This window comes from Nocardiopsis suaedae, assembly GCF_027706745.1.
Classification (GTDB): Bacteria; Actinomycetota; Actinomycetes; order Streptosporangiales; family Streptosporangiaceae; genus Nocardiopsis_A; species Nocardiopsis_A suaedae.
On sequence record NZ_JAQFWP010000038.1, the window covers coordinates 1 to 57,671 of the forward strand.

Genomic DNA, 57,671 nt, shown 5'->3' on the forward strand with positions numbered 1-57,671 from the left:
CGGGTCCATCGCCGCCGCCTCGCGCGGGCTGATCCCGAAGAACGCCGCGTCGAACTCGGCCGCACCGTGCAGGAACCCGCCCCTGCCCACGCGACTTCCGGAGCCCTCGCCGCCCGGGCGCGAGAGGGCGGGGTCCCATCCCCGGTCCACAGGGAACGGCCCGGTGGCGTCGCGCTCCCCGGCCAGCAGCTCCCAGAACCGCTCGGGAGTGTCCGCGCCGCCGGGGAACCGGCAGGCCATGGCGGTGACCGCGATGGGTTCGGCCGTGTGGGCCCCCGGCCGCCGACCCGCCCGGGGACGGTCCTCGGCGCCCGCCTCCTCCCGTCCGCGGTCCAGGAAGAGGGCCAGGCGCTCGGGCGTGGGGTGGTCGTAGACGAGCCCGGCGGGCAGCCGCCGCCCCAGCTCCTGTTCGAGCGCCCGGCGCAGCTCGGTGCCGAGGGCCGAGTCGAAGCCGAGGTCGCGGAAGGCCGTCCCGGGGTCGACCGCGTCCGCGGACGGGTGCCCGAGGACCCGGGCAGCGTGCCCGCGCACCAGGTCGAGGGGGGCGGCACCGGGCCGGTGCTCCGGCGCGGCGGCGCCCTCCCCATGCCCGCCGCCGTCCCCCTCCCCGAACCAGTGGCGGCGGCGCTGGAACGCGTAGGTGGGCAGGTCCACCATCCGCGCGTCCTCCCCGAACAGGGCGCGCCAGTCCACCCGCCGCTCGGCGCCCGCGCAGAACAGCTCGCCGGGGGATGCGGCCCGGGAGACCTCCGGCCCGTCCGTGTCCCCGTCCGTGCCCCCGTCCGCGGCCGGCGTGCGCACGCGGCCGGTGACGACGCCCTCGGCCGCCCTCCCCTCCGCGACGGCCGCCACCCCCCGGAGCAGCGCGGCGCGGTCGCGCCCGCACACCGCCGCGCGGTGCTCCAGCGCCGTCCGCCCGGCGGCGAGCGTCAGCCCGATGTCGGCGTCGGTCTCGTCGACGCCGCCGTCCTCCACCGCCGGCTCATCGGCCAGGCGGGCGTGCAGCCGCGCCGCCTGCGCGCGCAGCCCCTCCTCGCTCGCCCCGGACAGCACCCACCAGGTCGCACCGCCGGGGGCGCCCCCCTCCGCGCGGGGCCGCACGAAGCGCGCGCGGGGCCACACCGCCCGCGGCGGGGGCGGCGGCCCCGCGAGCACCACGTGGCAGTCGGTGCCGCCCATCCCGAACGACGACACGCCCGCCGCCGGCGTGCCGCCGCCCCCGAACGGCTCCCGCTCGGTCTGCACGCGCAGCCGCAGCCGGTCCAACGGGATGTCCGGATTCGGCTCGGTGTGGTTGAGCGTCGGCAGCAGCTCCCCGTCGCGGACCATCAGCGCCGTCTTGATCAGCCCCGCGATCCCTGCGGCCGCCTCCAGGTGCCCGATGGAGGACTTGACCGAGCCGACCCGCAGGGGCACGTCCCGCGCGCGCCCGGCCCCCATCACCGCGCCCAGCGCCGCGGCCTCGACCGGGTCGCCCACGGGCGTTCCGGTGCCGTGCAGCTCCACATGGCGGATGTGGTGGGGGGCCAGCCGGGCCGAGCGGCAGGCCGCGCGCAGCACCGCCTCCTGCCCTCCGCGCCCCGGAACGGTCAGCCCCCGGGTCGCCCCCTCGCCGCCGACCGCCCCGCCGAGGATCACCGCGTGCACGCGGTCCCCGTCGGCGCGCGCCCGCTCCAGCGTCTTGAGGAGCACCAGGCCGCCCCCCTCGCCGCGCACGTACCCGTCGGCGCCCGCGTCGAACGGGCGGCAGCACCCCTGCGGGGACAGCCCGCCCAGCCCCGCTTCGGCGGCGGCGCCGCGCCCCGACAGGTGCAGGTGCACCCCGCCCGCGAACGCCGCCGTGCAGGCGCCCTGCCACAGCGCCTGCACCGCCTCCACCACCGCGGTGAGCGAGGACGACTGGCCGGTGTCCACCACCAGGCTCGGCCCGTGCAGGCCCAGGGTGTAGGAGAGCCGATTGGCGATCATGGTGCGCTGCAGCCCGGCCATGGTGTGCGCGGTGGCCGGGCCGCCGCGCTCGTTGCGCTCCAGGGCGTAGTCGTCGCCGAACGCCCCGGCGAACACCCCCGTGGCCGTGGAGGCGAGCGCGGAGGCGGGGATGCGGGCGTCCTCCAGGGCCTCCCAGCCCAGCTCCAGCATCAGGCGCTGGCGGGGGTCGGTCTCGGCCGCCTCGCGCGGGGAGATGCCGAAGAAGTCGGCGTCGAACCGGTCGGGGCGGTCCACGAAGGCGCCGAACCGGCCCGCCGGACCCGCCTGGGGGTCCCCGGCGAAGGGGCGGTCCGCGGGCACGGCCCCCACGGCGCCGCGCCCCTCGGCGAGCAGCCTCCGGAAGGCGTCCGGCCCCGGCGCGCCGGGGAAGCGGCAGGCCATGCCGACGATCGCGATCGGGCGCTCACCGGCCCGGCGTTCGGCACGCGTTCGCCGGGGTCCGGGGGGAGCGTCGCTCTCGGGGCGGGCAACGGGGAACCGGGCACTCGACCGCATGGAAATCCACTCCAGGATCGCGACGTCCATCGAGGGGGAAAGGAAAAGGAGCCGCCTCCGGCGGGCGCGGGAGTCAGGGGAGGGTTCCGGCTCCTCAGGCCTCGGTGGGCCCCACAGGGTGCCGGCGCCGCCGTCGCCGCGGCGCGGCTCTCTCCCGGGGGGCGGCGGCCGAAGTGCGGAGCTCGTGCCGGGCCATGGCGATCCTCACGGTTGAGCGGCCGGTCGGGGAAGCGTCTTCGGGAAGGATCCGAAAACCGTCAAAATATGCGATCCCCACAGACAGGCATAGGTGCCCCCTTCTCCTGACAATGGGGTGATCATAACTCCCATGCATAAGCACGGCAATATGCAAGTTCATTTCGGACATTGGGCTCCGGAGGAGGGCGCGCACCGCGAACACCAGGGACGAATGTGGCACCAGTGCCGGAAGCGACAAAAAGCCCGGACGCCGATCCCCTCGGCGTCCGGGCGGAGTCCCGGCCCCGGCGGCCCTACATCCGTGCGCGCATCGCGCGGATCTCCTCCAGCCACTTGCGGCCGCCCTGCTCATCGTAGAGCCAGGTGAAGAAGTCGGGCGGGTAGTTCCAGCCTTTGAGCAGCCTGTCGCCCACCCCGGGCACCTCCGCCATCGCACCGAAGATCTCCTGCACCCAGTCGGGCAAGTCCTGGTCCCACATGGTCGACACCCATTCGGACCAGTGCTGCGCGGTGTGCCCGTAGTCCCAGAACGTCTCGAACGTCTGCTCCAGGAACGCCCGGTCGAACGGCTTGTCCCCGTGCGCGGTGATGCTGTCCAGGTAGCTCTTGGCACAGCGGGCCGAATGGTTCCACCCCTGCAGCACGTATGGGTCCATGGAGATGACCACGTCGGATATGCCCAGAACCAGGCCGCCGGAGGGCAGAACGCCCACGGGATTGCGCACCTGCGGGCGGATCACCCCCGCGGTGGTGCTGTTGCCGTCGAGCAGTTCGGCGTCGCGGACCCGCTCGTAGTACGGGGCCGCGTGCATGCGGAGCTTCTCCTTCATCCACGCGAGCTGCTCGTCGGGGCGGGGCCGTACCGGCCACCGGCTGACGCCGTCGCTGGGGCGCTCGCTCATGAACAGCGCGTGGCAGTGCCCCTCCCGGGTGAGGAAGGGCACCAGGAAGAAGCAGCCCAGCGCGGGCGCGGTCCCGGCCCAGCCGATGCTCTCCTTCTCCCCCTGCTCGGGTTCGACGTCGTAGAGCAGCGCCTGGGCCGTGCCGCGCTTGCGGGCCGCGCTGAACCGGGAGGAGTCGTGGTCGAACAGCGCGCCCAGCTCGCCGTGGCCCACCGCGACCACGATCAGGTCGAACATGCGGGAGAAGTAGTCGAGATCGCTGACGGTGACCCCGTGGATGACCACCTTCCCGCCGCAGTCCTCGAAGTACTCCAGCCAGTCGGCGATCTTGACCCGCCGGTCCACCGCGACGGCGTAGCCCTGCTCGAAGTGGCTGGGCATGACCGTCGGCGGCGCCCCCGGCGGGAACAGGCCGATGTTGAACTTGTCGATCTGGGGGGACTGGGCGCTCCAGAAGTCCAGGTGCAGCTCGCGCTCGAGTTCCAGCGCGGTCGGCATGGTCAGCTGCGTGATCGCCGGACGCCCGGTGCGGATCTCGATCGAGGTCTGCCCGGTGATCACGGTGACGTCGTAGCCGTTGTTCAGCAGCCCGTGGGCGAGCTGGAGACCCGAGTGCCCCGCCCCCACGATGAGGATCTTGCGCATTGAGGTGTTTCCTTACTCCACGAGAGGCGGCCTGCCGGAGGGGTCAGCCGACCGGCTCCGCCGCGGCGTTGGACTGCAGCGCGTACCGGAGCAGGGTCTTGAGCACCGCGCCCCCGGAGGTGCGGTCCCGGGCGTCGAAGTCGACGATGGGCACGTCCGGGCTCACCTCCAGCGCCTCGCGCACCTGTTCGGCGTTGAAGTCGAGGCGGCCGTCGAACTTGTTCAGCGCCACGATGTAGGGGATGCGCCGGTTGGTCTCGAAGTAGTCGACGGCGTCGAAGCTGTCGGCGAGCCTGCGGCAGTCCACCACCACGACCGCGCCCACCGCGCCGCGGATCAGGTCGTCCCACATGAACCAGAACCGCGCCTGGCCGGGCGTGCCGAACATGTACATGATGAGTTGCTGGTCGACGGTGATCCGGCCGAAGTCCATCGCGACGGTGGTGGTGACCTTGGTCGGCGTCGCGGACAGGTCGTCGTGGGCGACGCTGGCCTCGGTCATGACCGCCTCGGTGGTCACCGGCGGGATCTCGCTGACGGAGCCGACGAGCGTGGTCTTGCCGGCGCCGAACCCTCCGGCGACCACGATCTTCGTCGACATCTTCGTCCGGGCGTCACTGGAAAAGTCGTTCGAGACCACGGAGAGCCCTCTCGAGAACCTGGTTTTCCGACGGGCTGGAGCCCGTGATGGTGGGGTGGATGTACACGAGGCCCAGCTCGGCGAGATCGCTGAGCAGCACCTGGGCGACCCCCAGCGGGATCTTCAGCTCGGCCGAGACCTCGGCGACCGACCGCGTCTCCCGGCAGAGCAGGTAGATGTCCTGGGACTCGGGCATCAGGTTCTCGGGCGGGTCGTGGCCCGGGTCGCCGGTGGACACGAGCGTCTGCACCATGAGCGGATGCCGCGACCGGGTCCGCCCACCGGTGAAGGTGAAGGAGCGGATCCGTGTGCCGCCCCTGCGCCTGCGGTTGCTCATAACAGTGGCATCCTCTTCATGTTCCGTGCCGTCCGTGCCACCGGGTCACTTCCCGACGACCTCGCGCAGCTCCGTGCGGAGCTGCGGGGTGAGCACGTGCGCCACGCGCTCCACCAGGCGGGTCATCTCGTAGGCGACGACGTTCATCTGCGCGCGCCGATCGCTGAGCACGGCCAGGCAGGACCCGTCGCTGATGGCCATCACGATCAGGTGCCCCTCGCGCATGCGCACGATGAGCGACTGGCACTCGCCCTTGTCGAAGAGCTTGGAGCCGCCCAGGGCCAGGCTCTGCAGACCGCTGGCGATGGCGGCGAGCTGCTCGGCGTGCTCCCCGGGGAAGTCCCGGGAGGCGGTCAGCAGCAGGCCGTCCGAGGAGACGACGATCGCGTGCTCGGCCCCGTGGGTGTCGCGGACGAAGTTGGAGACGAGGAAGGAGAAGTCCTCGGCGCTCACGGTCAACTGCTCGTTCATGGGTGTATCCGCCTCTTGTCAGCAGTGGTCTGGGGTCCGTGCGGCGCGGGGCCGCCGGCGGCGGCCGGGTGCCCGCTCACTCCTTCTCCCGGTACGCCGCCTGCTCGCCCTCCAGGAAGCCGCCGAGCTCATCGCGGATCCGGGCGGCCCGGTCCTCCACCGAGCCCTCCTCGGAGCGGCCGTGGTGCCGCCCGCCGGGGGCGGCGGCCGTGTTGTCCTCGGCCACCAGGTCCTGGGCGATCTGCTGGAGCATCGCGGCCTTGGCCGGGTCGCGGTGGGCGCTGCGCCGGGGCAGGCCCGCCTCGGTGATCGCGGACTTGTGCTCGTCCCCGGGCTGCGGCACCGGGCGCGGCGGGGGGTACTGCTGCGGGCGGGGCGGCAGCGACGGGGTGTTGCGGCTGGCCGTCATGCCCTTGCCGCGCTCGGGGCGGGGCCCCTTGTCGGTGAGCAGGCTCGCCGGGACGACCGCGTAGGCGCTGACGCCGCGGAAGGCGCGCGCCTCCAGCTGGACGGTGAGCCCGTGCCGGTAGGCGATGCGGCTGGCCACGTACAGGCCCATATGGCGCAGGGCGCGCTGGTCGAGCCGGGGCGGGCCGGTGAGCCGGGAGTTGAGGTCGGCGACCTCCTCGCGCGGCAGGCCGACGCCCTCGTCCTCGACGATGTAGAGCAGGCCGCCGTCGGCCATGGGCTGGGCGCTGATCACGACCTGGGCGTGCTCGGGCGAGTGCTGGGTGGCGTTGTCCAGCAGCTCGGCCAGCAGGTGGCTGATGTCGTCGGCGGCGGTGCCCACCACGAAACCGTTGGGCAGGCGGCCCACCTGGACCCGCGGATAGTCCTTGATCTCGGAGATGGCGGCGCGGGCGACGTCCAGGACCGAGACCGGCTCCTCGTCGGGCTCGACGGTGGTCTGGTCGGTCAGCAGCAGCAGGTTCTCGCTGTGCCGCCGCATCCGGGTGGCGAGGTTGTCGATCTCGAACAGCCGGTCCATCAGGCTGGGGTCGTCGGCGGTGTCCTCCAGCTCCTCGACCGTGGCCAGCAGCGCGTCGACCAGGTTGAGGTCGCGCATGGCCATCCCCGCCATGAAGTCGGTCATGCGGACCGTGTCCGGGCGCACCGCGGTGGCCGTCCCGCCCCCGTTGAGCGCGCCCCCGTCGGGTGGGCCGCCGGGGAAGGCGCCGTGGGCGCCGCCGCCGAAGGACGCGCCGGGGCCGCCGACCGGGGCGGAACCCCGCGCCGCGCCCTGCGCCGCGGGGACGCCGCGCCCCTGCGAGGGGCGGAGGCCGCCGCCGGGGGGCGTCTGCGGGCGCGCGTAGCCGCCGGTCCCCGGGGCGGAGCCCGCGGGGGGCGGTCCCCCCTGCGGGGGGTGCGCCTGCGGCGCCGGGTCGGGGGCGGTGTAGGGCGAGGGCGGGGCCGGCCGCTGCGGGTGGTCGAACCGGTGCTCGGCCGTGCCGTCGGCCGCCGGCCGCTCTGCGGCGGGGGCGGGGGGATCGGCCACCGGATCCGGATCCCTGCGGGCCAGGCCCATGCGGGCCATGAGCCGGCGGAACCGCCCGGGCTGCCTGTGGCGTGCGTTGTCGTTCGTCATCATGTGCGCTAACGGGTTGCCATCGCGACCTGGCGGTGACGGCGCGTTTGCCACAACACGTCTCCTCTAACAGGTGGGGCGAGCTTGGGCCGCGGGACCGCTCGCCGCGCTCAACGGGGGCGAGCGCCGCGGCTCCGCGGGTGGTGCGGGTGGAACCGCCGGGGCGGGAACGGGCGTGTCGGCCATTCCGCCCCGCCGGGAAAGCGGCCTCCGATCACAGGGGGTATTCCGCACACCGAAGTCGGGGTTTCGGTCGAACCATCGGCGTTCGACCGATTCGATGGCCCACGATAGCAAGCACGACACGCCCGCATCAGGAAAACGAAGAGAATCCTGAGAACTCGCAAACCCCCAGGCCACAGGGGATCCGGGCGCGAACCGGAACCCCGTCGCCCCACTTCACACGTTTCACCGGGAACGCACCCGTTGCATTCCCCTTCTTTCCGCCTCCTACTAAGCGGATTAGCAATCACCACACCGGTCGGACGATGCGGAACCACCGTAATCCGGACACAGAAACCCGCCCCGACCGGAAATTCCGGCCGGGGCGGAAGGGGCGGCACCGCCGCATCCGTCACATGGGCCCGTCCCCCTGGGCCCGCTTCCGGCGCGAGGAGTGGACGGCCAGCCCGCCGAGGGCGAGCAGGACCAGCCCCGCCGCGGCGAGCCCGCCGACCGCGGGCCCGGTCAGCGCGAGCCCGCCGCCGTCACCGGCACCGTCGTAGCCGTCGTAGCCGCCCCCGTCCGGCCCGGGTCCGGGGCCGGGAACGTCGGAGCTCTCGGTCGGCTCCGGCGTGGGTTCCGGGGTCGGGTCCGGCTCAGGTGTCGGCTCCGGCGTCGGTGTCGGCTCCGGCGTCGGATCGTCCGGGTCGGTCGGGCTCGGACCGGGCGTCGGAGAGACCGTCGGCTCGGGGTTCGGAGTCGGTGACACGCTCGGGCTCGGGCTCGGCGACACCGTGGGAGACGGGGACGGGGAGGGCGACGGTTCGGTGCACTCGGGCAGGTCGCCGTTGAACGGGTAGGCGTGCATCTCCTGGCCGCCGCCTCCGTCCGACTCATGGGAGAGGGTGCCCGTGGTGAAGAAGCGCCCGTTGGTGCCCGGCATGGACAGGTGCGTCGTGCTGGCCGGGTTCCCGACGAGCACACTGCCCTGGAACTGATCGGTCCCCTTCATGTTCACCGTGGTGGCGTCGGGGAAGTTCCAGAGCATCCTCTCCCGGAGCCCGTCGGGGACGAAGCTCTGGTTGATGTTCAGGGTGGGCTCGTCGCCGATCACGTTGATCAGGACGGTGGCGTCGTCGGGGATGCCTGCGAAGGTGATGCTCTGCATGCCGCCGCTGGGGCCGACCATGTCGAAGTCGACGTTGAACACCTGGAGCGACGAGGCCCCGTCCCCGGTGAACACGGTCTGGTGCCCCTGGTTGTCCGCAGTGCCTGTGGCCTCCCGCAACTCACCTTCGGGGTAGGCATAGCAGCTGCTGGCCTCCTCCAGTTGCGGGCGGAGGTCGGTGTACGGCGCCGCGGCGTCGGAGTCCTGCACCTCGGTCGGGCTGACGGTCCCGCCGCCTTGCCGGCCACCCCCGTAGGGCACGGCCCCGTGGACGCTCCCCTCCTCGGCGAGGAGCCGCTGTCCGTCGGCCACGGAGAGGTCCCCGCCGACGGTGAGGAAGTCGGTCCCGTCGTCGGGCGGCACCCGCGACCCGACGCCGACGATGCCGACGTTGTAGACCTGCGAGACGCCCGCACTCTTGTCCTGGTCGAAGCCGCCGAGGACGACGATCTTCCCCTCGGCCTCGGCGGCGCCCTCCCGGACGAGCATGTCGCCGCCGACGAAGATGTTGATCCCGTTGTCACGCCCCGCGATGGCTCCATTGTTCGGGTCGGGATATTCGTCCGGGCAGTCGCCCGGCACGCACGGCCCGAGCCCGCCGGGGAGGGTGGCGGCGACACTGGTGAGCGCGAGCGACCCGGCGAGCACCGCGGCCCCCGCGACCCCGGTCCCCAGAATCCCCACGGCCCGCCACCTCAGTGACCACCGAGTCCGGCCGGTCTCGACGTCGACGTTGGTTCCCATACATGGAGCGTCACATTCATCACAGACCGTGTTCACGCTCCACGGGGCGGTGCGGGGTAAATACTTCCCCATCACTCAGGACCGGGCTCACCCCAGGACGAACCGCGTGGGCTCGGCGAGCAGGGTCTGGGCCCCGGAAACGTCCGACAAGCGCATGGCCAGCGTCCGCTCCGCCAGTTCCTCGGGGAGGGCCGCACTGAACTTGAGCCCTTCCAGAGCACGGGGAGCGGCCTCAGGCAGAGCCAGACGCCCCTCCACCTCCGCGATGGCCTCCTTCCACTCCCCCGGCTCGAGATCCGCCCTCAGGCGGACCCAGGCGTCACCGACCCGCTGTTTGGCGTCGACCACTCCCCCAAGGGTCGCGACCAGCGTCAGGTTCGCCCGCGCACCGGCCCACGTCCACCACTTCAGGTCGCCCTTCCCGTCCCTGACGATGACGGATCCCCCCGGGTGGATGCGATCGATGTGCGCTTCGCGCGCCTTGGCCAAGGCCTCTTCGGCCCTGTGCGTGAGTCTCACGGGAGGGTTCTCTCCCAGCAGGACCGACCTGATCGACCGCGTCAGGTCGAACGAGGCGCCCAGCACGCCCCCGGAATCCCAGCGGGCCTTGCCGCCCTCCCCGTCCACGGGCTCCACGTGGCAGCGCTGGCGACGCCAGTCGACCCACGCCACCCCCCAGGTCCGACCCGCCAGCAGCAGCCGGCGCGGGCCGGGGGAGCCTTCCTCGAAGGCGAGGAGGGCAGGGTCGATGTGCCCGACCTCGGTTCGCCCATGAAGCACGGTGAACTGCGGCGGAGCCGTGAAGACGCTGGTCAGGTCCCGGAAGTACCGGAAGCCGAACCTCTTCTCCGCCTCGGGCCCGATGAGCATCATCCCGCCGTCGGTCTCGACGAAGCCGTTCGCGACCAGGTGTTCGGCGATCGCCTTCGCCTCCCGGAAGGGCTCGAGGCCGCCCCACCACTCCGGCCAGAGCGCCTCGCCGACCTCTCCCTCTTGAAGGCAGAGCGCAAGGATCTGCTGGGCGGCGATGTGCCGCGGCTCAGGCGTGGGTTCGACCGGCTCCACCCAGTGTCTCCCCCAAAGCCGCAGGAGTGCGGCGGCCCGGAGCAGGCCGTGCTCGCCCGTCGCGAGGAACAGGCAGTTCCGCTCCGTCCCCGCTCTCCGCCCGGTGCGCCCGATCCTCTGGAGGAAGGACGCCACCGCGCCCGGGGCATCGATCTGGATGACCCTGTCGAGGTCCCCGACGTCGATCCCCAGCTCCAAGGTGCTGGTGGCGACGATGACGCAATCGCGTGCTTCGGAGAAGGCCTGCTCCGCCCGGCGTCGTTCGTCCACCGAGAGAGAGGCATGGGAGAGGAAGGTGGTGACGCCCCGTCCTCGCAGGGCCGCCCCGAGCTCCTCGACCGTCTTCCGCGAGTCGCAGAACACCAGGCGCTTCTCGCCCCGATGCAGGGCAGCGATCACCTTCGCGGCGTTGGGGATCGTCCCGACGTAGTCGAGGGTGACGTCACCAGGCGGAGGGGGTGTCTGCTCCCCGCCTTCCCCGACGGGCCGCCACAGGTCGACGCCCGGCGCGATGACGCGCCCCGCCTGGGCCCCGCTCTCCGAGCCCTGAAGCCATGTCAGCAGGGCCTCGGGGTTGCCCACGGTCGCCGACAGCCCCACCCGCTGGATCGGCCGCCCCCGGAGCCGGGTCAGCCTCTCCAGAACGGCGAGCAGGTGCCACCCCCGGTCGTCCCCGGCGAAAGCGTGCACCTCGTCCACGACGACCGCTTCGACCTGCTTGAACAGGTCCCGGTGGTCCACCTTGGTGCTGACGAGCATCGCCTCGATCGATTCAGGCGTGGTCAGCAGTACGTGAGGACGGTCGCGCAGAATCCGCTGCCGGGCGGCCGTGGTCACGTCACCGTGCCACAGAGCGGCTGTCCGCCCCAGCCATCCCGCGTAGGCCTGCACCCGCGGCAGCAGGTTGTTGAGCAGCGCCTTGATCGGGCAGACGTAGAGGATCGTCAGGCCTTCGGGGGCACTCGCCGTTCTGGTCAGGAGCGGGAAGAGCGCCGCCTCGGTCTTGCCCCCGGCGGTCGGGGCCAGGAGCAGCCCGTCCTCCCCCGCGGTGAGCGGCGCGAGGGACTCCATCTGCAACGGCCTCAGTCCCTGCCACCCGAGGGTGTTGACCACGTGGTAGGCGAGCGTGGGGTGGAGCAGGTCGAGGCCGTCCGGGCCGCCGGGGTCGTCCGACACGCTCCCGTTCACAGGTCGAGCTCCACCTCGTCGGGGTCGTCGGCCTTCTGCGCCCAGGCGTTGCGCTCGCTCTCCGAGAGTTCCTCCCCGGTGATCTTCAGTCGGTAGTGAACGCGGGGATCGAAGTCCTCGATCTGGTCCACACGGTCCATCACGTCCACGAGCTTGCGCAGGAACATGCGCGGAGCGATTCCCGCACGGCCTCCCAGCTCCCCTGCGACCGAGGCCGCGAAGTCGCCGATGAACGCATCATCGATCCGTTCCCGCACCCGGTCCGGGGCGTCGGCCCCGATCGTGTACAGGTCCCGCACCGTCTCCCCCAGGCCTTGGAGCTTGGCCAGGTCGAAGCCGGTCAGCCGGATCTGGGCGGCCTTGGGATTGTCGTGCCGGGGGTCGGGCAGGAAGTCGGTCGCGAGCCTCTGGGCGAGCGGGGCGAGCCGCTGCACACCTTGCGGCCCGTCGAAGAACGCCGGAGTCCCGGTGATCACCAGGTACAGCCCCGGGAACCGCTGGTTGGCGATCTCGTCCAGGAGCTGCCGCAGCGCGTTGAGGGCCTTCTCCCGGCTGTCGGTCCGGGCGCGCTGGAGCGTCTCCAACTCGTCGAGGACCACCAGCATCCCGGCGTGCCCGCAGTCCCGGAGCAGCAGGAGCAGGCCTCGGAGCGCCGTGAGAGCCCCGAAGTGGTCCAGGTCGCCCTTGATCCCCGCGTAGCGCTTGATGGAGGCGGAGACGTTCGGCTGGCCTCCGAGCCAGGCGATCAGCCCCTCGGCCGTGGCGTCCTCGCCCTCGGCCTGGGCACGGTGGTAGCCGCGCAGCGCGGCGGCGAAGCCGGGGTTCGCGCTCGCGACGGGGGCCAGACGCCGCTCGAGGCGCCTGGCGATCTCCTCGTCGAGGCCCTCCTCGTCGTCCTCAGTGGCGGCGCCTTCGTTCAGCGCCTCCTGTTCGAGGGTGTAGAGCCAGTTGTCGACCAGGTCGCGCAGCGCCCCCGGTCCCTGAGTGTCCGTGGACAGGCTCTCGCACAGCCTGCGGTACACGGTCTCGAGACGGTGCAGGGGTGTCTCGGTCTCCGAGACCTGGATCTCGGCGACGGCGTACTGGCCGTCGGCCTTCTTCTTGGCGCGCTCGGCGAGCCACCGCGCGAAGAAGGTCTTGCCGGCTCCGTACTCGCCCCGCACGGCCTTGAACCCGCCCGAACCGCCGCTCGCCTCGGTGAGCTCCTTGTCCAGGGCGCTCTCGAACCGCTCCAGCCCCACGGCGAACACGTCGAGCCCGGCATGCGGGACCGTCCCGCGGCGCAGGGCGCCGATCACCTCGTCCCTGCGGGCAGGGCTAACGTCGAGCACGGCCGCCTCCGTCCAGGTCCAGGAACTGGCGGCGCAGCAGCTCCAGGTTGAGTTCGGCGCTCCGCTCGCCGTCCGGCAGGGTGAGCACGGGATACATCTCGATGTTGAGCACCTTCGTGACCATCTTCAGGATGCGGAGGGCACGCGGGCGCCCCAGCTTCTCCTTCCCCTTGAGGCCGCGCACGAGGTCGACGGCGGGCAGGCGCGGGCGCGTGTCACCGGTCGCGGCCAGAGCGTCGATGATCTGCGCGATCTCACCGGGCTCGGGCGCTGACTTGACCCGGCGCCGACTGTTCTGGAACCGCGCGCTGGCCACCACCTTGTCCCCGAGAGTCTCCCGCCGGGCTTCTCCGGCTTCCTGGACCTCCTCGGCAGCGAAGAGCGCGGATTCCTGAACCGGCGGGCGCTTGGCCCCTGTCGTCGCTTTCGCGCCGCCGCCGTCCCGTGCCTTCTTACGTTCCGGCCTCTCGTCGACCGCGCTGTCGACGGCCGCGTCCGCGGCGGCGCGCTGAGTCCACCAGACGGGTTCGACCCCCGCCGGGGAGAGGCGCGTCCACCCTTCGGGCACGCCGTCGGCCACGAGGACGAAGACCAGGACCGGGATGACCATTTCGGCGGCGGATACGCCGCCGTGGTATCCCTCCCGGCGGTTCGTGTAGCGGATGCGCTCGTCGTAGGGAACGACGAGCCGCCCGTCGCCCTCCAGAACACGGTCGCCGGTGGCCTCGAGTTCACCGTCTTCCGGTTCCCCGGTGCGGAAGCGCGCGGCCTCGCCCTCGCGCGTCTTGACCGACTCGCCTCCGTCCCACACGTGCCCGTGGTCGGAGGTGATGACGACCGGTCGGCCCGCGCGCGCCGCGGCGTCCAGCAGCGCACCGAGCTTGCCCAGGTCCCCGACCCTCCACTCGGAGGTGTGCGCCTCCCTGCCTTTGTCGAGGGCGTTGTCTACGGTGTTGATGACGACGCCGACCGCGATCTCGGTCCCGTCGACCTCGGTCTCGTCGATGGCCTTTTGGACCTCCGCGGGCAGGAGCATCCCTGGCCTGGCTTCCAAGTCCCGCTGATGGAAGAGCACCGCTTTGCGCTCTCCGAACTCGTGGGAGGCCCACAGCTCCTTGAACCCGCTCTCCTCCACCGCCTGGCCTCCGCTGACCAGCCGGCCGCTGAGCAGGGAGGTCCGCGAGCAGGTGGTGACCGACGGGATCGTGGACAGTGCCCCGGTGCGCTCGGCCTTCTCGGCATCCCCCTGGGCGATCTCGGCGAACCGGCCGCCGATCGAGATCTCCGCACCGATCTGCACCGCGACATCCCAGCTCATGCCGTCCAGCACGATGATGAGCGGCGCACGCCGCGTGCTCCGTGCGAGGGGGGCGGCGATGGCGGCCTGCAGGTTCTCCGACCGGGTGAGCGCGTCCGTCGGCGAGGCCCCGTTGTTCCACGCGACGATCCTGCCCGCGAACCCGCGGTCGAAGTCCGCGCGCCAGTCGCGCACGCGCTCGCGGAGGTTCGCCAGGGCGGAGTCGAACGCGTGGACCCCTGCGTGCGCAAGGCGGATGACATTGGCCGCCTGGTCCACCCACCCCGTCTGGTGGACATGGGCCGCGACCCACTGCTCGGTGCTGCCGGGGACGAGGGGCCCAGAGGCCAGCCGCCGCATGAGCCGGACGGCCGCGGCGGCGGCCCTGCCGCGGTGATCGGCGGGGTCGTGGCGCCGGTGGTCGCGGACATGGAGGTAGGCGTCTTCGACGCCCTTGAGGGAGGTACCCCGTGCGAGGGCGGCGTCGATCGCCGTTCCCAAGGCCGCCAGCCGGGCGTTCAGCCCACTCTCCAGGACCCTGCTGGCCTTCGCCGCCTCTTCGGCGCCGAGCGACTCGAGGATCCCTTCGGTACGACGGATCAGGTCGGTCGCGGCGTCGTCCTCGTGGGCGCCCAGCAGGCGCAGGAGCGCCCCGGTGCATGCCTGCCCGTATGCGCGAAGGTCCCGCGTATTGGGCTTCGAGGCCCGGAAGAACCGCTCCTCGGCGCGGACCCAGGCGTCCTCCGCGCCTTTCGCACGACCGCCCTTGCCGCCTTTGCCGCCACTGGCGTCCTCGCCCGCGAGTTCGGCCAGGGCGAGCCCGATGGGCAGCGATTCGAGGGCCTGTCCGCTGTCAAGGAGCCGGAACACGCACCGTGCGACGGCCCCGATCTCCTCCTCCAGGTGGCGGCGGAGCTCCACCCGCTCATCCTCGCCCAGCAGCGTGAACGCCTGGACCGCTTCTGGGTGGCGCGTCCATTCGAGCAGTCCGGCCGCGTCCAGGCGCTCGTCCGGACGGCGGCCGAACCGCACCGCGGCGACGGTGCCGAGTGCCTCGTCGAGACGGATGACGCCGCTGCCGAACCTCAGGCCGTGGGTCCGGCGGACGTCGTTGAGGGAGTCGGCGAGCCAGATCCACCGGCTGGAGTACAGCCGCGGGTCGACGCGCTTGGCGCCCACCTCGTCGGCGACGAGGTCCCAGTTGTTGATCCGGGCGATGTCCTCGCCGAGGAACCGCCCGAGGAGGGCGTCGCCGAACTCCGCACGCTCGCGGGGGGTGAGGACCACGACGTAGTCGGCGTCGCCCTCTTTCTGCGGGCGCTCGAGTTCCCTGAGCACGGCGAGGACGCTGTCGGCCGGGGCGACGCGGGCGCGCACGGGGTCTTCTCCGTCGGTGGCGATCTCGATGGTGTCGGGGCCGTCCCATACGGGCGCCGCGGCGACCGCCAGGACCCGGGCGGCCGACGGCGGGCGCCCTCCCGCGGCGCGGTTCTGCTCGACGACCAGGGCGCGCCGCAGGGCCGCCTTCACCGCGTCCTCGGTGACCTGCCGCACCGCGGCTCCGGGTGCGGGGCTCACTCGGCCACCCGCACGGTGATCTCGATGGCCGCCTCGTCATCGATGCCCAGCTGTTCCCGAAGGCGCTGGACGAGGGCGGCGGCGTCCTGCCCAGGGTCGAGGCGTGCGGAGGCCACAGCGGTGTCACCTGGGTCCCCCGGCGGGCCGCTCTCGGGGGCGGTGCCTTCGATGCCCCCGCCCCGAGCCACCCGCGTCCCCGCCGTGGATCCGTCGCCGTCGAAGAGGTCGCGGCCACCCGGGTCGGTGGTGGTCCCTGTCCGATTGACGGGCTTCGTCTCTCCGCCCTTGCTGAGCAGCCTCTTCATCGCCTCGTTGACGACATGGTCGAGGACCGTCGCCAAGCGGGCCTGCTGCGTGTCGTTGGCATAGGCGGTGCTGCGCAGCCGCGTGAGCTGCTCGGCGGAGAACTCCCCCAGCGCATCGGGGTCACCGGCGCGCTCGACGAGCGCCTCCAGCGGCTCCCACCGGGTGTTCTGCATCTTCTGCGCGAGGTTGTAGGCACCGTCCAGCGACGCCTTGTAGACGCCCAGGTCGCCGGGGAGGTCGGCCCGGCCCAGCGCACTGACCAGCGCGGTGTCGTCGGTCTGGTCGCGGAGGTCCTCGATGAGGTCCTTCAGCACCCGGGCCGTGCGCAGTCGGGGCGAGTCGTCGTCCAGGTGAAGCAGGTCGGCCCGCTGCTCCAGTTCGGCGACGAGCATGCCGACGTTGCCCAGCTTGGGCGCCATCTGCCCCTTGAGCTGCTCGGCCATCCGCTGGACCGCGGCGGCGTTGCGCAGGGGCGCTCTGGCCAGCCCGAAGAGCTGGGCCGCGCGCTCGTTCGCGCGGTCGAACTCCTCCTCTGATGGGAGCGCCTGCCGGTGCAGGACGATGTCGCCGTGGAGCCGCCCGAAAGCGACGTCGGTGAAGCGGGCGCCTCCGCGCAGCCAGGCGCGGTCGGTCTCGATCGCGTACACCTGCACGATGAGGTCGACGAGGTCCTCGGTGAGGCCGTGCCCCTTCTCCGTTTCCCGGATCCACGCCTTCAGGTCCCGCACGCGGATGTCGGTGGTGTCGGTCTGTGCCGACCCCGCGAGCTTGTCGAGGCGCTGGGTCCAGGTGCCGCGCAGCACGAAGACCTCGCTGACCTGCGCGATGTCGAGGGGGTTGGCCACGCGGCGCAGAACGGGGAGGTCGGTCTTCTCCGGGGTGTAGTTCTGCAGCTTGACGCCCTTGGCCTGCTCGACGGCCTTAAGCGTCGCCGACAGGTCCTGGCGCCGAAGGGGGGTCTTGCCCGAGAACGCGGAGAAGTCGGGGTGCTCGGGATAGATGTTGTCGAGCAGGCCGCACATGATCCGCTCCATGGCGGAGGGGAAACTGCTTCCGGCCTCGAGGGTGACCTGCGCGTTGGGGAGCAGCGGGGCGAGGTGGCCCCGGTGCGCGCGGGCGTTGTAGTCGGTGTCGTTGGGCTCGGTGAGGCCGTAGGCGCCCCGGAGCAGGCCCTTGAGCTGCTGGGCGAGCTGCGCGCGCTGGTTGTCCAGCTGCATCCGGGCGTCCCGGCGGTCCTCGCTGCTCCAGTCCGGGGCCTTCTCCTCGATGGCGTTGGGCTCGAGGAGGCGCTCCATCATGATCATCCGGCGCGCGTCCTGGATCCGCTGCTCGGAGAGGAAGTGCGGCACCCAGGCGAGGGTCGCGGGCGGGTCGGGGAACTCGTCCTGGAGGTCCTCGATCCGCTTGTAGTCGTCGGCGGGGTTGTGGCCGTGGTCGTCGAAGGGGTAGTCGATCACCAGGCGCACGGCCTGGTCCCCCTCGGGCTGGAACTGCTCACGGCCCATCTGCGGGTCGCGGATGTTGCCGAAGACCAGCTCGACGGTGCGCTGGGTGCCGCGCCAGGTGATGGAGGCGCGGTTGGCGCCCTCCTGCAGGCCCAGCTCCTCCCACAGCATCTTCTGGAAGGCGCGGCGCAGGTCGTGGTCGTTCGCGGCGGAGAGCACCGAGCGCATGAGCGACTCGGTGTCCACGCGCAGCAGGTTGAGGGCGATGGTGGGGTTGGTGGTCTGCTCGCCGACCCTGACCTCGCCGAACTGGCCGCTCATCGTCTTGAAGAACTCGGCGACCTTGTGCACGTCCTGGTTGGTCCGCCGCGCCTTGATGATGCCGTGGTTCAGGGCGATCAGGCGGCTAGCGGTCAGCTCCTTGAGCGCGGGCACGTTCGGCACGAGGGTGGCCAGCAGCAGGGTCTTGACCAGGAGGTCCTCCCGCCGGAAGGGGGCGACCACATCGAGGCCGGCCACCTCCTCCTCGGTGGTGCCGTGACGCTCGAGCAGCCACGGGAGGACCTTGGTGCGGTAGAAGTTCCGGATCTTGTCGTACTCGGCGCTGAGCTGGTCCTTGAAGGGGCGGACCTCGCCCTCGACCAGGACGTCGAAGACGGCGCCCATCGGCACCAGCTGCCCGACCTGGAGCGTGGTTCGGTTGCGGACCAGCAGTTCCAGCATGAGCTTCAGGGCGCTGCGCTGGCGCTGCAAGGCGGCCGACAGGTCGACCATGACGTGCAGGACGGCAGGGCTGAAGGGGTAGAGGCCCTGGAAGTCCTCCCAGGTGTCAGCCTCGCCGCCGCTCACGTCCAGGAGGGTGTCCTTGACCTCGGGGCGGGCGTTACGCATCCGCTCGAACGCGGTGGCGATCTCGGCGGCCGCCGCCTCGTCCTTGGGCGCGAGGAGCCGCTTGCGGACCACCTCGGTGAGGTTGGAGTCGGCCAGGTTGACGTGGTCGAAGCGGCCGTCCCAGTACTTGATGGTCGAGGAGACGCCCTCGGTGCCGCCGCCCAGCCCGACGAGGTCGCGCACGTCCGCCTGGCGCGGCACGAAGCTGACGATGGGGGCCGGGCGCTCGCTGGCGGAGGACTCGATCAGCTTGGCGACCTTCTGGACCTCCTCGGCCACCCGGCCCTCGTCGCCGATGAACCGGGTGAAGCGCAGGATCAGCTCGTCCAGGAGCATGATGACGGCGTCCTTGCCGAGGTGCTCCTTGGCGTGGCGGCTGACCACCGACAGGCCCTCGTCGAGGCTGATGAAGGCGTCGCCGGCGCCGTGCACCACACCGGTGAAACGCTGGAAGGGGCCGGCGAGCAGGGCGCTGATCAGGTCCTCGCGCAGGTTGCGCTCGGACCGGTCGGCGGTGTCGGCGGCCACGGCGAAGGCGCGGTCGAGCTTGTCGGAGGTCCAGGCCTGCTCGGTGGCGTAATTGCCCCAGGAGTCAGCGTCGGCGGAGGCCGACTCCGTGGCGGGCAGCTGCGCGATGAAGGCCTCGTCGCCGAGCTGGCGGCGGTGCTCCGCGGCGTCGGCGAGCATGCCGTCGGCCCGGTAGACGGCGGGGATCGGCGCGTCGGGGTACTCCTTGCGGACCTGGCGCACGTAGCCGCCGAGGATCGCCGCCTCCAGCGAGTCCTCGTCCACCAGGTGGCTCTTGACCTCGATGAAGGATGCCTGGGGCAGCCAGTCGTCGTGCCCGGAGAGGATGTCGCCCAGGCGCTCCTTGCCGCGGACGGCCGGGTCGTGGTCGAGGATGCCGGAGAGCACGGCCATGAAGTGGCTCTTACCGGAGCCGAAGGAGCCGTTGAGGTAGGTGGCCCGGGACTGGTTCTGGGCCAGCGCGCCCTTGATAGTGGCGAGCACGTCTTCGAAGCAGGTGGCCAGCTGCGGGGTGACGACGTACTCGGCGATGGCCTGCGCACGGCGTGACTCTGCGCTCTCCCCGAGCTTGAACACGAGGTCACCGTCGTGGACGGCCTCGGGGATCTCGATCAGGTCGCCGAGCACACGCTGTGCACCGGCGCCGCCGGAACCGTCTGCGGGGGGAGGTGTCGCCATCGCCGTGGGGCCCTTCTACCGCTGATGAAGCATGCGCTGTTGGGGGAAGCGCAGCAGGCTGGTTTTGTCACTGTGTGTCTGCCCCACCATATTCCTGCGTAGAGCACCGCCGCACGAAGGATCCGAGCGCGCGGGCGCCCCGATCTCATCGTGTGTTAGGGGCCGCTTGTTCGACAGGAGGTCCTTGCAACTGAAGCGCGCGCTGGGGACCGGGGAGCACCACACCTGGGAATTACACGCCTCACCAGTGCGCGGGGATTACAGGAAAAGCCGACGGGACGACGGATGAGTGCGTACCCTCCTCCGCGGCATAGACCGTCTACTAATCGTTGGGAACCACCGTGCACGACTCCCCGTCCCTCTCCGCGGAGAGGACCACTCACCTGCTCGAACGCACCGGAGACCTGAAGGGCGAACTGCTCGACTTCGCCATGGGAGCGGAGCACGGCGAGGAGCTGGCCGAACGGCTCAGCGAGGCCGAGCACGAGTACGGCGCGCTTGACGAGGCGGGCCGGGCCCTCATCATCGAGGCGTTCCTGCGGGAGGAAGGTTCAGACGGAGGCGCCGCGATCCTGGAGAGGTTCGCGGCGGAGCGTCGGCCTCGCCTGGACACGGCCGACCGGGAGATGGTGCTGGGCTGGATGGACATCGTTCACGGCGTCTTCGAGGTGCAGGGCCGTGACGGGGAGGGCATCCGCCTGCACAACCTGATCGATGACCTGGTCTACACGGTGTACTCGACCATGGGCGGCAAGGTCTTCGACTCGCTGGAGGAGGGGTGGTTCGCCACGGCGTCGCTCGTCCCTCTGTGGCCGGGCAGCGGCGCGTGGACGGTCGCCGGGTATATGGCGCCACGGCGCCCTGAGGACGGGCCCGCCCTCGCGCGGGCCGCCGTGGAGATGGTGACGCGGTCGCCGATGCTGGCCCTGCGCAACCCCCGGCTGGTTGAGCGGGCTTGGGAGCTGGAGGCGGAGGACCGCGCCTATTTCATCTCCAGGCACGGTGGGGACCTGGTCATCGTGTCCGGGGAGCAGGTCAAGGAGGAACTGCTCGTGTTCGCCCGCAGGGAGAACGAACGGGCCGATGCCGAGGCCACTGCGGGGCGAGACGAAGGTCCGGCGGACGCCGTCCCCTTCGACGACGTTCCTCGCCACGGGGAGTTCCCGGAGGGTGAAGGCATCGCCCTCATCTACGACGAGCGTGACGGCCTGTACTACGTGGCCGGATTCGGCCTCGTCGATGAGCTGTTCGCGAATCCCGAACTGGCTGCCGACCCGCTGCGCCTGGAGGATCTGCGCGAGTACCTCGATGACGATTCGGTGCCGCCCTCGGCGATCCGGCGGCTGGTCCAGCGCCACCCGGACACGGCTGACCAGGTATTCACCGCGTTCCTGGGAGAGCCTGAGTTCCGCTGGGAGCGGGATGGCGAGGAGCTGCTCCGTCGGTGGAAGAGCTCCGACTACGAACGCGAGCCGGTCCCCGGCATCACTGTGCTGGGCGACCGGCTCACGGAACTGGCCAAGCGGGCGGGGTGACCGTTCAGGCGGCTGAGAGGGCGGCCTTGGGGGCGGCGTTCGGTGTCCCCGTCGGGAGGCGGGGCACTCGTGGGGCACTGAGGCCAGCGGTAGGCGCGCTTGCCGGGACACCGGCAGCACCCCGCACCCGTGGCCGTGTGGCTCGGAAGAGGGCGAGGAGGAGCGCGTCGGTGTCGGGGGCCTCGATCAGGCCGCTGGGGGTGGCCGCCCAGTAGGAGTGGGTGTGCTCACCGAAGTAGATGATCAGGTGCGGGTGGCGGGCCTGGACCGCTGCGGCGCGGGCGTGCTCGGCGGCGTACTCGGAGCGGTGGCCGCCCAGGCGCGGGAGGTCACGGGCCCGGAGGGCGCGGCAGGAGCGGTGGGCGCAGGACGGGCAGGAAGGCCCGAAGTGCGCGGAAGTTCCGGCTGGCAGGGTCGCGACGGATGTACTGTGCGGCATGGGATTCCTACTTCCTTCTCTCGATCATCCATGGGGGGACCGGAGCCCTGGGCCTGGTGGGAGGTGTCAGCTCCCACCAGGCCGCTCGCCCCCGTTGTTGATCTCGGGAAAGGCGGCCTTATGAGGGCCGTCATAAGGCCGAGTTCCCCGAGATCATCGGCGGGCTCAGAGTCGGTTCCAGGCGTTCGCGGTCAGGTCGAAGTCCAGGCGAAACCAGACCTTGCGGTAGTACGGGTCGCCGTTGTCGCCCCAGGAGGTCGCCAGCGCGTCTACGAGGGCGAGCCCTCGGGAAGAGTCGGCGTCGCTGACCAGCCGACCGGGCTGGAGTGGGGAACGCTCCGGGACGGATGCCGCGTCGCCTTCGATGCCGACGCTGGCGCCGGAGACGCGGCGACCGCGTGCCGGAATGGCGGTGCCTTCATCGCAGCACAGCAGCGTCAAAGCATCGACGCTGCGGCGCGTGATGAGGGTGAAGGCGCCGCCGGGACGCCCCGAGTACGTGTGGGCGATGGCGTTCGCGGCGAGTTCGGAGCCCAGGAGGGTGAACAGGTCGCGGAAGTCGGACGGGCGGTCGGCGGCGCAGGTGGACAGGAAGGCGCGGACCAGCGGCAGGAACCCCAGGTTGCCGGGGAAGTCGTAGCGGCGCCGGGTGTAGGGACGCCGCTCGGGGCGGCCACTGAAGTAGTGCCGGTATTGCCTGGGGACGAGGTCGCCGAGCCGGACGGTCACCTCCGGCAGGAGCGGGACGTTGGGCGTGTGGGGCGCAGCGGAGTCCGAGGACGGCGGCCGCGCCGGGGAATCGACGGTGGCGGTCGTGTTCGCCGCCGGAGGTGGGAACGCGGACATGTGGACACACTCCTCCTGCGAGGGAGCGGGGCATGGGGGTAGGAGGCGTCCGCCGGTGGACAGCAAGGTCAGCATTCGTCGTGCAGGGCTACGGACGCCTGCGTAGCGCGACCAGAAAACTCACGGTGATGTCGCAGTCACTGACTACACTCACCGTAAGCCGATATCGTAGAGTCAGCAAGCACTTTTTGCTACTTCGTAGAGTTTTCTTCAGCTAGGGTGTCCCCATGGCTACCGCCCACAGCCCGACGCTTCGCCTCCGCAGGCTCGCGACCCGCCTCCGCCGTGCCCGGGAGGAGGCCGGCTTCACGTCTTCCCAGGTCGCAGCCAAGTTCAAGTGGAGTGCAGGCAAGGTCAGCAAGATGGAGACCGGCGAGACCAAGCGCATCAGCGCAGCGGACCTCGATCTGCTCATGGATCTGTACGAGATCACCGATCAAGCGGAGCGCGACGGCATGCAGGCTCTTGCCCGCGATGCCCGCCAGCGTGGCTGGTGGTCCAAGTACAAGAAGGTCTTCAGCGACCGTGCACTGCCCGACTTCGAGGCCGAGGCGTCCCTGATCCGGACCTTCGAAGCCCAGCTCATACCGGGCCTCCTGCAGACCCCGGAGTACGCAGAGGCTCTCCTCAAGGGCGGTCGCCTCACCGACAGCGAGACTCTCCAGCAGAAGCTCGATGCACGCATGGCAAGGCGAACGATCCTCACACGCGCCTCACCAGCCCGCTTGCGCGCCGTCATCGACGAATCCGCACTCAAGCGCCCGATCGGAGGAGCCGATGTCCTGCGTGGCCAGCTTGCGCACCTGCTGTACATGGCACAGCGACCCAACATCGACATTCAGGTGCTTCCGGTCGAAATCGGGTCCCACGCCGCACTCTGCGCCCCGTTCACCCTTCTGGAGTTTCCCGATCCCCTGGACCTCCCGATCATCTACATCGACACCGCCGCAGACGGCCTCTTCATCGAAGACCCGGATGAAGTCGAGGCGCACAGTGCTACCTTCGGCGACATCCAAGGATCCGCCGTGAGCACGGCGCGATCCGCCACCATCATCACCGACCTCATCAAGTCCCTGGAGCAGGACACATGATCCCTGACGAGAGATTCCGGAAGAGCAGCTACAGCGGCCACTCGCAGAACTGCGTGGAGGCGGCGAGTGTTTCGGAAGTATCAGCGATCCGTGACTCGAAGCACCCGGAGCATGGCCATCTCAGCTTCCCCTCCAGTGAGTGGCACGCCTTCCTCCAGGCAACCCAGCGCGGAGCCCTGTAGAAGCAAGGAACGCGGTGGGAACACAGTCCCCACCGCGTTCCTCACTTTCTAGACCGCCGCTACTTATTCTTCCGCTTGCCTCGGCCACTGGCGGTCGGTCGCCAGTTCTTCATGTCGGAGTCGGTGATCCCGGTCTCCTCACGAAGCTGTTTGAGGTCTTCCTCCACGATGTCAGCGGGGCTCTCCCCCGTTTCGTCGGGTTCAGAGTGCCACTGGCGCACCCACGGAAGCAGTTCGGCGATGCCAGCGAGCAGCGGCGTCATCTTCTCAGCGTCGTCACGCCACCCCTGCTCGATCCGCTCGAAGGCGAGCGAGGCAAGGGCATCGGCTTGCTCAGCATGGTTCCAGCCCGCCCAGCCAAGGATGAGTGTGGGGTCCTCGTCGGTCTCGGCCCCCTCGTAGGAGATGAAGCGCTCCTTTGGTACGTCGAGCTTACCTCGGTTGCGCCAGAATGAAGACTGACGGAAGTCCGCCGACGTATATTTTGGCGGGAGAGGAGTGTCCAGTCGGTGCTCCTCCCCCCCGTCCTCAAGGTTGGAATTGAGCCGATCCTCCTCCACTTGAAGATGCCATACATGCTCCCAGTCTGCGCGTTTACGAAGCCCTGACTCCTTGTAGCGTAGAGCGGAAAGGTAAGGGACATGCTCCGCAGTGATAATGTCACTGACAACGGAGAAAAAATCCTTTTCAGGGTCGTAGAGTGCTGCTACATCCACAACTTCAGGAAAGAAATCGCGGACACGATTGCACAGAGCACGCAGGGAAAACAGACTCGGGCGCTCTTCATTAAAGTCGTCAACATAAAACCATACATTCCGATCTTCGCACTTCTCGAGAATCCACGCTCCGATCGCTTCTTGTAGTTTCTTGTTCCATTCTCCTTCTTTCCAGCGACGCTTATACTCTGGGCGCTCAAGCAAGCGAATAAGGTCATTCGACTCAATGACTTCGATTCGCTTTTCTATAACTCGCTTATAGGAATCCGGCCAATGATTTGGTATTTCAGTAACTAGATCGGCGCCGTGTCGAGCAAACCAAACACTACTTGCTTCACCGCGAAACATTTTACGAGCGAGGATAATCTCAAAAGCTCGCTCACCAGGCTTGACCCCGGGCATTTGTTCTGTTTTGGATACGACACCATCTAGATCACCCTCAGAAACCAGAACTCCATACGAACCATAATTAAGCCAATCTAGCTCCTCTTGCAGGGCGATCATTCGCTGTCGAATAGAAGTATGCTGCGACTCTGCATAACCAAAAACCTCATCACTTGGCTTGGTTTTCTTTACAAGAATTCTAGGGTCATGAACCGATATTTGGCGAGCCAGAGTGTCAAGTTCACTCGCGATACTTTGCGCTGTTTTAACCGGAAGAGGAAAGTTCTTCAACTTTGAAGCAGTAAATTCATAAAATCGCTCCCATTCATCATGCATGAAACCACCTGTTCCTGATTGACTCCCCTTGTCATGACACACCTGTTTCAACCAAAAGCAACCAACAGAGGAGTTAAGGGCTGAAAGTAGGTCCATGCACTCTTCACGACTAACTTTGTGTGGCAGCATCATTACGGGAGCGCTACGAATAAAAACTTCACTCCCCTTGCGCAACGCGAAATGATTATGGGTAGACACAAACGCAAAGGATATAAGGTTCATTGAATCATAACGAATGCGATTGAAACTAGAGTACTCGTACCACTCCAACCCCTGCTCTTCTTGATTTCCTGAAAGGGCGCGGCGATCCCGAAGAAGCTGGCGGTATGCCCATAGTATTTTTTCTGTAGATGAATCGATCTCGGGCGCCAGCGTTCCTGCGGAATAAGGAAAGATGCCCCCCATTCCATCATTTACACTCCAGTCCCGGACATCATCTCCCGCCACAAGCGACCGCATGTTATTCTCACTCACCCCCATTCTACGCAACACCTCTTCCCCCAGCATATATGCATCATCGAGTCGAGTAACCGCACAAAACCCGATATTTTCAACTTTCGCCCCAAGCACCTCCCGTTCTCCTGTAATCACTTCCATCAGGGCCGATGCGCGGCCACCAGAAAGGCTCCACGGATGACTATTGAAAGACATCCACGAAAAATCGGAACAACTAATCCAATCAGATTCGCTTCCTGGATTATCGACCTGATTGCAAATCGCATTCCACACGAGTCCTTCAGCTGGATTTTCCGGCTCCTGCGGCTCTCCCGAGATTCCCATAATCGCTCGAATTTTAGCTTTATGGGAAGCAGTCATATTCCGCCCAATAATAATAACAGTCGGAGTGCCATGCCCCGGGATGTACGCGCCCGAAGTGTCGATAATATGAGTGAGGCGCACTCTATTTCGGAAAAACTGCTCGATGAGCTTCTTCCCGAACTCCCGCTTCATGAACGAATTCGCCGTAATCTTCCCAACGTATCCAGCCCCTCCTCTCTCACCGGTACCCCTCACGGCCAAATTAAAGAATCGCTCCGAAAATGGGGCTGACAATGCGTATGCACCGGAACAACTTTCATACCTACTTTTATAGAACTCTTTTTCCTTCTTATCTTTCACTGTGACATATGGAGGGTTCCCGACAACAGAGTGATAGCTTCCGACTCCGAGGAGTTGGAATTGGTCGATGTATGGGTACACATCTTCCGTTTCGTAATGATGAGCATTCCGTTCAGGGAAAAGCTCTTCTTGTTCTCCGCTTCCATGGATAAGAGAGTCTCCTGCAGCCACCACAATGGGCCATTCGGGGTTCGATTCAGACAGTCTGTAAATTTCACCTTCCTTCATAGCAGCAACCATCAATCGGAATCGTGCGATCGCCACCGCATAGGGGTTCTTATCGACTCCATGCACGCTCTTCAGTGCCCTACTGATCAGATCCCAGTCCGATGCCCCGGGCTCTGCCTCGCGCCACTTCTCCAGGAGTCGGTGGAACGCTCCCAGTAGGAAGTGCCCCGACCCGCACGTCGGGTCAATCAGCCGGAAGCCCTGGTCGTCCTCCTGGTAGATCCGCTTCCCATCGAGGCCGAACTCCTCCACCGCCGGCTCGAGCGTGTAGTCGAGGATGAACTCCTCAACGAACTCCGGCGTCTGCAGCAGCGCGTACTTCTTCCGCGTCGCCTCCGACAGGTCCTGATACAGATCCCCAAGAAACCGCGTGTTCCACTCAGGGTCGCGGAAGTCATGAACCAAGTGGCCGTCGTCCCCGACCGTCCTCCAGAAGTCGATCAGCGCCTGCGCCGCCTGGTGCGACGGCGTGATCTTCCACATCGGGTTGTACTCACGGGAGAACAGGCCCGCCATGACCGACGAGACGCTCATCTCCGCGAAGGCGTGCTCCAGCCAATCGCGGTCGGTGCGCTCGGGCGCGTCCGGGTTCTCCCGTCGGCCCTCAAGGATCCACGCGTCCCGGAACTCCATGGCCTGGGCGTACCGGTCGTCGCCGTCGCGCGGCCCCGCGATGAACGGGTACTCCAGCAGCTCGTTGTCCTCGCAGAACCGCACGAACACGGTCGCCAGCACCCACGCGACCGCCGCCTGGGTCACCTGGTCGTCCCGCCAGGCCCCGTACGTCGCGTCGGTGCGCTCGGCCTTGCGCGCCCGCTGGTACTCGCGGTCCAGAGCCTCCGCGAAGGTCTCCGGTGTCCCGTCCGGTCCCGTCCCCGCGATCGCGGTCGGGTCCTCACTCCGCTCCCGGAGGTCCTGCTCCAAGAGCTTGACCTGTCCCTGCAGGTCCTTCAGCAACAGCGCATGATCGACCACGGAGGCTCCCAGCACAGTCGGTGGCAGATGGTGTCTTCCGTACCACCATTGTGGTGCTGCGCACCGGCCGCCGTGGCCCGATCAGCCCTTCACAGAGGGGTTTTCCGCACTGTGGCCGCTTCCGGCTACTCCCCCAGGTGGTCACTCCCGCACAGGTGAGCATCGGCGCGGAACCGCTCCCAGGAGCGGTTGCTCCCCTGCGCCTTCTCCGGGCCGCCCTCGGCGATGGCCTTGAAGACGGCCGGAGCGTCCGCCTCGCGGTACTTGCGCCGCTTCTTCCTGCCTCCGCCGACCTCGTTCATGAGGGCTTCCTTAGGCCCCTTGATCCGCCCGGTGTCCTTGCCCCGCAGGCGCTTCGGCAGCTCCCACGTCGGCTCCACCGCCGTCAGCGCGTCGGGGAAGAGCAGCATCCAGGCCTCCATCTCCTCCACGGCCAGCACGTAGTGGCCGTGCCCCAAGGCCTTGTGGAGTTCGCGCTCCACTCGCGTGTGCGTCTTCTCGTACTCGGGGCCATCGAGTTCGTCGAAGTCCTCGTGGACGAACACGCAGGCCAGCTCAGCCCGTTCCTTCACAGCCTTGGCGCGGGCCATGCGCACCAGTGTCTGAACGCGCTTGCGCAGCGCCCCCTCGGGCGTCGCCGCCTTCAGCCTCACCGGGTCCCGGATGTCCACGACCCGCATGTGCGGACAGATCTTCTGGAGCAGGTACTTCATGCTCGTGCGGTCGTTGCTGTCCTCCCCCGCCAGCACCACGATCGGCTTGGCCGCCTTCTGCCCCTTGCCCTGCTGCCCGGACCTTGCCTTGCTCACGAACCACCGTCCAGCGCACCGCCCAAGGCCCCGGAGAACCACAACTCCCCCAAGGGCAAGTCCTCGCTGGCCTCGACGATCGCTCTGATGTGGTCGGTGTCCAGGGCAGGGATCCGGGAAGCGCCGTCCTCATCGCGCTCGCACACGATGATCTCGTCCGGGCGCAGCCGGTCGGCCAGCGCCGGCGAGTGTGTGGCGATCAGGAACTGGGTGCGCTCCGACGCCTCCCTCAATCGGTTCACCAGCAGCTCCAAGGCGTGCGGGTGCAGCCCGTGGTCGATCTCCTCGATGCAGGTGAGCAGCGGCGGCGACGGATCGTACAGCAGCGCGAGCAGCCCCAGCAGACGGATCGTGCCGTACGAGGCGTCCCCGAGCTGCGTGGGCATGCGCAGCCCCTTCTCGTGCAGGACGACGATGACCTCGCGGGCGGGTCCCGAGGGGAACTCGAAGAAGATCCCTTCCAGGTGCGGCAGGACCGTTCGGGCGTCGTCGACCAGCCGTTCCCAGGTCTCCGGGTGCTCCCGCTGCAGCTTCATGAGGAAGGCGGCCAGGTTGGCGCCATCGTCCTGAAGACGTCGGCTGTCGGCGACGCGCGACGACATCCTGGCGAGTTCGACGTCCATCTCGAACACCCGGAAACTCCTGAGCGCATCGGTGAGCGCCAGCACCTCCTTGCCGCCGGCCTCCTCGTCCAACCTCGGCAGCGTGGACAGACCGCTGGTCTCGGCGCTGAGGCCGATCGACCGCTCTGGGCCCTCATCGTGCCCGTCGCTCGTTGTGGCGACGACGGCCTTCTGCCCCGAGATCTTGATGCGCCTGCCAGGTCCCTTCGTTCTCTTGAACTGAAAGGTCTCCTCGCGCGAGACGGTCTCCTTGCCACCGCTCCGCCTGCGCTTGAGGGTCAGCTCGTAGACGTCCGGGGAACTCTCCCTGCTGTTCGGGCTCCAGGTCGACGTGAGCTTGATCCGCATCGAGGTGGGCGCCCTGTCGCCGCGGAACGCCGTCTTCGCGAATCCCCCTCGCTGGTCCAGTGAGGGTCGGATGTCGAGGTTCACGATGTCGCAGAGGAACCGGAACACGTCAAGCACGTTCGTCTTGCCCACACCGTTCGGCCCGACCAGCACGTTGAGCGGCTTCAACGGGACGGTGACCTCGCGCAGGCTCCGGAAGTTGGCGACCTCGAGTTCCAGCAGACGTTTCCGCATGGGCTCCAGCCTCCCATCTGATCCGGAGAGCGCATCCGCGCCCCACCGCCCGCTCCCGCGGCCGGTTCGCCCCTGGTGTGCCTTGACATCTCTGACCTGCGGTTATTCTCGTTCTTCCACAGCCTCGAAACGCGCCCTCGTTTTGTCACCGGTCCGCTTTAGCGTTGGAGTATGGCCAAGGAGCAGTTCCCGGGTGGCGTTCCGGCCGGATCGCGGATGGCGCGCATCCAGGCCGGACTCGCCGGTGTGCTGACTGACTCCGGGGCCATGGCGGATGAGGACCTGCCGCCGGGTGCCCAGCAGGTGCTGTGCGACCTCATGGCCATCCTCGCCTGCGGGCAGGGGTCGCTGGACCTCGCCATGGCCCGCCTCGCGGCCCGCATCCGGCGGACCGGGGCCCTGTCAGGGACCGGCCATGCCACCGTGGCGGGCCTGCTGCGCGAGCACGGACGCTCCAGCTCCCAGGCGGCCGACATCACCACAGTCGCCGACCACCTGGACGACTACCCCGCGGCCGTCGCAGCGGCCGAGGACGGCACGCTCGCGTTCGCCCAGCTGGCCCTTATCATGGACGCGTGCGAGAAGGCCGTCGATGGCCGACCGACGGACCTCTACCCCGACGGGGCGGACTATCGGTCGCGCGCCGAAGGGATCATGGTCCAGGCCGCCTCGTCCGACGTCGCCGACCGCACCCTCAAGCGGATCGGACGCCAACTCCCCCAGCGCATCAGCCCGCAGGAGCACGAGCGGCGCCAGCGGGAGGCGTACACGGACCGGGGCGCGCGCACCACGACCGATGCCTTCGGTTTCACCCTGGAGGCTTGGGGTGACGCGGCGAGCGAGGAGATCGTGCGCGCGGCCCTGGACTCCCACCTGAGCCCGCCGGGCGACGGGCGCACCATCGAACAGCGCCGCTTCGACGCCTTGGTGCAGCTCTGCGAGAACCGCCTCGTCGCCGAGGGCCTGCCGGTCCCGGAGGTTCCGGCAGGATGCGACGCCCACACGGCTTTGACCGGACCTCGTGTGGACGGGGCCGCGCGACGCGGGGCGAACCCTCCTCAGGTCAGCCTGGTCGTCTCTCTGGAGGCTCTCCGGGGCGAAGAGGGCGCCGAGCCCGCGGTCACCGACCGGGCGCGGCTCCTCCCCCCGTCGTCAGCGCAGGCCTTCGCCTCGGACAGCCTCCTCCGCCGGATCACCACCGACCCGGTCCAGGGCGTGGTGGACGTCGGCCGCGCCCGGCGCACCTTCCCCGCCCGCCTCCGGCAGGCGCTTTCGGCCACGACCGCCACCTGCCAGTGGGAGGAGGGGTGCACCGTCCCCGTCCGCTGGTGCCAAGGCGACCACCGGACCGAGTGGTGGGAGGGCGGATCCACCTCGGTGGACAACGGCCAGATGCTGTGCGGGCGGCACAATCGCGAGAAGCACATGCGCCGGATGGAGGCCCGTTTCCGGGCCAGGACGGACCCGGGCGAAGACGGCGAGGGGCCACTACCCCGGGCCGCCTGAGTATTGCGCAGGCGGCCAGAGAGACGCTGAACAGTCCGCCGCCGGACTCGGTTTCGTCCGACAATGGCCGATCGTGGCCACGGCTACCCGGTGCCCGAATGTCCAGCCCCGCAGCTCACGTTGCGGGAGTTGCACTGCGCTTTCAGTCTCATTAGCGGTTCGGATCCCTACGGACATAACTCCCGAACAGCCGGAAGTGCGGCCGACCGGACGACCTGCGCTACATTGCGCATACACGGTGAAGGCTGACACGAAAGGAATCCGGTCCGTGGGATCCCACTGCCTGTTCCGAGCATCCGCGGCCGAACTTGCGCAGGCCATCTCTGGACAAGAGCTGGTCAGCGCGATGGAGCAGAACTTCCGCGAGCTCCTGGGCGAGTCTCCCCACTCGGGCGAGGTCGCCTCATGGAAGAACAGCATTCCCACCGTCGTCGACGCGCTCGATGAGGTCGGTCTGGGAGAGGTCGAGGTGCTTCTGGAGATGAAGACCCCTCTCACCGATGTCCGCATGGACATGGTCCTGGTCGGCTCGTACCCCAAGGGGAGCGGCCCGTCCGTGGTCGTCGTCGAGAACAAGCAGTGGTCGCACGCCTACCCCGTCCCGGACTCCGAGCTCGTGAGCCTCAGCAGGTCTCCCGGTTCCGATCAGTTCATCCATCCGGTCAACCAGGTCTGGGGCTATCGCCAGGTCCTGGCCGACTTCGTTCCCCTGCTGAGAGACGCCCACGTCCACTGCATCGTCAACATGCACAACGCCCCTGAACGGGCTCTCGCCGAGATCAACCCCCGTGTCCAGGGGTTGAGCGACATCGACGAGATTCGGGAGTTCACCCGGGTCTACGGCAGCGACCAGCGAGACCTCTTCAAAAAGGCGCTTTGCGACCTACTCTCGCCTGAAGACGCAAAGGCGCACGCACAAGAGCTCCTCGAGGCCCCTGCCCATCCCACCGAAGCGCTGCTGTCCAGCATCGGCTCCGGGCTGGCCCGGCGTTCCGTGTTCCCCCTCCTCGACGAACAACGCGAGGCCTTCGACTACGTCAGGGCCCAGGTGGCCAGGACCAAGAAGGAGAACAACAAGGAGGCCGTGCTGATCGTCGGAGGCCCGGGCACGGGAAAGAGCGTGATCGCGCTCGAACTCTATAAGACCTTGAGCCGCCAGGGTGCACGAACCATGCATGCGACCGGGAGCAGGGCCTTCACGAGGACCATTTGGAACAATGTCCAGAGGACCGCTCCGAGGGCCAAGCGGGGCTTCACGTACTTCAACAGCTTCTCCGATGCCCCGGAGAACGACCTGGACATCCTGATAGCGGACGAGGCCCATCGGATCCGCAGAGGCAAGCGCGTCCCCCAGGTCGATGAACTGATCAGAGCGGCCCGGGTCCCGGTCTTCCTCCTGGACGAGTACCAGACCGTGCGCCCCTATGAGGTCGGGTCCCCGCAGATGATCCGTGAAGCGGCGGAGAAACAGGGCGTCAGGGTCCACCAGATCAACCTGCGCCACCAGTTCCGCTGCGGAGGCTCCCCCGAGTACGTCGACTGGATCGAACGGATCCTGGGGCTGACCACCGAGCCCGCTCCGCCCCCGTGGACGCCTCTGGACAACTTCGACCTGCGTGTGGCCGATGCGCCCGCGGCCATGGAGCAGTTCCTGCGAACCAAGATCGACCAGGGGCACACGGCCAGGATCGCGGCCGGCTTCTGCTGGCCCTGGAGCGATCCCCGCAGCGACGGCACGCTCGTCGACGACGTCGTCATCGGGGATTGGCACCGCCCCTGGAACGCCAACTCAAGGGAATGGCACCACGGGGTCCCCCCGTCAGACCTCTGGGCGACCGAGGAGGGCGGGTTCGGCCAGATCGGCTGCATCTACACGGCCCAGGGCTTCGAGTACGACTACGCCGGCGTGATCTTCGGTGACGATCTCGTGTGGCGCGACGGCCGGTGGGCTCCCACCCCGCAGGCCAACGCGGACAAGGTCGTCAACGGAATCCCCCTCCGTGAATTCAACAGGCTGATCCGTTACGTCTACCGGGTCCTGGCGACGCGTGGGGTACGCGGCGCCGTCCTCTACTCCACCGACCCCGAAACCAACGACCACTTCCGCAGACTGGGCGTCCCCTCGCTGGAAGGGTGACCCCCAGCCCTACTGGAGTTCGGTCACCTGTTGGCGGTGGAAGGCGAAGAAGGCCTTGCTGTCCTTGCTGCCTCCCTCGAAGGCCGTGCACGTCCGGCCTTCCAGGGCCTCCGCCGCCTGCTTCAGGTCTTGTGTCGATGCCGCATCAGGGCCCATACGGATGACGCCCTCGTCGTCCACATAGACATGGCCGTGCTCGAACAGCTCGTCGCAGCCCAGCGCGCAGGCCTTCATCACGTTGGCCAGGTTCCGGTACTCCGTGCTGGTGCAGTGGCGGCGGGCCTTGATGTGCGCGGCCCGAACAACGCGCCGAGGCAGTTCGCGACCGCAGAGGGCACATGTGACGGTGGTGGCGTCCCCGAACAGGGCCTTCTTCAGCTTGCCCTGCTCAGCCCGAACCTTCTTCACCACGGTGTGGTCCACGTCCCCGGAGTGGTCGATGAGACCGGATGCGGTGGGAGCCGACTGCCCTTCTTCGTCGCCCTCGTCTTCGGAGCCAAGACCGTCCACATAGGCCAGCGCAGCGGTGAACTTCTCCTCGCTCTCGTCCACCTCCACCGGCAGGCCCCGTCTCGAACCGGACAGGCGAAGCGCCTCGGCGATCTCAGGCCTGCCCCAATCCTTCACGTACGCGTCGAACTTCTCCTCGACCAGGGAGAATCCGACGCGCATGTTGTAGGTGGAGTCCGGCCACACCGTGTCCGTCGACTCATAGAGGGGCTTGGTGATTCGGCCGATGACCACGGTCTTGAACATGGCATCGGCCATTCCGCCTTCAGGGACACGGGGGCCGCCGGTCGCGCGGTAGCCCAGGATGAACGTGTCGCCCACCTCCATCGAAGCGGCGATGTCCTCGGCCTTCGTGTCCCCGACCTTCTCCTCGATGGCATCGGGCTTCCAGCCCCAGACATGCTGGTCGCGGCCGATGTCGAAGTTCTCCTTGGACTCCTTGCCGACGTAGACACAGTAGATTCGGGACATGCAGACCTCCCGGGCGGATGGGGAACGGTGGGGGATTCTTCCCCGTCTGTCTATCTTGCCCCTGTGACAGCTCTCCGCGGCGCTCTGGGGGAAGGGAGCCACCCCGCCTTGGGCAAGGACGCCTACGCGCCTGCTGACTATGCCGCCACCGGCTCGGCGGCACCGAAGCCCCTCGGCAGGAGGAGCTGCTCTCCGTCGGCGATGATCCCGGCCGGCGACTCGTCCAGGGTCGGCGGCGCCTGCGGGCCGCGCATCGGGCAGAGCAGCCACAGGCCGAACGGGCGCTCGTTGGCGTCGCGCGCCTGTCCGGCGAGCGCCGCCAGCAGGGAACGGCCCTGGGCGTACCGCGCCAACGGGGTGGCCCGGTAGGCGAAGACCGGCTTGTCCGCGCCAGCGGCCCGGATGCGCTCCCCGAGGCGCGCGAACACGTCGTCCAGCATCTTCTCGAACGGAGCCGGCCGGTCCTTGTCCGCCTGCAGCACCATGTCCCAGGACGGCTTGCCGCCCCGCTCCTCGATGAGGGCGTCGAAGGTCGCCACGAACTCGGCCGTGACGTCGAAGGGGACGGCGCCGCCGCGGTCCGCGATCGCCGCGGCCACGCGCTCGGTGTCAGGCAGCCACGTCTTCAGAGCGAGGTAGCCGCCACGGGGAAGCGCGTGCTCGAGCCGCGCCCACGCCTGGGCCTCCTCCACCGACACGCCTTCACCGAAGCGGTGGCCGCTCACAGTGGAGGGGGCCAGCGACGTGTACTCGCGCTCCAGGTACCAGTACTCGGTGCCGTCCTCGATGCGGGAGCACAGCTTCGGGTGGCGCTTCTTGAGGCACTCGTGGAGCTGCCGGTCCGTGGGCCTGGCGAGTTCGGGGAAGCGGGCCAGGACACGGTCGCGGAGCTGCTGCGGCGTGACGCCGGGGTCGCCCAGGTAGCCGATGGCCTGGGTGATCTGCAGAGCCCGCTCCAAGCCCAGCGCGGCGGGGTAGAGCTCCAGGCGCGGCGTGGTCCTGGCCTGCTTCGAAGCAGAGGCCGCCAGGATGACGATGTCGGACGAGGCCAGCCGGTCCATGCCCTCCGGTGCCGGGACCCCGCGCAGGCTCTTCTCCACCTCGGCGGGGGTAGGCAGCGGCGCGTTCTCATCGAGCTCGACGAGCCCGTCGGCGACCGCACCGAGCTGATCCGCGTAGTCGAAGAGGTCGGCCTCGACCGGGGCCGAGGGGTCGTCCACGATCTGCGCGGCGATCGGCACGCCCATGGTCCGCCACACGACGAACCGGGGATCGCCGACACGGCTCTCCTCGCTCTCGACCGCGACCCGTACGGCGGCGAGCGCGTAGGCCAGCCGCTGGACCGGGTTGTCGACCGTGGAACCGCGCATGGTCAGCAGTTCCTGAGCGATCTGCCGCACGTCGCGGACGCGTCCATGGCGCCCGAGGATCTGCACGACGTCGTCGCGGACGGGGACCAGCAGGCTGGCGTGCTTGGTCCAGTGGGCACCCGCCTTCGCGAGTGCCTCCGACACGGTCACGTGGGTGAGGCCCAGCGCGGAGGCCACCTCGGTGTGCGTGGGCCACCAGTTCTCACGGGCGCCGCTGCCTTCGGGAAGCCCGATGAGCTCGCGAAGGACCCTGACCCAGTCCTTGTTCTTGTCCGTGGTCTTCGGGACGAACTGGAGGATGACCTGGTCGAGCGAGGCGTCGCGCTTGGCGCGCTCGTCCGCGCCCGAGGGAAGCTTCGCGCGGACGGCGACGGCGTGCTCGGCGGCGTCCAGGCGCTTGCGCCACTCCGCGGTCAGGCTCGCCAGTTCGTTGCGCACGCCGTAGGTGGTGCCGCGGAGCCTGCGGATCGCCATCACCGGGACTTGGAGCAGGTCTCCGACGGTCTCGCAGCCGAGGACCCTGCGGGCCATGTCGAGGGCCAGGGCGGTCAGCCCGGCCAGGTGGAGGGGGGTGTCGAGGGTCGCCGTCTCCGCACTGCGGCGGCGGGTCTCCTCGTCGTCCTCGATGACCGCGTCCTGCGCACCGACGTTGTGGTAGGCGCGCTCCCAGGCCTCACGCATCTGCTGGAGGGACGGGAAGCGGCCCTTCGGGTCACGCTTGAGCGCCTTGCGGAAGAACGCCGTGAGCGCCGCGCGGTACTGCTCGGGGAAGGCGTTCTCGAGAAGCCGCGGCTCCTCGAGGTCCGACGGATAGAAGTCGGGATCGACTCCGTCGTCGTCCCAGACGGGCAGCTCGCCGGTGGCCATTTCGTGCAGGGTGACCGCGAGCGCGTAGCGCTCGGCGTCCTCGTCGTAGGTCCGCCCGTCGGCGTTCTTCGGGAGGAAGGGGTCCAGGTAGCCGCGGGTTCCGGCCGTCGTGTTCTCAACAGGGGCGGAGGAGAGCGAGAAGTCGAAGAGGATCAGGGCCTGGGCCTTCTTGTTCGTCTCGCGAACCCCGATGTTGGCGGGCTTGATGTCGCGGTGGAAGACGCCCTTCTCTTCCAGATGCTCCAGCGCGTCGAACAGGTGCTGGCCGAAGCGGAGGAGTTCCCCCCTCCCGAGGGCCCCGTCCTTAGTGAGGTAGTCGGCCAGGGTCTGCTCACCGGCCCGTTCTAGCACGAGGACCGTGCGGTCGCCGATCTGCTGGATGCCTTCGTCGCCTGCCAGGGACACGATGCGCTGGCTCCCGGCGACGCGGGCGATCGTCTCGGCCTCCCTCTCCAGGATCGCCGGGGCCCGGTCGGAGTCCACGGCGACCTTGTAGACCATCCTCCGCTTGCCCGCCCGGTCCTTGACGAGCAGGGCTCGGGAGGTCGCACCGGTCCCCAGCACGCTTTCGACCGTGATGCCCTGCTGGATCTCGTCACCCTTGCCGGCCACCAGCGGGTCGGTGACGACCTCCGGGCGGGTCAGGTACTCCTCGACGTCGTCGAGGCGCCGCAGGAAGGTGTGGACGTTGGGCAGTCGGTCGCCTGGGCTTCGGTGGGTGGCATCGCGGACGAGGGTGTCGACCGGCGGGGCGACGCTGTCACTGACCGTGGACGGTGTCAGAGCACCGTGCTCGCGGATGTGCTCGCTGAGTGCGCTGCGGTCCCGTCCGGGCGGCTGCCCGGTGAAGATCAGGTAGGCGAGGGCGCCGAGCCCGAAGATGTCCAGGGCGCGGGCGTCCCCGCCGATCTCCGGGAACTCCGGTGCGAGGTAGGCCTGTGCCGCCGCCTCGACGTGGTCGGCGAGGACACGGGAGCCGAGGGCCTGTTCCAGGGTGTGCGTGGACGGGAGCAGAGTCGCCTGGCCCGTGGCGGTCGCGGCCCGCATGTTCTCGCTCGCCGCGACCTGCCAGTCGGCGATGCGCAGGCGGGGATACTCCCCATCGAGCTCCACCCATACGCTCCGTGCCGCCAAGGCGCGGTGCGAGAGCCGGTTCCGGTGGGCATGATTTACGGCCTCCGCGAGCTGGCGGACCATCTCCAGGCGTGTGTCGATCTCCAGGTCCGCGCCGGACTCGGCCATGTAGTGGTCGAGCCGCTGCCAGGCGGGGCGATGCCGGAAGACGACCCCCGGCCCCCGGCCGTCGATCACCCCGAAGTCCTCGGCCCGCACGATGCCCTGGTGGGAGACCCCGTCGAGGGAGAGGTACTCGCGTCGGGCGGCGCGCTTGACCGAGAGGGCCTCCTCCTCGGTCGCGTCCTTGCCGTGATGGTAGAGCCGCACCCGCGCCGAGCTGCCGAGCTCGGTGTGCTTGGCGAGGAAGTCCGTCCAGGTCGGGCCGCTCTCGAAGGAGCGCCTCTCGAGCGTGTAGGAGCCGAGTTCGAGATTGCGGTCCAGCGGTTGGGCACCGATCTCCTGCATGAGGCGGGTGACGTTCTTCAGGAACTGCGGTGAGGGCCGCTGCTGGCTCGGCTGCTCCACGAGGCCGGACCAGATCCCCGGCAGCCCGGTCCTGTTCTCCAGGCCTTCGCGCCCGAACACCCATTCACGCTGGTTCTCGTCGAACTCGCACCGCAGGTCGTCGGCGGAGAGGAAGACGGCGCCCGTGATGAAGGGGACGCGGACGTCGTGCATGCTCAGCTTCGAAGCCGCCCATTGGAAGCGCTGCTTGATCTCCTTGGCCTTCTGGTCCACGAAGTAGAGCGGGTTGTCATAGGTCCACCGGCGGCGCCCCTGTGAGGCGAAGGTCCAGGCCCTGCCCTGGTTCGTGGCCCGGCCCGGGTGGCTCTTGATCTCGACGAGGAAGACGCCGGTCGGCGCCACGAGCAGCAGATCGCACTCGCGGATGCGCCCGTTGGCCGAAGTGAAGGAGAAGCCCTGCCAGCCCCGGTACGGGTGGCGGTCGGGCATCAGCGCCCTGACATGGTCCAGCGCGGCCTGCTCCCAGGGGTAGTCAGAGGGCTTGCCCCACCATCGGTCGGCCATGGCGTCCCGGTCCCGCCTTCCCGTGAACGTTGGTGCTCCGAGGGGCCAGCATACGGCGCCCGAGGTGGACTCCGCGCTTTGAAGCCCGCCCTTATCGGCCGTCACTCAGTCCTCATGCGCCGCATGGAGCAGTAACGCATTCATCACGATGCACACATCGGAACTGGTGAAGCCATCCCACAATGCGGTTCATATATCCCCTTCAGCTCACGAGCAACCGCCTCCAGACCGACTCCGGCCACATCGGCGCCCCGTGAAAGCAATTGCTTGAGGGAATGAACCAGCGCATACCCCACAAGGGAGGCCGGGACATGCGCTACCAGCCGATCCTCAAGGGCCGCAAGGGGGAGATCAGGGCGCTGAAGAAGCTGTCTGATCGCCAGAAACAGGAGATCCACCCCCTGATCGAATTGACGCCCTCCGGCACGAAGGACGAGGTCAGCACCGGAGAGTTTGGGGAGGAGGTCCGGTCACTCGCTCTGAAAGGCACGTTCGCCATCGATGCGTCGTCCGGCGGCCCCAACGCGCTCAGCGAGATCGGCGCGGGGTTCGCCGACGGGCTGATTCCGGGGGTCGGATGCCATCCGCTCCTCGTTCCCGTCATCCGGCTCACCGACTCCGTTAAGGCTCTCCAGGCCGCCGGCAGCGTCGACGAGGCACATGGGGCCGGTTTCTGCCTCCGTTTCCCGGTCGTGGACAACGACGCCGGAGAAGAGGAGATGGGGGCAAGGCTCCCTGGGCTCCTCGAGCACGTGGGCTCTGGCCCATCGGACATCGACCTGCTCCTCGACATGCAGGCCGTCCGCTCCCCCCAAAGGGTGGAGAGCGCCGCAGAGTCCGGGTTCCGCCTGATCGACCGTATAGCCGAGCACGGGTGGCGCAGCATCACGCTGGCCGCGGGGGCTTTTCCGAAGAATCTGGACGACGTCCCTCTGGGACAGGCCAGCGAATTCACACGCTACGATGCACTCCTCTGGAATGCGTTGATGTACAGAACAAAGGGCGCGGACATGGGTTACGCCGACTACGGAGTCGCCCACCCGGAACACACCTCCGGAAGGGGAATTCCCCACCCGAATCTGCGGTACACACACGAGCAGAGTTGGATCGCTTACAAGAGACCGAGAGAGGTCAAAGGGATCTTTCGAAGCATCTGCGAGGACCTTGTCGCAAGCGACATATGGCCAGGACCGGACTTCTCCTGGGGTGACCGGTGGATCCACGACTGCGCCACAGGACGAGGAGGGACGGGAAGTCCCACAGAGTGGCGGGCCGTCGCCACCTCCCACCACATCGCGACCGTGGTCGACCGCTTGACCAGAATCGGTCGGCCGTGATCCTGTACCGGACGCCACCGCACCTGCAGAGGCCGGAGACGGCTCGCCGCCCGCCCCGGCAACGAGAGCTGTACTCATCTGGGCATCGCGAGGGCCAGATCCCCGATCAAGGCGTCGAGGACCGACTCTTCCTCAATGCGCCTGCCGTGGTGTTCCAGAGCCGCTGCCAGGTCCTCATCCCAGTCTGCCTCCACATAAGCCCCGGATAGTGGCCTGCTCTGCTCGACCTGTCGCAATGCCTCCAGGTAGTCGGCGGTCCTGAACCTCCAGGGGCTCCAGCCGAAGCGCCGGTGGAGGTGGTTGGCGATGCGGATGCCTCCCCAGTCGAAGTCCCCGTGGTAGTGCAGTTCGGCCCCCGCGTCACTGAGCCCGCGGAGTAGGGCCGAGGCCGCCGCGCTCGGTTGGCCCTGCAGGCAGACCAGCGGCGGGCAGTCGGCCCCGAGGAGGTCCGCGGCCGCTGCGATGACCGCCGGGTTCTCGCACACCCGCACCACGCTCCCGGCCAGCAGGCCGACCGGGGGATCCGTCACCACTTGGCGCAGCGTGAGGACCATCGGCTGCCCGCCCGCCTTGAGAGCGGCGAGCGCTCTTCCGGTGGGCGTTCGGGCGTCGCCGGGCAGCCCCACGGTGAGCACCGTCGACGACAGGTCGTCCTTGAGCAGTCCGACCGCCGCCCATGTTTCCCTTCGCTCCTCGGTCCCTCCTCCAGAGGATGAGCCGACCATGGCCCGTGCGGCCTTCAGGGCGAGCGTCGCCAGCGGACGCCCGTCATCAAGGGCGTGGGCGTCCCCGCAGACTCGTGCGGCGAACGTTCCCAGGCCTTCCCCTTTGGCGGGCAGTGCGGCGATGACGTCGGCCAGGCGGGCGAGAACCGGGGCCGCGTCCTCTGGCCCGCCGAGCAGACGCCCTGCCAGACCCGTCCCGCGTAGCTCCGTGCACCAGTCGGCCAGAGCAGGCGTGTGGCCGCACACGTGTTCCAGCGGGGCGAAAGCCGAATCCCATGCATCTCTCAGCGCGGCCTCGGCTTCGGAGCGGAGCCGAACGGGACCGGTGAGGGCTTCGACGGCCTGAGCGAGCCCTTCCGGGCTCGCGCCCGACCTCCGGAGGACGGCGTCCACCGCCTCGAGGGACACGGTCAGCGCCCGCCCCCTTCGAGGCGGCCTGCCCAGGAGGCGTTCGGCTGCGGCGCGCTGGCCCTGCTCGGCCCGGGTGAGCGTGACGGTCCCGGTGAGCGGGCGCCCCTTTTCCATGCGGTCACGGACCCGTTCCACCAGCCAGCGCGCGTCGGGGTCGCCCAGCAGCCGCTCCAAGCGTGGACGGTCCACAGCGCCTTCCATCATCCCCACAGCACATCCTGCCCTTCGTACGCAGTGGCGGGCACGGGTTCGGAGTGGGACGCCGGTCCCTCACTCGGGGGGTCCTGCGCGCGCGTTCGGCGGTACCCGTCCCACCACCAGCGCGTCACCAAGACCGCGGCGACCCCCTCGGAACGGGCCAGCTGGGCGATGGCGAGCCCGGGGACCTCGGGATAGCAGCCCCATTCCCGTTCGCTCGTCATCACCACGTCCAGATCGAAGGCGGCCAACAGCCCGAGGCATTTGGCGCGGGCGTTGTCGTCCACTCCTGCGAACGCCTCATCGAGAGTCACCAAGCGCGGAGCGTGGGGGTTGCCTGCGCTCGCGTAGTGCGAGGAGGCGGCTGCGAAGAGCGGAATCGACATGGACAGCACGCGTTCGCCTCCGGAGGCGGGCCCGGAAGCGCTCTTCCACCCGCCGTGGCCTCGCCGCTCGACGGCGAACTCGTGCCAGGCCCGGTAGTCCAACGCCTCGGTCAGGTGCTCCATCCACGTCCCGCCGGCCTGGTCCCGCGAACGCACACGCTCGATCTGCTCTTGGAGGAAGGCGCCCATGGCCTCCCGGTCCTCCTGCGACCAGGCCGCGCTGTCCTGGTAGAGGCGCGACCGCGCCGCCTCCAACCCGGGCGGGGCGCTCTTCCGGGACGGCCGCCAGACCAGGCGCAGCCGCATCCCGGTGCTCGTCGGCCGCTGCTCCAGCTCGGTGTTCATGGCCGCCACCTGGCGGTCCGCGGCCACGATGAGCTCCTGGAGGGTTCCGGCGATCTCGGTGATCAGATGGTTCTCCAGGATCTCCCGCTCGCGTGCCGAGAGGATGCGCCTGCGCTCGTCGATCTCCCGCTCGAGCACGTCCACCAGCTCCGGTACGAGGCGCTCACGCCCTTGGAACACCACGTGCACGACCACCCCGTCGTCCCCGGACTGGGCGGTGGCCTGATGCCCCCGCGCGGACAGCGCATCCCTGAGCGCGGTGACCTCGGCGGACAACCGCCGTTGGACGCGCTCCCAGGCGTTCTGCGAGGCGTCGGTTCCGGACAGCTCTGCATCGACCTCGCGGGCGAGCCTGACGGCAGGGCTCGGCGCCCACTCCTCGTCAACGGAGGGGACGACCAGGTCGGGGAGGGCGACGCTGATGAGGCCCGTGCCCGCGAAACGGCGCAGCGCGGCCACGGCTTCGGCGCGTTCCTGCGCTGCTCGGTCGATCTCCTCCCCGAGGTGCTCGATGCGGGCCTGAGCGATCCCCCGCTCCTCCCGCGCTTCGCTCCCACGTCTGCGTGCGTCGTCCTGGTTCCTCTGGCAGGCCCGCTGGGCCGCCTGGTTGGCGGAGATCCTTCGGTGCAGGTCTTCGACCGCCTCTCCGACAGTGCTCTGCAGAACCCGGAAGTTCTCTTCGGCCGCCGCCGCCTCGTCCGCCGCTTCCAGCGCGCGCTCGGCAAGGGCGGTCGAGTGCTCTCGGTGGCGTTGGGCCTCCTCGTCCCGTTCCCGTACCGCGTACTCGGCGTCCATGCGCTCCTTAGCGGCGGGCCACAGGGCCGCGAGACCGAGGCGGTACTCCACGAGTGCATGCCTCAGACCAGTGACGGCGTCCGGTGGGATCGAGAGCTCCTCTGACTCCAGCCACAGTTCCGTGGCGGCCTCCTCGGCCTCCCGCGCGCGCTCGGCGGCCCGGCCCGCCATGGCCTCACGGTGGCGCCCCGCCTCCTGGAACTGCTTCTCGGCTGCCAGAAGCGAAGCCTGTGCGGCCCGCAGCCGCTCGTCACCCGGATAGGCCGCCCGTTCCCGGGAGAGGACCCTGCGGCGCTCCGACTCCCTACGCTCATCCGCTTCGAGCGTGTCCACGTGTGCCGTGACATCGGCCAGCTCGCGCTCCAGCTCCACGATACGGGCCCTTCGGGCGGCCTCCCGTGCACCCTCCCCCACGTACTCCGCATGCTCCTTGGCCCAACGGCCGGACAGTACCCCGGTCCGGAAGGCGCCCTGTACGTCCACACACGTGGCGGAGGACTCGGCGCCCTCCTGCTCCTCCTCCAGCGACCCCAGTCCCACCGAGGCGAGGAGCCGGTCGACCGCTTCCTCGGTCACCTCCGCGGCCTGCGGATCGTCGCGGTCGATGGCGGGACGGAGGATCTCGCGGAGCGAGGGGCCGGGCACTGGGCCCCCGGCCGCAAGGGCGGTGTCGCCGGTCGGGGGCACCCGGCCATCTTGGGACGCCACCCAGGCGTCCAGCAGTCCCGCCGCTTCCAGCGCGGCCTCCAGGCCGGCTCGCTGCTCTGGGGCGACTCCGTCTCGGAAGTCCACCAGCTTCCACAGGGGCGCACCCGGCCTCCCCTCCCGCACGTGCAGGTCGCGGGTGTGCGGGGCAGGCGGCACGGACTGGCCCCCTTGCCGCAGCCCCTCGAGCTCTGCGTCCAGTTCTCCGGAACGCCGCCGCGCCTCGTCGAGCGCGAAGCCCAGCCGAGCGATCGAGTCGGCCAGCCCGTGGTCGGCGCTCTGCGCCGCCTCCTCAGCCGCGTCCCGGGCGGGGTCCGGTCCCTCTTGCAGCTCCATCCAGTCCTGGAGGAGGTCGAGTGCCCCTTCCGGATCGGCCAAGCGCAATTCGGTGCACGACCGGAGGTAGTCGCGGACTTCGGACAGCAGCGCATGCTTCTCGTGGTCCAGTGCCTGCTGTGCCACCGTCCGCTCTCGTTCACGCTCGGCCGTGCTTTCCTCGGCCTCCGTGAGCCGCTCCTCGGCCTGCCGACGCCGAGCCGCAGAAGCCTCCGCTTCGCGGACGAGGTCATCGACACGGGCCAATGCGCGCTCACGGCGGTCGGTGAGTTCTGTGGCCTCGCGGCGTGCCGCCGACATCGCTCCCGTCTCCGAGGCCTCTTCATCGTCCTGGCGGTCGAGGTGCTCTTCGACCCTCGCGTGTTCGGCTGCGATACCGGCGGCCGCCGCCTGGGTACGGGCTTCCTCTACCGCAATGCTGAGAGCCCGCTCGGCCGCCTCTTCGCGTTCACGCGCCGCCCCCACCCGCTTCTCGGCATCGGCCACGACCTTGTTCGCGTGCTCGGCGTCCCGACGGGCGGCCTCCTTCTGCTTACCGACTCGCGTGGCTTCGGCGCCGGCCCGTTCGAGTTCCCTGGCACTGCGCATCTCCGGGGCTTCGCGCAGTGCCCGCTCTTCAGCGCCCAGCCGCACACCCTCTACGCGCAGCTCCTCCAATTCGCCGTCTGCCGCCTCGACCGCCCGATGCGCCTCCGCATGGCGGCCTTCGGCATCACGCCGCTCATCGCGCAGCGTCTCGTATTTCGAGTTCCTGTCCCTTGGCGGTGCCGCCTTACGCGCTGCGGCCACGCGGGCGTACGTCCGATAGTGGTCGAGGAAGCGCGTCGCCGCCCTCTGCGCGTCGACCATGGCGGCGAGTTCCTCGCGGTCCTCGTCCAAGCTGCGGAAGGCGTCGGCCGCGTCGGCCAGGACCGTCTGGTCGATCGGCGGCAGGGCCTCGGTAAGCGCGTTCGACAGCGCCTTCTCATCGGGCCGCTTCGAGAGCTGGGGCTGTCGTAGCTGAATGAGCAGTTCGACAAGTGCCCGATAGCGCTCCTCCCCGAGTCCGAACAGTTCTTCGTCGACGGCCCTTCGATAGTCCCGGCTCCTGTCGTACAGCCGACCGTGATCCCCCACCGCCTCGTCGAGACGCTCCCGGGTCAGTGCCGTGCCCGTGGCATCGGCCAGGCCGAGCTCCTCACCGATCCGCTGTCGTGTGACGAAGTACCAGTGCCGCGCGATCCCTCTGCCGTCGACCGCCTTAAGCCCGCATCCAAGGGTCCGGAACTCGGTGCCCCCGTCCTCGGACAGGCGGCCGAACTCGACCCACGTGTAGCCGAGGCGCTCTGAATGACCGTGCTCCCCTCCGAGGAGCAGATTCCATTCCATGCGCTTCTTAGGGTCGCCGTCGGGCTCGACCCGGCGCGCCGCCAAGTCACCGTCCAACAAGAACGGCAGCGAGAGCGCCAGCACCTTCGACTTGCCCGTCCCGTTGTTCCCCCGCAGGAGCAGACGGCCGTCGCGGAACCAGAACTCTTCGGTGTCGTAGTAGAACATGTCGACGATGCCGATGCGCATCGGCTGCCACCGGGTCCGCGTCGGCTCTGGGAGGCGGGGGTCTGCCTCGGTCATGCTCCGGACTCTCTTTCGGCGGGCGGTTCGGTGTCGAGCGGGTGGTCGCCGGACGGGTCGCCGATCACGGGGGAGGCGACCGCATAGCGGGCGAGCGCGGGAAGGGGAAGGACCCGCCGGTCCCCGGCCGCCGGGCCGGATTCCACGCGCACGAGCCCGAGGGCCCTGAGTTTGGTCAGGGCCCTTTCCACGAGCTCCTTCTCCGCACCTGGCTCCTTCGCCGTCTTCGCCCAGTAGCTCCCGTACTCCCGGGCGAAGGAGCGCACCTGGGCCGCGAGGTCCTCGACCGTCACGGGTCGCGGAGAAAGCGTGGACAGGTGCTGAGCGAGCAGTAGGGTGACGTGGCCGTGGGTCCCCTTCTCCGGCATCCTCACGTCGGTCAGGTCGTCCTCGGGGTCGACCATCGCGATGCCTTCTGCGCGTACTTCGGCCACCAGCCCGGTGAGTTCGCTGATCCGCGACGTGATGGCGGCCCTCTGGCTGCTCAGATAGTTGCGCTCCTCCTCACTGAGCGACGTGAAGTACAGGACGGGGTCGTCAAGCAGGCGACGGGTGAGCCGGTGGCGGATCTCCTTGTTCCGGAGCTCCTCGCTCTCCATGCCCGACGTGAGCGGGTCCGCTGCCAGCTCCGCCAGGCGCTCCTCGAACGTCCGAGCCGTGACCATGGACGGTCCGACCCTGCCGACGAGCAGGCCTGCCAGGACGCGCCGCCGCACGTCGTACAGCACGTCCCCGGTGGAGCGGACGTAGTCCTCCTCATCACCGGCGACCTTGGCCAGTACCCCCATCGCCACCAGCAGGCGCACGACCGCGACGAGGTCGGCCCGCTCCCCGCGCTCTTCCAGGGTGAAGACGACCCCGGCGCCGGAGATCGCGTCATCGGCGGCCTCCAGCACCACCTGTTCGGCGAGTCGGCCGAGGGCGATCTGCGCTTCGGAGCGCTCCAGCACGGCAAGTCCCAGGCAGAGCAGGACGTATCGGCGGCGGGTCAACGGCGATCGGGCACCCGTCGTCTCCCGCGCCGGATGTGTGGCGTCGTCCGGGGCCCCGGGGGACTTGCGCAGCCGAGCAGCTTCGGAGTCCACGTGCAGATGCCATCCGGTGTTCCGGTCGAACCAGGCCTGGAGCTCCCGGGCGTGCTGCCGGACCCGGCCGAAGTCCTCGGCCGTCGGGCCGTGCCCCTGCAGGAGCGGCTCGCGAAGCAGCGCGCGCGCCGCCTTACGCAGGTCGGACCGGCGCTGTTCCCGGGTACGGTCGCCCAGCGACAGCGAATCCCCCATCACTCGGCACGCCCTTCGAGGTCGGTGATCTCCACGATGTGGTCCGGTCCACTGAACACTCCGTCGGGTGTAGTGATCTGCGCAGTCACAGGGTCCGGGGCCGCGCGCAAACGGATCTCCATGCCGCCGTCGCCGCTCGTGGTCACGGACTCCTCGGCGCCGTTCGGCCAGGCGGCGAGAGCGTCCCCGAGCAGTCCTAGGAAGAGGTGGAACACTTCCGGGTCGAGCTCGCCGACATCCGACAGCCGCATGGGCCCTCCCGTGTCCAACCGGGCCCGTGCGGCAGCGGTCTGCTCGGCCTGCCTGCGTGCCTGTTCGGCCAGATGCCTGCGTTCCTCACTCCGGTCGGTGATCCTGCGCGGCTTACCCCTGCGCTCATAGCTTCCGGTCTTGCGGAGTCGCGGACTGATCCTGATCGGCGGCGCCTGGACCCACGGAGTACTCGGCGCGACAGGCTCCTCATCACGAGCGTCCACCGTCCCCGGGTCCACCGTGAGGTGGCGTGCGGGGTAGAGCCCGAACGCGGTTCGCCACAGCATGTGCCTGGCGTCATCGTCGGGGGCCTCGGCGAACCAGCGCGCGAGGGCACGGAAGTCGGAGGAACGATCGGATCGGCCGGACCGCCGCTCGTTCAGGGCCGACACGACCGCCAGGAGCTGGGGGACGGCACTGCGCGCCGCCGTCCGCAGCAGGCGCGCCTGGGGTTCGTGCTCCGGGGAGCTGAGAAACCATCCACGCAACCCGCCCCAGCGGTGCTCCCGCAGGGCAAGGGCACGCCGCTGGGCTTCCGCCTCGGTGCCGGGGGCGGCGTCGGCGGCATCCCGTTCGGCGGCCAGCAGCATCAGACCGTCGATCCGCCGCCCTCCTCCGGTCGGCGAGTCCTCCAGAGCGAGCAGCAGGCGGGCGATCTCCGCCCCCATGGTCACCAGGTCGCTGATGAAGCGCTGGAGGTAGTCGATCAGGCTTTCCTTGTACGCCAGGAAGGCCTCGACCTCGGCGTCGTGAAGGTCGATCGTGCGCTGGAGTGAGCCCATGAACGCTCTCGCGTTGTCGGCCAGCTCTTCGAAACGTCCTTCGAGGTCACGCATGGCGAGGTGGACGACCGCCGGGTCGGGATCGGACCGGCTGCTCATCTCCAGCAGTTCGCGGAGCTGGCCGATGATGTCGACAAGGGCCTTGGCCTGGAGTTCGCCGCGCCTTCCCAATCCCCGGTCGTAGGCGGCCAGCGCCTTCTCGGCGGCCTCGCCCTCACGAGTGAGCTGGTAGATGTACCGGCGCCGGTAGAAGTCCTCGACCGCGGTGACACGGCCCGTGTCGGGGTCCTGGCGCAGGTTGCCCCAGTCGGCGAGCTTGTCCATGGCCTGTACGACGTCTTCAGGGTCGCTCGGACGCGCCTCCGGGGCGAGGAGCCGTGCGACGTCGTCGGGGCGGAGGTGGACGGTGTAGCGCTCTTTCTCGCGGACGAAGACCCCCATGACCGCGCGGTACAGGCCGCTATTGGGGGTGTTGAGATGAGCGAATGGACGGTAGCGCGCCGACGCCCCGTCAGGGCCCGCCTGGGCCTCCGCTTTGTCTCCGCTGTCTAACATCGCTCCCATTGTCAGCGGCCGGTCGCCTTTGCGCGCCCTGAACGACCGACCCTGGGGCAGCGGAGAAGCAACGCCCATTCCTGTGACGTGGGTGAACGCCGTGGTGGCCGGTCGCGGCCATCGTGGCCGGTTCGGTGATGGTCATCCCTCACAGAGACGGTGTCCGGTCAGCCGTCCTGCTGGACCTCAACGCCGTCGGCACGGAGCACGGTGACGATGCCCATCTACTTCCTCGCTTGGGATCGGCGACCCTGGTGAGGCTTCCCGGGGTGGCCTGCTCGCCACGGTCTCGCCGTGAGTAGGCTCCCCGTGACGGACGGACTCGGGAGGCCGCCCCATGGCCGAGAAGGCACGGGACGCTTCGTCTCTGAGGAACGAGGCGCACGGGAACTCGGGGCCGGTGTTCCAGTTCAGGGACGTCCACGGGTCGCTCACCCTCGTTCAGCGCGGGTCGCGGCTCGCCGTCGGGGCCGTGTTGGGGGTGCTGGGCCTCCTGCTCGTCCATGGGGTCGTGCTCGCCCGCTATGCCGAGTTCTACCGGACGCTCGGCGTCGGGCTCGGGGAGGTGCCGGTCGGGTACGGCGAATTCGTCGCCGCCACGGCCGAGGCCGTCGTCGTCGCGGCCACCGTCGTGGTCGTCCTGGTCGCCGCCTATGCCGCCGGGGCCGCGCTCATCGCCCCGGCGCCCTCACGCGCGCTCGTGGCACCGACAGCGGCCCTCACGACGCTCATCTACCTGGCCGGCATGGTCGCCGTCGTCTACGGAGCCGCCTACGCCGCGCTGCTCACCAGGCTCCCCGAAGGGGCAATCGACCTGGTCGCGACGCTCGCGGCCGCGGTGGTCGGACTGGGGTGGCTCGGCAGTGCGGCCCGGCTCATCAGACGGGACAACGCCTACGCCTACCTGTCCGGGTGCGGGATCGGGGGCGCGGCGGCGTCCGTCGCCGCCGCCCCTGCCGTGGCGCTGCGCGTGTGGCTCCTCCCCCAACCGTGGCCACTGCTGCTGTTCTTCACCGGGGCCGCCGCGGCCTTCGCCGTCCTGCGGCGGTGGGCACGGAGGAGGACGGCCGTGGCGGCCACCGTCCCGGGTGGAGGCGACGGAGGTACCGACGGGGGCGGTGACGAAGACGGGAAGGATGAGGGGGAGGACTCCGCGACGGCCCGGCCGCGTGACCTGCTGATGCGCCTCCTGCACGACCTGGTCCCCTTCTCTGATCCGCGGGATCTGTCGTCGCGTGTCCCCGGCGCCCAGGCGCGCCGGACGGTCGTCGCCCTCCTGGTCGGCGTCGGGCTGCTGGGCCTCCTCGGGCTGGGCGGGTACATCCTGGCGGCCGGGAGCGCCGTCAACGCGGGGCTGGCCGTGCGCGAGTACGGCTACCTGCCGCCGGAGCGGTCCGCCCTGGCCCTGCCCAGGACCATCCGGCCGGTCCAGGTGTCCCCGGTCGGGGCGGGCACCGACCCCGCCGGAATCTGCGCGGCCCCCGAGCGGGCGGCGACGCTGATCGGCCGGGAGGACGGCGCCGCCTGGCTGCTCCTGCGCCCGGTGGAGGACGACACGTTCCCACCCGAGGTGGTGCCGGTGTCCACGGACGACTACGTCGTCCGCCTGCGCCCGGACAGCGGACTCGGCTCCGATCCGTGGACGGAACCGGTCTGCGTTCCGGAGGGGTGAGCGCAGAAGGGGGAGTGGAGCGGGGGGAACGTGCCCGGAGGCCCCGCCGTCGGAGCGGTGTGAACACGGATCGACCCGGTACCGGGGAGCCCGCCGAGCGGCGGCACGCCCGCATTCTCGCCAAGGCCGAGCTGCTGGAGCGGCGCGGGCGGGCGGCGACCGCCGCCCGCAGGCCGCCGACGGCGGAGGCCGCCGTGCGGGCACGCGAGGACGCACTGGGAATCGGGCTTCCCGGGTCCTACCGGTCGTTCATCACCGGTGTGGCCGACGGGCTCGACGCCTTCGGCGTCCGGATCGCCCCGCTGGCCAGGGCGCACCTGTGGGAGGACCTGGAGGATTGGCCCGACCCCGCCTACGCTCGCGGCCCGTTCCCCCTCACCCCTGAGGGAGGTCCCCCGTTCCCTGGAGACGGCGACGGCGCAGGGGCCGCCGACGCCTGGTGGCGGGAGGTCCTCGGCTGGCGCGAGGACGACCGGGGACAGTCCAACATCTTCTTGTTCCCCGGACTGCTGATGCTCGGCGACCTCGGTTGCGGATACGCGATCAACCTCGTGTTCAACGGGGAGGCGCGGGGCCGGGTGGTGTGCACCTGGGCGAACGAAGGGCCACCGGTGTTCGCCCCCGAACCCGATCTGGCGGCCTGGTACGAGTCATGGCTCGACCTGCTGCTGTGCGACGCGGTTCCGCCGGCGCCGTCGGGTCCGCTACTTCGCGTCCGCCGCTTCGTGAAACACCCCGGCACCCCGCTCGACGGTGCCGAGCGCGCCCGGGAGGTCCTGCTCACGGCCGCGCGCGGCGACGGCGAGGGCGACGGCCTCACAGGCGAGGCCGTGGACGGCGTCTTCTCGGCCCTGCGCACCGACACTGACCCGCGGGTGCGCCTCGCCGCGGTGTGCGCCCTGTCCCGGGGCCCCGGCGGCACCGACCGCCTCCGCGCCGCCGTGCCCGGAACCGAGGGCGCCCCCGCCGACCTGGCGCGCGCGCTGCTCGCCGCGACGGCGGGCGGCGACGGGGTCAGTACCGCGCGCCCTCGTCCTCGCCGGGATTCCCGCCGGTCCGTGTCCTGACTTTCTCGAAGAGGCCCTCCAGGCCGGCCAGGAAGGCCTCCAGGGCCAGCTCGAAGCTGTCCTCGTCGATCTCGACGGCGTGCTCGGCCAGCTTGTGGGCCTGGAACAGGTTGGGGTACCGGTCCCGGTAGACCTGGACGTCGTCGTCGAATCCGCGCGCGAAGGAGTTGATCGCGCCGCCCACCACCAGGTACTTCGTCGAGGCGCCGATCATCGTGGCGTGTCTGGGCGGCCACCCGGCCGCCACCAGCCCGCCGTGGATCGCGTCCGCGCGGCGCAGGGCCTCCTCCCGGCGTCCGGGGCCCACGGCGATCACGGGGACCAGGTTGGGGTGGGCCGCCAGGGCCCGGCGGTAGGTGCGGGCCCACACCGTCAGCCCGTGCCGCCAGTCGCCGCCGTCGAAGCCGGACACGTCGACGCCCGCCATGATCCCGTTGGCGATGTCGGCCAGCAGGTCGTCCTTGGTCCGGTAGTGGCTGTACAGGGACGCCGCCTGGACGTCGAGCTCCTGGGCCAGCTTGCGCATGGACAGCCCTTCGAGGCCGTCGCGGTCCACCAGCCCGAGGGCGGCGTCCCGGATGCCCTCTCGGGTCAGCAGCGGGGTCTTCGGGCGGGCCACTCCTCGTCCTCTCGGTCGGTCCCTGCCGGTTCCGTCGTGCGCCGCCTAGGCGCGGCGCGCCGTGTGCGGGTACCGAACGATCCTGCCATGCCCGGCGCGGTCCCGCCCGCCGTGCCCGGCAGGGGCCCAGTGGACGCCTTCCCGGGCGGCCCCTCGGCCGGAGGGCGCGGTACCCCCTTGCGGTGCGGGGAAAGGAGGTCTACGGTCAAGTAACCGAACACTGTTAGGTTCAGAAGGGAGCACGGGGCATGGTGGACTTCGCCCTGACCGACGAGCAGAAGGGCATCCGCGACTGGGTCCGCACCTTCGTCGAGCGCGAGCTCATCCCGCGGGAGAACGAGGTGCTGCGCCGCGAGCGGGCCGGCGCCGCCCCCGGGCTCACCGCCGACGAGGCCGAAGAACTGCGCGCGCTGGCCCGCAAGTCCGACTTCTGGGGCGTGCAGACCCCCGTGGAGTACGGCGGCATGGGCCTGGACGCGGTCAGCGCCGCGCTGATCGAGTCCGAACTCGGCCGCACCTTCCTCACCTTCAAGTTCGGCGGCGAGGCCGACAACATCCTCTTCCACGCCAACCCGCTGCAGCGCGAGCGCTACCTGCTGCCCACCATCGAGGGCGAGCGCAAGTCCTGCTTCGCCATCACCGAGCCCGGCGCCGGGTCGGACGCCAAGGCCATCCGCACCCGGGCGGTGCGCGACGGCGACTCCTGGGTGATCAACGGCGAGAAGACTTTCATCACCGGCGGCGACGAGGCCGACTTCGCGCTCGTGTTCGCGGTGACCGACCCCGAGAAGGGCGCCGACGGCGGCGTCACCTGCTTCATCGTCGACCGCGACATGGGCTGGACCTCCGAGCCGATCGACACCATGGGCGAGCGCCGCCCCGCCTCCCTCGTCTTCGACGACGTGCGCGTCCCGCACACGAACATCCTCGGCGAGGAGGGCAACGGGTTCCGCCTGGCCATGCAGTGGATCGGCAAGGGGCGCTACCTGCTGCCCGCGCGCGCGGTCGGCGCCTGCGAGCGCCTGCTGGAGATGGCGCTGCGCTACGCCAAGGAGCGCTCCACCTTCGGCGCCCCCATCGCCGACCGGCAGGCGATCCAGTGGATGATCGCCGACTCCCAGATGGAGACCGAGGCGCTGCGCCTGCTGGTCCTGCAGGCGGCGTGGCAGGTCGACTCGGGGGCCGACTCCCGGCACGCCCAGTCCATCGCCAAGCTGTACGGCGGCCAGAAGGCCAACGAGATCGTCGACCGGGTCATGCAGATCCACGGCGGCATGGGCTACACGCGCGAGCTGCCCATCGAGCGCTGGTACCGCGACCTGCGGCTGCTGCGGATCTACGAGGGCACCGACGAGATCCAGCGCCGCACCATCGCCCGCGACCTGCTCACAGGACGGGTCAAGGTCGGCTCCTCGCTGGGGTGAGGCGCCCCGCGCACGACGAAGGGGACCCCTCGGGCGAGGGGTCCCCTTCGCGCGCTCGCGGGCTGCTAGGCGACCTCGACCAGGTCGATCACGAAGACCAGCGTCTCGTTCGGCTTGATGACGCCGCCGGCGCCGCGGCTGCCGTAGGCCAGGTGCGGCGGGATGACCAGCTTGCGGCGGCCGCCGACCCGCATGCCCAGCACGCCCTGGTCCCAGCCGGGGATGACCTGCCCGGCGCCGAGGGTGAACCGCAGCGGCTCCCCGCGGTTCCAGGAGGCGTCGAACTCCTCCCCGGTGGAGTGGGAGACGCCCACGTAGTGCATGGCGAGCTTGGAGTTGTGGCCGGCCTGGGCCCCCTCGCCGATGGTGATGTCCTCCACCTTCAGGTCGGCGGGCGGCGGGCCGTCGATGAAGTCGATCTCGGGACGCTCCAGCGCCATGGTTCCTCCCCCTTCGATCCGGGCAACGGCTCCCCAGCGTAACGGCGGTGGGAGGCGCGATGCGCACGCGAGGCCAGGGGCCGGGGACGGATCAGGACGCGTTTGGCCATGCGCCCGTCACCGCCGCGCCAACGGGCCGCCACCCCCGCGACAGGGCCCGGTCCCAGACTCGGCGTGCGGGGAGCGCGGGTCCCCCGGGCCGCCGGGGCGGCGGCCCACGCGCCCCCTCGACGGGAGGCGCATGCGCCGGATCACCGCACTCGTGGTGTCGGGCCTGCTCGTGGCGGGCGTCCTCGCGGCGGTCGTGTGGAACCTCGCCGGGCCCGAACCCCGGCGTGTCACCGGCGTCATCGGCTCGGAGAAGGCCCCCTTCTTCGCCGACCCCGACGTCGTCGCCCGCCTGGCCGACCTCGGCTACGAGGTGGAGGTGCGCACCCGGGGCTCGCGCTCGATCGCCCGGTCCGACCTCGACGGCGCCGACTTCGGGTTCCCCGGCAGCGACCCGTCGGCCGAGGCGTTCCAGCGCGAGCACGGCACCGAGCGCGAGTACCGCCCCTTCTACTCGCCCATGGTGGTGCTCAGCCACCGCCCCGTCGCCGAGGCCCTGCGCGGGGCCGGGGTCGCCTCCGAGGAGGACGACGGCACCTGGACCATCGACATGGCCGCCTTCCTCGACCTCACCGGGGACCGCGCCCGGTGGCGCGACCTGCCCGGCGGCGGCTACGGGGGCGCCGGGCGCAGCGAGGTGCTGATCCGCACCACCGACCCCCGCACCTCCAATTCCGCCGCCATGTACCTGGCCGTCGTCGCCTACCTCCTCAACGGGGAACAGGTGCCGCAGGAGCCGCTCGACGGCGGGGACGCCGAGCGCATCGCGCGCCTCTACCTCGCCCAGGGCGCCCCGCCGGAGAGCTCCAAGCAGCCCTTCGACCAGTACGCCGCCCTGGGGGCGGGCCACACCCCGCTGCTGTGGGCCTACGAGGCCCAGTACGCCGGGACCCGGGGGTCGGGCACCGGCCTTCCCGACGGGGCGGTCGTCATGTACCCCGCTCCCACCACCGTCTCCAACCACACCCTGCTGCCGCTGACCGACGCCGGGGACGCGGTGGGGCGCCTGCTCACCGAGGACCCCGAGCTGCAGCGGCTCGCCGCCGAGCACGGCTTCCGCACCGCCGACGCCGACCTGTTCGCCGCCGCGGCCGAGGAGGCCGACCGCCCCGTGCGCGCGCAGGTCGCCGACGTGGTCAACGCACCCGCCTACGAGGTGGTCGAGGGCATGCTCAGCGGCTTGGAGGACGCCTACGCCGACGGCGGCATGCCCGCACCCGCGGAGGAGGCGTCGGACACCGGCGGCACCGATGGCGGCGACCCTGATGCCGACGACGCCGATGGCGGCAATCCGCGCGACGGGGCCGCCCCCGTCCGCCCGCCGGGCGCGCCCCCGTCGCGCCCCGCCCAGACCACGGAGAGTGCATGAACGAGGACGGCACCGCACCCCTCACCCCGCCCGAGCCACCGGTGCTCACCCCGCCCGAACCCGTCGAGCCGGTGCGCCCCGAACGCGCCGGGGCGCTGGTCCCCGTCGACGACGCCAAGCGGGCCGAGCTGCGCGAACGCGCCGAGGCCTACGTGAGCGGCCTGTCCGGGCTCGACCCCCGCTCCCCCGAGTTCGCCTCCCGCACGGCCGACATCACCGCCATCGGCGAGGAGGAGCTGCGCTCGTCGGCGCAGGCCGCCAACCGCATGTTGAAGCGCTCGGTGACCGCCCTGGCCGACGCCAAAGGCGAGGGCGCCGACGCGCAGAAGCGGGTCGGCCGCGGCCTGCTGGAGCTGCGCCGGACCGTGGAGGACCTCGACCCCAAGGACGCCGCCCGGCCCACCGGCCGGAGGCTGCTGTCGTTCCTGCCGTTCGGCTCCCCGGTGCGCGACTTCGTCAACAAGTACAAGAGCGCCGACGCGCACATCAACCGCATCGTGGTGGCCTTGCGGTCGGGCCAGGACGAGCTGCGCAGGGACAACGCCGCGCTGCAGAACGAGCGGCAGCGCCTCTGGGAGACGATGGGCCGCCTGCAGGAGTACGCGGTGCTGGCCGAGGCCCTGGACGAGGCGGCGTCCGCGCGCATCGACGAGGCCGCGGCGGCCGACCCCGACGCCGCCTCCCGGCTCCGCTCCGACGTGCTGTTCCCCATCCGGCAGCGCCACCAGGACCTGCTCACCCAGCTCGCCGTGTGCGTGCAGGGGTACCTCGCGCTGGACACGGTCCGGCGCGGCAACGACGAGCTCATCAAGGGCGTGGACCGGGCGGCGAACACCACCGTCTCGGCTCTGCGGGTGGCCGTCACGGCGGCGCAGGCGCTCTCGGCGCAGAAGCGGGTCGTCGAGCAGGTGGACGCGCTGCGCGGCACCACCGAGGACATCATCGCCGCGAACGCCGAGATGCTGTCCGCGCAAAGCCAGGACATCCAGCGCATCGCCGCCGACCCCGCCGTGGGGGTGGAGACGCTGCGCTCGTCGTTCCGCAGCATCTACGCCTCCATCGACAGCATCGACAGGTTCAAGGAGCAGGCGGTGGAGAACATGGCCGCCACCGTGGACGCCCTGCGCGGGGAGCTGGAGCACGCCTCCGGGTACATCGAGCGGTCGCGCTCGCGCGACGGGGGTGAGGGCTGATGGCCGGGGCGGGGCGCCCGGGGCCCGGCTCCTCCTCCGCCGCGGCCGCGACGGCCGCCGCCGTGCTGGTCGCGGCCGCCGGGTGCTGGTGGGGTGAGGGGGGTTCGGGCGGCGGAGGCACGAGCGGCCCCGGCGAGCTGCGGGTGCTCGCCGGGAGCGAGCTGGCCGACATGGAGCCGCTGTTGGAGCGGGCCGCCGAGGAGACCGGGGTGACCGTGCGCATGGAGTACACCGGCACCCTGGACGGGGTGGAGCAGGTGGTCGGCGGCCGGGCGGAGGACCGGTACGACGCGGTCTGGTTCTCCTCCAACCGCTACCTGAACCTGTACCCGGAGGGGCGCGGCGCGCTCCGCCAGGAGACGCCGGTCATGGCCTCGCCGGTGGTGCTCGGCGTGGGCGAGGACAAGGCCGGGGAACTGGGCTGGGAGGTCGCCGACGGCGCCGTCACGGGCGTGTCCTGGTCCGGCATCGCCGAGGCCGTGGACGAGGGGGACCTCGACTACGCCATGACCGGCCCCGCCGCCTCCAACTCCGGGTTCTCCGCCCTGGTCGGGGTGGCGGCGGCGCTCGCCGACACCGGCGCGGCGCTGGAGCCCTCCGACATCGACGGCGTGACCGGGGAGCTGCGCGGGTTCTTCGCCGGGCAGACCCTCACCGCCGGGTCGTCCGGGTGGCTGGCCGAGGAGTACGCGGACCGGGTGCGCGACCCGGGCGGCCGGCCCGCCCCGGACGCGATGATCAACTACGAGTCGGTGCTGATGTCGCTCGAGGGCGACGGGATCCCCGGCGGCCTGTTGCCGGTCCACCCCACCGACGGCGCGGTCACCGCCGACTACCCGCTGTCCCTGCTGGAGTCGGCCTCCGACGGGGCGGCCGCGGACTACGACGCCCTGGTGGAGCACCTGCTGTCGCCGGAGGTGCAGCGGGAGATCGCGGCCGACACCCGCCGCAGGCCCATGGAGCCGGAGGCCCTGCCGGAGGACGCGCGCGGCGCGTTCCCCGCGCTTCCGGAGCTGCCCTTCCCCGCCACCGCCGAATCCGCCGACGCGCTGATCGCCGCCTACTACGACCGCATCCGCAAGCCCGCCCGCACCGTGTACGTGCTGGACGTGTCCTCGTCGATGGCCGGGGAGCGCATCGAGGGACTGCGGTCGGCCGTGCACACCCTGGCCGGCGGCGACGCCGGTTCGATCGCCGGTCGCTTCCAGCGGTTCTACGGCCGGGAGCGGGTGACGGTGCTGCCGTTCTCCTCGTCGGTCCACGGCCCGGAGTCGTTCGAGGTCCCGGAGGAGGAGCCGGACGCGATGCTCGCCTCGATCCGCGACCACGTCGACGGCCTGCGCCCCGAGGGCGGGACGGCCGGGTACGACGCCCTCGCCGACGCCTACGCCCTGCTGGAGGAAGAGGACACCGAGGACGTGTTCACGTCGGTCGTGCTGATGACCGACGGCGAGATCAACGCGGGCCGGACCTACGACGACTTCGCCGCCGACCACGCCGGCCTGCCCGACCGGCTGCGGGCGGTCCCGGTGTTCCCGGTGGTGTTC

General features: G+C 69.9%; 35 protein-coding genes (1 of these 35 running past the window's edge). 12 read left to right on the plus strand and 23 right to left on the minus strand.

The genetic code is table 11. The features are described 5' to 3' along the window. From O4U47_RS19045 to O4U47_RS19095, 11 genes are all read right to left on the minus strand, one after another. The coding region (locus O4U47_RS19045) for a beta-ketoacyl synthase N-terminal-like domain-containing protein (RefSeq protein WP_270679252.1) at positions 1 to 2,514 on the minus strand (2,514 nt) is incomplete at its 3' end. A gap of 461 nt (positions 2,515 to 2,975) precedes the next feature. Further along, positions 2,976 to 4,229, minus strand: a complete 1,254-nt coding sequence (locus O4U47_RS19050; protein WP_270679253.1) for a styrene monooxygenase/indole monooxygenase family protein — start codon at positions 4,227 to 4,229, stop codon at positions 2,976 to 2,978. Between the two features lie 43 nt (positions 4,230 to 4,272). Then, a complete protein-coding gene (locus tag O4U47_RS19055) occupies positions 4,273 to 4,830 on the minus strand; it encodes a GTP-binding protein (RefSeq protein WP_270679254.1) in 558 nt (185 codons plus the stop codon). 13 nt (positions 4,831 to 4,843) lie between these two features. Further along, entirely contained in the window at positions 4,844 to 5,206 is a 363-nt protein-coding gene (locus tag O4U47_RS19060) for a DUF742 domain-containing protein (protein ID WP_270679255.1), read from the minus strand. A 45-nt stretch (positions 5,207 to 5,251) separates the two neighbouring features. Continuing rightward, positions 5,252 to 5,677 (minus strand): roadblock/LC7 domain-containing protein, encoded by a 426-nt coding sequence (locus tag O4U47_RS19065; RefSeq protein ID WP_017624247.1) that lies wholly within the window; start codon positions 5,675 to 5,677, stop codon positions 5,252 to 5,254. Positions 5,678 to 5,753: 76 nt separating this feature from the next. After that, positions 5,754 to 7,172, minus strand: a complete 1,419-nt coding sequence (locus O4U47_RS19070; RefSeq protein WP_270679256.1) for a sensor histidine kinase — start codon at positions 7,170 to 7,172, stop codon at positions 5,754 to 5,756. 664 nt (positions 7,173 to 7,836) lie between these two features. After that, positions 7,837 to 9,276: a choice-of-anchor A family protein gene (locus tag O4U47_RS19075; protein WP_270679257.1), complete on the minus strand. Its 1,440-nt coding sequence runs from the start codon at positions 9,274 to 9,276 to the stop codon at positions 7,837 to 7,839. 147 nt (positions 9,277 to 9,423) lie between these two features. Next, a complete protein-coding gene (locus O4U47_RS19080) occupies positions 9,424 to 11,589 on the minus strand; it encodes a DEAD/DEAH box helicase (RefSeq protein ID WP_270679258.1) in 2,166 nt (721 codons plus the stop codon). After that, positions 11,586 to 12,920: a BREX system ATP-binding protein BrxD gene (gene brxD, locus O4U47_RS19085; protein ID WP_270679259.1), complete on the minus strand. Its 1,335-nt coding sequence runs from the start codon at positions 12,918 to 12,920 to the stop codon at positions 11,586 to 11,588. The genes O4U47_RS19080 and brxD overlap by 4 nt, the downstream gene beginning before the upstream one ends. Beyond that, positions 12,907 to 15,795 carry a BREX-2 system phosphatase PglZ gene (gene pglZ / locus O4U47_RS19090; RefSeq protein WP_270679260.1) on the minus strand — a complete coding sequence of 963 codons (2,889 nt, stop codon included), beginning with the start codon at positions 15,793 to 15,795 and terminating at the stop codon, positions 12,907 to 12,909. The genes brxD and pglZ overlap by 14 nt, the downstream gene beginning before the upstream one ends. Continuing rightward, complete coding sequence (locus tag O4U47_RS19095) at positions 15,792 to 19,643, minus strand: phage resistance protein (protein WP_270679261.1); 3,852 nt, start codon at positions 19,641 to 19,643, stop codon at positions 15,792 to 15,794. The genes pglZ and O4U47_RS19095 overlap by 4 nt, the downstream gene beginning before the upstream one ends. A gap of 341 nt (positions 19,644 to 19,984) precedes the next feature. Between O4U47_RS19095 and O4U47_RS19100 the strand changes: the two genes are divergently transcribed. Further along, positions 19,985 to 21,178: a hypothetical protein gene (locus O4U47_RS19100; RefSeq protein WP_270679262.1), complete on the plus strand. Its 1,194-nt coding sequence runs from the start codon at positions 19,985 to 19,987 to the stop codon at positions 21,176 to 21,178. A 604-nt stretch (positions 21,179 to 21,782) separates the two neighbouring features. Here the strand turns inward: O4U47_RS19100 and O4U47_RS19110 are convergent. Beyond that, positions 21,783 to 22,463 carry an ATP-binding protein gene (locus O4U47_RS19110; RefSeq protein ID WP_270679264.1) on the minus strand — a complete coding sequence of 227 codons (681 nt, stop codon included), beginning with the start codon at positions 22,461 to 22,463 and terminating at the stop codon, positions 21,783 to 21,785. A gap of 227 nt (positions 22,464 to 22,690) precedes the next feature. Here O4U47_RS19110 and O4U47_RS19115 point away from each other — a divergent pair, with 227 nt between their 5' ends. Both O4U47_RS19115 and O4U47_RS19120 read left to right on the plus strand, forming a co-directional pair. Next, complete coding sequence (locus O4U47_RS19115; protein WP_270679265.1) at positions 22,691 to 23,554, plus strand: helix-turn-helix domain-containing protein; 864 nt, start codon at positions 22,691 to 22,693, stop codon at positions 23,552 to 23,554. Beyond that, positions 23,551 to 23,736, plus strand: coding sequence for a DUF397 domain-containing protein (locus O4U47_RS19120; RefSeq protein ID WP_270679266.1), 186 nt, complete (start codon positions 23,551 to 23,553; stop codon positions 23,734 to 23,736). Before O4U47_RS19115 ends, O4U47_RS19120 begins: the two co-directional genes overlap by 4 nt. Before the next feature lie 59 nt (positions 23,737 to 23,795). Here O4U47_RS19120 and pglX read toward each other — a convergent pair whose 3' ends face one another. From pglX to O4U47_RS19135, 3 genes are all read right to left on the minus strand, one after another. Then, a complete protein-coding gene (gene pglX, locus O4U47_RS19125) occupies positions 23,796 to 27,494 on the minus strand; it encodes a BREX-2 system adenine-specific DNA-methyltransferase PglX (protein ID WP_270679267.1) in 3,699 nt (1,232 codons plus the stop codon). A gap of 125 nt (positions 27,495 to 27,619) precedes the next feature. After that, positions 27,620 to 28,303 (minus strand): hypothetical protein, encoded by a 684-nt coding sequence (locus O4U47_RS19130; RefSeq protein WP_270679268.1) that lies wholly within the window; start codon positions 28,301 to 28,303, stop codon positions 27,620 to 27,622. Next, entirely contained in the window at positions 28,300 to 29,508 is a 1,209-nt protein-coding gene (locus O4U47_RS19135) for an AAA family ATPase (RefSeq protein ID WP_270679269.1), read from the minus strand. The genes O4U47_RS19130 and O4U47_RS19135 overlap by 4 nt, the downstream gene beginning before the upstream one ends. 171 nt (positions 29,509 to 29,679) lie before the next feature. Here O4U47_RS19135 and O4U47_RS19140 point away from each other — a divergent pair, with 171 nt between their 5' ends. Together O4U47_RS19140 and O4U47_RS19145 are read left to right on the plus strand one after the other, a co-directional pair. Next, positions 29,680 to 31,014, plus strand: a complete 1,335-nt coding sequence (locus O4U47_RS19140; protein WP_270679270.1) for an HNH endonuclease signature motif containing protein — start codon at positions 29,680 to 29,682, stop codon at positions 31,012 to 31,014. A gap of 346 nt (positions 31,015 to 31,360) precedes the next feature. Beyond that, on the plus strand, positions 31,361 to 33,151 hold the full coding sequence (locus O4U47_RS19145; protein ID WP_270679271.1) for a DUF2075 domain-containing protein: 1,791 nt from the start codon (positions 31,361 to 31,363) through the stop codon (positions 33,149 to 33,151). Positions 33,152 to 33,160: 9 nt separating this feature from the next. On the opposite strand, the gene O4U47_RS19150 is transcribed toward O4U47_RS19145, so the two are convergent. After that, positions 33,161 to 34,132 (minus strand): hypothetical protein, encoded by a 972-nt coding sequence (locus tag O4U47_RS19150; RefSeq protein WP_270679272.1) that lies wholly within the window; start codon positions 34,130 to 34,132, stop codon positions 33,161 to 33,163. 137 nt (positions 34,133 to 34,269) lie between these two features. After that, positions 34,270 to 38,514, minus strand: coding sequence for a BREX system serine/threonine kinase PglW (gene pglW, locus O4U47_RS19155; protein WP_270679273.1), 4,245 nt, complete (start codon positions 38,512 to 38,514; stop codon positions 34,270 to 34,272). 311 nt (positions 38,515 to 38,825) lie between these two features. Here pglW and O4U47_RS19160 point away from each other — a divergent pair, with 311 nt between their 5' ends. Continuing rightward, entirely contained in the window at positions 38,826 to 39,851 is a 1,026-nt protein-coding gene (locus tag O4U47_RS19160; RefSeq protein WP_270679274.1) for a beta family protein, read from the plus strand. Positions 39,852 to 39,925: 74 nt separating this feature from the next. Here the strand turns inward: O4U47_RS19160 and O4U47_RS19165 are convergent, their stop codons facing one another. From O4U47_RS19165 to O4U47_RS19180, 4 genes are read right to left on the minus strand one after another with little or no spacing between them, the layout of a single operon-like run. Further along, positions 39,926 to 41,176: a TIGR02679 family protein gene (locus tag O4U47_RS19165; RefSeq protein WP_270679275.1), complete on the minus strand. Its 1,251-nt coding sequence runs from the start codon at positions 41,174 to 41,176 to the stop codon at positions 39,926 to 39,928. 11 nt (positions 41,177 to 41,187) lie between these two features. Next, positions 41,188 to 45,363: a TIGR02680 family protein gene (locus O4U47_RS19170; protein ID WP_270679276.1), complete on the minus strand. Its 4,176-nt coding sequence runs from the start codon at positions 45,361 to 45,363 to the stop codon at positions 41,188 to 41,190. Beyond that, complete coding sequence (locus tag O4U47_RS19175) at positions 45,360 to 46,643, minus strand: TIGR02678 family protein (protein ID WP_270679277.1); 1,284 nt, start codon at positions 46,641 to 46,643, stop codon at positions 45,360 to 45,362. Before O4U47_RS19175 ends, O4U47_RS19170 begins: the two co-directional genes overlap by 4 nt. Continuing rightward, positions 46,643 to 48,232 (minus strand): TIGR02677 family protein, encoded by a 1,590-nt coding sequence (locus O4U47_RS19180; RefSeq protein ID WP_270679278.1) that lies wholly within the window; start codon positions 48,230 to 48,232, stop codon positions 46,643 to 46,645. The genes O4U47_RS19175 and O4U47_RS19180 overlap by 1 nt, the downstream gene beginning before the upstream one ends. Before the next feature lie 337 nt (positions 48,233 to 48,569). On the opposite strand from O4U47_RS19180, the gene O4U47_RS19185 reads away from it, so the two are divergent. Further along, positions 48,570 to 49,904 (plus strand): hypothetical protein, encoded by a 1,335-nt coding sequence (locus O4U47_RS19185; RefSeq protein WP_270679279.1) that lies wholly within the window; start codon positions 48,570 to 48,572, stop codon positions 49,902 to 49,904. A 59-nt stretch (positions 49,905 to 49,963) separates the two neighbouring features. Beyond that, a complete protein-coding gene (locus tag O4U47_RS19190; protein WP_270679280.1) occupies positions 49,964 to 50,971 on the plus strand; it encodes a hypothetical protein in 1,008 nt (335 codons plus the stop codon). Here the strand turns inward: O4U47_RS19190 and O4U47_RS19195 are convergent. Next, positions 50,919 to 51,590: a TetR/AcrR family transcriptional regulator gene (locus O4U47_RS19195; RefSeq protein ID WP_270679281.1), complete on the minus strand. Its 672-nt coding sequence runs from the start codon at positions 51,588 to 51,590 to the stop codon at positions 50,919 to 50,921. The genes O4U47_RS19190 and O4U47_RS19195 overlap by 53 nt on opposite strands. 248 nt (positions 51,591 to 51,838) lie before the next feature. On the opposite strand from O4U47_RS19195, the gene O4U47_RS19200 reads away from it, so the two are divergent. Beyond that, a complete protein-coding gene (locus O4U47_RS19200; RefSeq protein ID WP_270679282.1) occupies positions 51,839 to 53,014 on the plus strand; it encodes an acyl-CoA dehydrogenase family protein in 1,176 nt (391 codons plus the stop codon). 65 nt (positions 53,015 to 53,079) lie between these two features. Here the strand turns inward: O4U47_RS19200 and O4U47_RS19205 are convergent, their stop codons facing one another. After that, a complete protein-coding gene (locus tag O4U47_RS19205) occupies positions 53,080 to 53,454 on the minus strand; it encodes an FKBP-type peptidyl-prolyl cis-trans isomerase (RefSeq protein ID WP_270679283.1) in 375 nt (124 codons plus the stop codon). Between the two features lie 241 nt (positions 53,455 to 53,695). On the opposite strand from O4U47_RS19205, the gene O4U47_RS19210 reads away from it, so the two are divergent. The 3 genes in view from O4U47_RS19210 to O4U47_RS19220 are tightly spaced (each overlapping or abutting the next) and all read left to right on the plus strand, a layout consistent with a single transcriptional unit that may run on beyond the window. Beyond that, positions 53,696 to 54,931: a hypothetical protein gene (locus tag O4U47_RS19210; RefSeq protein WP_270679284.1), complete on the plus strand. Its 1,236-nt coding sequence runs from the start codon at positions 53,696 to 53,698 to the stop codon at positions 54,929 to 54,931. Then, on the plus strand, positions 54,928 to 56,124 hold the full coding sequence (locus tag O4U47_RS19215) for a toxic anion resistance protein (protein ID WP_270679285.1): 1,197 nt from the start codon (positions 54,928 to 54,930) through the stop codon (positions 56,122 to 56,124). Before O4U47_RS19210 ends, O4U47_RS19215 begins: the two co-directional genes overlap by 4 nt. Then, on the plus strand, positions 56,124 to 57,671 hold the 5' portion of the coding sequence (locus O4U47_RS19220; RefSeq protein ID WP_270679286.1) for a substrate-binding domain-containing protein. 126 nt of this gene lie beyond the right edge of the window; only the first 1,548 of its 1,674 coding nucleotides appear in the window; it begins with the start codon at positions 56,124 to 56,126; its stop codon lies off the right edge, out of view. The genes O4U47_RS19215 and O4U47_RS19220 overlap by 1 nt, the downstream gene beginning before the upstream one ends.

Excerpts from the sequence above, each read along its gene's own strand:
- O4U47_RS19050 (WP_270679253.1), bottom strand. The coding sequence starts at position 4,229 with ATGCGCAAGATCCTCATCGTGGGGGCGGGGCACTCGGGTCTCCAGCTC.
- O4U47_RS19055 (WP_270679254.1), bottom strand. The coding sequence starts at position 4,830 with ATGTCGACGAAGATCGTGGTCGCCGGAGGGTTCGGCGCCGGCAAGACC.
- O4U47_RS19060 (WP_270679255.1), bottom strand. The coding sequence starts at position 5,206 with ATGAGCAACCGCAGGCGCAGGGGCGGCACACGGATCCGCTCCTTCACC.
- O4U47_RS19065 (WP_017624247.1), bottom strand. The coding sequence starts at position 5,677 with ATGAACGAGCAGTTGACCGTGAGCGCCGAGGACTTCTCCTTCCTCGTC.
- O4U47_RS19095 (WP_270679261.1), bottom strand. The coding sequence starts at position 19,643 with ATGGCGACACCTCCCCCCGCAGACGGTTCCGGCGGCGCCGGTGCACAG.
- O4U47_RS19110 (WP_270679264.1), bottom strand. The coding sequence starts at position 22,463 with ATGTCCGCGTTCCCACCTCCGGCGGCGAACACGACCGCCACCGTCGAT.
- O4U47_RS19115 (WP_270679265.1), top strand. The coding sequence starts at position 22,691 with ATGGCTACCGCCCACAGCCCGACGCTTCGCCTCCGCAGGCTCGCGACC.
- O4U47_RS19120 (WP_270679266.1), top strand. The coding sequence starts at position 23,551 with ATGATCCCTGACGAGAGATTCCGGAAGAGCAGCTACAGCGGCCACTCG.
- O4U47_RS19135 (WP_270679269.1), bottom strand. The coding sequence starts at position 29,508 with ATGCGGAAACGTCTGCTGGAACTCGAGGTCGCCAACTTCCGGAGCCTG.
- O4U47_RS19140 (WP_270679270.1), top strand. The coding sequence starts at position 29,680 with ATGGCCAAGGAGCAGTTCCCGGGTGGCGTTCCGGCCGGATCGCGGATG.
- O4U47_RS19145 (WP_270679271.1), top strand. The coding sequence starts at position 31,361 with ATGGAGCAGAACTTCCGCGAGCTCCTGGGCGAGTCTCCCCACTCGGGC.
- O4U47_RS19150 (WP_270679272.1), bottom strand. The coding sequence starts at position 34,132 with ATGTCCCGAATCTACTGTGTCTACGTCGGCAAGGAGTCCAAGGAGAAC.
- pglW (WP_270679273.1), bottom strand. The coding sequence starts at position 38,514 with ATGGCCGACCGATGGTGGGGCAAGCCCTCTGACTACCCCTGGGAGCAG.
- O4U47_RS19160 (WP_270679274.1), top strand. The coding sequence starts at position 38,826 with ATGCGCTACCAGCCGATCCTCAAGGGCCGCAAGGGGGAGATCAGGGCG.
- O4U47_RS19170 (WP_270679276.1), bottom strand. The coding sequence starts at position 45,363 with ATGACCGAGGCAGACCCCCGCCTCCCAGAGCCGACGCGGACCCGGTGG.
- O4U47_RS19175 (WP_270679277.1), bottom strand. The coding sequence starts at position 46,643 with ATGGGGGATTCGCTGTCGCTGGGCGACCGTACCCGGGAACAGCGCCGG.
- O4U47_RS19180 (WP_270679278.1), bottom strand. The coding sequence starts at position 48,232 with ATGTTAGACAGCGGAGACAAAGCGGAGGCCCAGGCGGGCCCTGACGGG.
- O4U47_RS19185 (WP_270679279.1), top strand. The coding sequence starts at position 48,570 with ATGGCCGAGAAGGCACGGGACGCTTCGTCTCTGAGGAACGAGGCGCAC.
- O4U47_RS19200 (WP_270679282.1), top strand. The coding sequence starts at position 51,839 with ATGGTGGACTTCGCCCTGACCGACGAGCAGAAGGGCATCCGCGACTGG.
- O4U47_RS19205 (WP_270679283.1), bottom strand. The coding sequence starts at position 53,454 with ATGGCGCTGGAGCGTCCCGAGATCGACTTCATCGACGGCCCGCCGCCC.
- O4U47_RS19210 (WP_270679284.1), top strand. The coding sequence starts at position 53,696 with ATGCGCCGGATCACCGCACTCGTGGTGTCGGGCCTGCTCGTGGCGGGC.
- O4U47_RS19215 (WP_270679285.1), top strand. The coding sequence starts at position 54,928 with ATGAACGAGGACGGCACCGCACCCCTCACCCCGCCCGAGCCACCGGTG.